This window comes from Pseudoduganella rhizocola (genome assembly GCF_045984285.3).
Lineage (GTDB): Bacteria > Pseudomonadota > Gammaproteobacteria > Burkholderiales > Burkholderiaceae_D > Rugamonas.
Window position 1 is genome coordinate 111171 of the sequence record NZ_JBJQIK030000010.1, and the last position, 55398, is coordinate 166568.

The 55398-nt window shown below is 66.1% G+C and carries 52 protein-coding genes (2 of these 52 running past the window's edge); 23 read left to right on the forward strand and 29 right to left on the reverse strand.

Annotation, left to right across the window (positions count from 1 at the left end):
- From ACJRPG_RS20275 to ACJRPG_RS20300, 6 genes are all read right to left on the reverse strand, one after another.
- Positions 1–53 carry the 5' end (the start) of an efflux RND transporter permease subunit gene (locus ACJRPG_RS20275; RefSeq protein WP_408001928.1) on the reverse strand. The gene continues 3082 nt to the left of window position 1, outside the view, so 53 of the gene's 3135 nt are visible here — the first part of the coding sequence; its start codon is at positions 51–53; the stop codon falls past the left edge of the window.
- Positions 54–68: 15 nt separating this feature from the next.
- A complete protein-coding gene (locus tag ACJRPG_RS20280; protein WP_408001929.1) occupies positions 69–1238 on the reverse strand; it encodes an efflux RND transporter periplasmic adaptor subunit in 1170 nt (389 codons plus the stop codon).
- Between the two features lie 111 nt (positions 1239–1349).
- Entirely contained in the window at positions 1350–2192 is an 843-nt protein-coding gene (locus ACJRPG_RS20285) for a hypothetical protein (RefSeq protein WP_408001930.1), read from the reverse strand.
- Complete coding sequence (locus ACJRPG_RS20290; RefSeq protein WP_408001931.1) at positions 2193–2957, reverse strand: ThuA domain-containing protein; 765 nt, start codon at positions 2955–2957, stop codon at positions 2193–2195.
- On the reverse strand, positions 2954–3763 hold the full coding sequence (locus ACJRPG_RS20295) for a MaoC/PaaZ C-terminal domain-containing protein (protein WP_408001932.1): 810 nt from the start codon (positions 3761–3763) through the stop codon (positions 2954–2956). The genes ACJRPG_RS20290 and ACJRPG_RS20295 overlap by 4 nt, the downstream gene beginning before the upstream one ends.
- A 61-nt stretch (positions 3764–3824) precedes the next feature.
- Positions 3825–4697, reverse strand: a complete 873-nt coding sequence (locus ACJRPG_RS20300; RefSeq protein WP_408001933.1) for a LysR family transcriptional regulator — start codon at positions 4695–4697, stop codon at positions 3825–3827.
- 112 nt (positions 4698–4809) lie between these two features.
- Between ACJRPG_RS20300 and ACJRPG_RS20305 the strand changes: the two genes are divergently transcribed.
- Positions 4810–5727: a DMT family transporter gene (locus ACJRPG_RS20305; protein WP_408001934.1), complete on the forward strand. Its 918-nt coding sequence runs from the start codon at positions 4810–4812 to the stop codon at positions 5725–5727.
- Positions 5728–5730: 3 nt separating this feature from the next.
- Here the strand turns inward: ACJRPG_RS20305 and ACJRPG_RS20310 are convergent, their stop codons facing one another.
- Positions 5731–6519 (reverse strand): NIPSNAP family protein, encoded by a 789-nt coding sequence (locus ACJRPG_RS20310; protein ID WP_408001935.1) that lies wholly within the window; start codon positions 6517–6519, stop codon positions 5731–5733.
- Positions 6520–6609: 90 nt separating this feature from the next.
- On the opposite strand from ACJRPG_RS20310, the gene pdxR reads away from it, so the two are divergent.
- The gene (pdxR, locus tag ACJRPG_RS20315) at positions 6610–8055 is read left to right on the forward strand and encodes a MocR-like pyridoxine biosynthesis transcription factor PdxR (RefSeq protein WP_408001936.1); all 1446 of its coding nucleotides are present in this window, start codon (positions 6610–6612) and stop codon (positions 8053–8055) included.
- 6 nt (positions 8056–8061) lie between these two features.
- Here pdxR and ACJRPG_RS20320 read toward each other — a convergent pair whose 3' ends face one another.
- From ACJRPG_RS20320 to ACJRPG_RS20330, 3 genes are read right to left on the reverse strand one after another with little or no spacing between them, the layout of a single operon-like run.
- Complete coding sequence (locus tag ACJRPG_RS20320) at positions 8062–9114, reverse strand: ABC transporter substrate-binding protein (RefSeq protein WP_408001937.1); 1053 nt, start codon at positions 9112–9114, stop codon at positions 8062–8064.
- Positions 9115–9117: 3 nt separating this feature from the next.
- On the reverse strand, positions 9118–10323 hold the full coding sequence (locus ACJRPG_RS20325; protein ID WP_408001938.1) for an MFS transporter: 1206 nt from the start codon (positions 10321–10323) through the stop codon (positions 9118–9120).
- The gene (locus ACJRPG_RS20330) at positions 10324–11052 is read right to left on the reverse strand and encodes a class II aldolase/adducin family protein (RefSeq protein WP_408001939.1); all 729 of its coding nucleotides are present in this window, start codon (positions 11050–11052) and stop codon (positions 10324–10326) included.
- 249 nt (positions 11053–11301) lie between these two features.
- Between ACJRPG_RS20330 and ACJRPG_RS20335 the strand changes: the two genes are divergently transcribed.
- Positions 11302–12342, forward strand: coding sequence for an ABC transporter substrate-binding protein (locus ACJRPG_RS20335; protein WP_408001940.1), 1041 nt, complete (start codon positions 11302–11304; stop codon positions 12340–12342).
- 16 nt (positions 12343–12358) lie between these two features.
- On the opposite strand, the gene ACJRPG_RS20340 is transcribed toward ACJRPG_RS20335, so the two are convergent.
- The gene (locus ACJRPG_RS20340; protein ID WP_408001941.1) at positions 12359–13540 is read right to left on the reverse strand and encodes a sigma-54 interaction domain-containing protein; all 1182 of its coding nucleotides are present in this window, start codon (positions 13538–13540) and stop codon (positions 12359–12361) included.
- A 63-nt stretch (positions 13541–13603) separates the two neighbouring features.
- Positions 13604–14197, reverse strand: a complete 594-nt coding sequence (locus ACJRPG_RS20345; RefSeq protein WP_408001942.1) for an NADPH-dependent FMN reductase — start codon at positions 14195–14197, stop codon at positions 13604–13606.
- Between the two features lie 193 nt (positions 14198–14390).
- On the opposite strand from ACJRPG_RS20345, the gene ACJRPG_RS20350 reads away from it, so the two are divergent.
- Both ACJRPG_RS20350 and ACJRPG_RS20355 read left to right on the forward strand, forming a co-directional pair.
- Positions 14391–15488, forward strand: a complete 1098-nt coding sequence (locus ACJRPG_RS20350; protein WP_408001943.1) for an ABC transporter substrate-binding protein — start codon at positions 14391–14393, stop codon at positions 15486–15488.
- Positions 15478–16551, forward strand: coding sequence for an LLM class flavin-dependent oxidoreductase (locus ACJRPG_RS20355; RefSeq protein WP_408001944.1), 1074 nt, complete (start codon positions 15478–15480; stop codon positions 16549–16551). The genes ACJRPG_RS20350 and ACJRPG_RS20355 overlap by 11 nt, the downstream gene beginning before the upstream one ends.
- Here ACJRPG_RS20355 and ACJRPG_RS20360 read toward each other — a convergent pair.
- The 7 genes from ACJRPG_RS20360 to ACJRPG_RS20390 all read right to left on the reverse strand — a co-directional run bounded on the left by ACJRPG_RS20360 (position 16548) and on the right by ACJRPG_RS20390 (position 27017).
- A complete protein-coding gene (locus ACJRPG_RS20360; protein WP_408001945.1) occupies positions 16548–17756 on the reverse strand; it encodes an LLM class flavin-dependent oxidoreductase in 1209 nt (402 codons plus the stop codon). The two genes, ACJRPG_RS20355 and ACJRPG_RS20360, sit on opposite strands and share 4 nt — an antisense overlap.
- A 14-nt stretch (positions 17757–17770) precedes the next feature.
- Complete coding sequence (locus tag ACJRPG_RS20365) at positions 17771–19573, reverse strand: dipeptide ABC transporter ATP-binding protein (protein ID WP_408001946.1); 1803 nt, start codon at positions 19571–19573, stop codon at positions 17771–17773.
- Complete coding sequence (locus tag ACJRPG_RS20370) at positions 19570–20388, reverse strand: ABC transporter permease (protein ID WP_408001947.1); 819 nt, start codon at positions 20386–20388, stop codon at positions 19570–19572. The genes ACJRPG_RS20365 and ACJRPG_RS20370 overlap by 4 nt, the downstream gene beginning before the upstream one ends.
- Positions 20385–21416, reverse strand: coding sequence for an ABC transporter permease (locus ACJRPG_RS20375; RefSeq protein ID WP_408001948.1), 1032 nt, complete (start codon positions 21414–21416; stop codon positions 20385–20387). The genes ACJRPG_RS20370 and ACJRPG_RS20375 overlap by 4 nt, the downstream gene beginning before the upstream one ends.
- 2 nt (positions 21417–21418) lie before the next feature.
- The gene (locus tag ACJRPG_RS20380) at positions 21419–22990 is read right to left on the reverse strand and encodes an ABC transporter substrate-binding protein (RefSeq protein WP_408001949.1); all 1572 of its coding nucleotides are present in this window, start codon (positions 22988–22990) and stop codon (positions 21419–21421) included.
- An 11-nt stretch (positions 22991–23001) separates the two neighbouring features.
- The gene (locus tag ACJRPG_RS20385) at positions 23002–24198 is read right to left on the reverse strand and encodes an LLM class flavin-dependent oxidoreductase (RefSeq protein ID WP_408001950.1); all 1197 of its coding nucleotides are present in this window, start codon (positions 24196–24198) and stop codon (positions 23002–23004) included.
- A 137-nt stretch (positions 24199–24335) separates the two neighbouring features.
- Positions 24336–27017: a TonB-dependent receptor gene (locus ACJRPG_RS20390; RefSeq protein ID WP_408001951.1), complete on the reverse strand. Its 2682-nt coding sequence runs from the start codon at positions 27015–27017 to the stop codon at positions 24336–24338.
- Positions 27018–27313: 296 nt separating this feature from the next.
- Between ACJRPG_RS20390 and ACJRPG_RS20395 the strand changes: the two genes are divergently transcribed.
- The 4 genes from ACJRPG_RS20395 to ACJRPG_RS20410 are packed head-to-tail and all read left to right on the forward strand — an operon-like array spanning position 27314 to position 30769.
- On the forward strand, positions 27314–28120 hold the full coding sequence (locus ACJRPG_RS20395; RefSeq protein WP_408001952.1) for a response regulator: 807 nt from the start codon (positions 27314–27316) through the stop codon (positions 28118–28120).
- A 9-nt stretch (positions 28121–28129) separates the two neighbouring features.
- On the forward strand, positions 28130–28951 hold the full coding sequence (locus tag ACJRPG_RS20400; protein ID WP_408001953.1) for an HDOD domain-containing protein: 822 nt from the start codon (positions 28130–28132) through the stop codon (positions 28949–28951).
- Between the two features lie 29 nt (positions 28952–28980).
- Entirely contained in the window at positions 28981–30285 is a 1305-nt protein-coding gene (nosR, locus tag ACJRPG_RS20405) for a response regulator c-di-GMP phosphodiesterase, NosR family (protein WP_408001954.1), read from the forward strand.
- A gap of 4 nt (positions 30286–30289) precedes the next feature.
- Positions 30290–30769 carry a response regulator gene (locus tag ACJRPG_RS20410; protein ID WP_408001955.1) on the forward strand — a complete coding sequence of 160 codons (480 nt, stop codon included), beginning with the start codon at positions 30290–30292 and terminating at the stop codon, positions 30767–30769.
- On the opposite strand, the gene ACJRPG_RS20415 is transcribed toward ACJRPG_RS20410, so the two are convergent.
- Positions 30755–32059, reverse strand: a complete 1305-nt coding sequence (locus tag ACJRPG_RS20415) for an ATP-binding protein (RefSeq protein ID WP_408001956.1) — start codon at positions 32057–32059, stop codon at positions 30755–30757. The genes ACJRPG_RS20410 and ACJRPG_RS20415 overlap by 15 nt on opposite strands.
- 222 nt (positions 32060–32281) lie before the next feature.
- Here ACJRPG_RS20415 and ACJRPG_RS20420 point away from each other — a divergent pair, with 222 nt between their 5' ends.
- From ACJRPG_RS20420 to bla, 3 genes are read left to right on the forward strand one after another with little or no spacing between them, the layout of a single operon-like run.
- Positions 32282–33040 (forward strand): TorF family putative porin, encoded by a 759-nt coding sequence (locus ACJRPG_RS20420; protein ID WP_408001957.1) that lies wholly within the window; start codon positions 32282–32284, stop codon positions 33038–33040.
- Positions 33041–33047: 7 nt separating this feature from the next.
- Positions 33048–35114, forward strand: a complete 2067-nt coding sequence (locus ACJRPG_RS20425) for a methyl-accepting chemotaxis protein (RefSeq protein ID WP_408001958.1) — start codon at positions 33048–33050, stop codon at positions 35112–35114.
- Positions 35115–35168: 54 nt separating this feature from the next.
- The gene (bla, locus tag ACJRPG_RS20430) at positions 35169–36086 is read left to right on the forward strand and encodes a subclass B3 metallo-beta-lactamase (RefSeq protein WP_408001959.1); all 918 of its coding nucleotides are present in this window, start codon (positions 35169–35171) and stop codon (positions 36084–36086) included.
- Positions 36087–36089: 3 nt separating this feature from the next.
- Here bla and ACJRPG_RS20435 read toward each other — a convergent pair whose 3' ends face one another.
- Entirely contained in the window at positions 36090–36494 is a 405-nt protein-coding gene (locus ACJRPG_RS20435) for a DoxX family protein (protein WP_408001960.1), read from the reverse strand.
- A gap of 77 nt (positions 36495–36571) precedes the next feature.
- Positions 36572–37381 (reverse strand): class II aldolase/adducin family protein, encoded by an 810-nt coding sequence (locus ACJRPG_RS20440; RefSeq protein WP_408001961.1) that lies wholly within the window; start codon positions 37379–37381, stop codon positions 36572–36574.
- A 36-nt stretch (positions 37382–37417) separates the two neighbouring features.
- On the opposite strand from ACJRPG_RS20440, the gene ACJRPG_RS20445 reads away from it, so the two are divergent.
- The 7 genes from ACJRPG_RS20445 (at position 37418) to ACJRPG_RS20475 (ending at position 44214) form a co-directional block, all read left to right on the forward strand.
- The gene (locus ACJRPG_RS20445; RefSeq protein WP_408001962.1) at positions 37418–38302 is read left to right on the forward strand and encodes a LysR family transcriptional regulator; all 885 of its coding nucleotides are present in this window, start codon (positions 37418–37420) and stop codon (positions 38300–38302) included.
- A 112-nt stretch (positions 38303–38414) separates the two neighbouring features.
- Complete coding sequence (locus ACJRPG_RS20450) at positions 38415–39812, forward strand: acyclic terpene utilization AtuA family protein (RefSeq protein WP_408001963.1); 1398 nt, start codon at positions 38415–38417, stop codon at positions 39810–39812.
- Positions 39813–39823: 11 nt separating this feature from the next.
- On the forward strand, positions 39824–40132 hold the full coding sequence (locus ACJRPG_RS20455) for a DUF4387 domain-containing protein (protein ID WP_408001964.1): 309 nt from the start codon (positions 39824–39826) through the stop codon (positions 40130–40132).
- A 27-nt stretch (positions 40133–40159) separates the two neighbouring features.
- Positions 40160–40930, forward strand: a complete 771-nt coding sequence (locus tag ACJRPG_RS20460; RefSeq protein ID WP_408001965.1) for a MipA/OmpV family protein — start codon at positions 40160–40162, stop codon at positions 40928–40930.
- A 3-nt stretch (positions 40931–40933) separates the two neighbouring features.
- Positions 40934–42331 carry a 3-isopropylmalate dehydratase large subunit gene (gene leuC / locus ACJRPG_RS20465; RefSeq protein ID WP_408001966.1) on the forward strand — a complete coding sequence of 466 codons (1398 nt, stop codon included), beginning with the start codon at positions 40934–40936 and terminating at the stop codon, positions 42329–42331.
- On the forward strand, positions 42324–42968 hold the full coding sequence (leuD, locus tag ACJRPG_RS20470; RefSeq protein ID WP_408001967.1) for a 3-isopropylmalate dehydratase small subunit: 645 nt from the start codon (positions 42324–42326) through the stop codon (positions 42966–42968). Before leuC ends, leuD begins: the two co-directional genes overlap by 8 nt.
- Before the next feature lie 40 nt (positions 42969–43008).
- On the forward strand, positions 43009–44214 hold the full coding sequence (locus ACJRPG_RS20475) for a citrate synthase (protein WP_408001968.1): 1206 nt from the start codon (positions 43009–43011) through the stop codon (positions 44212–44214).
- 2 nt (positions 44215–44216) lie between these two features.
- Here the strand turns inward: ACJRPG_RS20475 and ACJRPG_RS20480 are convergent, their stop codons facing one another.
- The 4 genes from ACJRPG_RS20480 to ACJRPG_RS20495 form a co-directional block, all read right to left on the reverse strand.
- Entirely contained in the window at positions 44217–45515 is a 1299-nt protein-coding gene (locus ACJRPG_RS20480) for a CitMHS family transporter (RefSeq protein WP_408001969.1), read from the reverse strand.
- On the reverse strand, positions 45509–46549 hold the full coding sequence (locus tag ACJRPG_RS20485) for a phosphoglycerate dehydrogenase (RefSeq protein WP_408001970.1): 1041 nt from the start codon (positions 46547–46549) through the stop codon (positions 45509–45511). The genes ACJRPG_RS20480 and ACJRPG_RS20485 overlap by 7 nt, the downstream gene beginning before the upstream one ends.
- Before the next feature lie 57 nt (positions 46550–46606).
- Positions 46607–48904, reverse strand: a complete 2298-nt coding sequence (locus ACJRPG_RS20490; RefSeq protein ID WP_408001971.1) for a TonB-dependent receptor — start codon at positions 48902–48904, stop codon at positions 46607–46609.
- Positions 48905–48990: 86 nt separating this feature from the next.
- The gene (locus ACJRPG_RS20495; RefSeq protein WP_408001972.1) at positions 48991–49932 is read right to left on the reverse strand and encodes a LysR family transcriptional regulator; all 942 of its coding nucleotides are present in this window, start codon (positions 49930–49932) and stop codon (positions 48991–48993) included.
- A 110-nt stretch (positions 49933–50042) separates the two neighbouring features.
- On the opposite strand from ACJRPG_RS20495, the gene ACJRPG_RS20500 reads away from it, so the two are divergent.
- The 3 genes from ACJRPG_RS20500 to ACJRPG_RS20510 all read left to right on the forward strand — a co-directional run bounded on the left by ACJRPG_RS20500 (position 50043) and on the right by ACJRPG_RS20510 (position 53103).
- The gene (locus ACJRPG_RS20500) at positions 50043–50447 is read left to right on the forward strand and encodes a RidA family protein (protein ID WP_408001973.1); all 405 of its coding nucleotides are present in this window, start codon (positions 50043–50045) and stop codon (positions 50445–50447) included.
- Positions 50448–50552: 105 nt separating this feature from the next.
- Positions 50553–51722, forward strand: coding sequence for an MFS transporter (locus ACJRPG_RS20505; RefSeq protein WP_408001974.1), 1170 nt, complete (start codon positions 50553–50555; stop codon positions 51720–51722).
- 40 nt (positions 51723–51762) lie between these two features.
- Positions 51763–53103, forward strand: a complete 1341-nt coding sequence (locus tag ACJRPG_RS20510; RefSeq protein ID WP_408001975.1) for a DUF6130 family protein — start codon at positions 51763–51765, stop codon at positions 53101–53103.
- On the opposite strand, the gene ACJRPG_RS20515 is transcribed toward ACJRPG_RS20510, so the two are convergent.
- Both ACJRPG_RS20515 and ACJRPG_RS20520 read right to left on the reverse strand, forming a co-directional pair.
- The gene (locus ACJRPG_RS20515; RefSeq protein WP_408001976.1) at positions 53095–53553 is read right to left on the reverse strand and encodes a MarR family winged helix-turn-helix transcriptional regulator; all 459 of its coding nucleotides are present in this window, start codon (positions 53551–53553) and stop codon (positions 53095–53097) included. The two genes, ACJRPG_RS20510 and ACJRPG_RS20515, sit on opposite strands and share 9 nt — an antisense overlap.
- 30 nt (positions 53554–53583) lie before the next feature.
- Positions 53584–54270, reverse strand: a complete 687-nt coding sequence (locus ACJRPG_RS20520) for a sigma-70 family RNA polymerase sigma factor (RefSeq protein WP_408001977.1) — start codon at positions 54268–54270, stop codon at positions 53584–53586.
- Positions 54271–54411: 141 nt separating this feature from the next.
- Here ACJRPG_RS20520 and clpP point away from each other — a divergent pair, with 141 nt between their 5' ends.
- Positions 54412–55017, forward strand: coding sequence for an ATP-dependent Clp endopeptidase proteolytic subunit ClpP (clpP, locus tag ACJRPG_RS20525; RefSeq protein ID WP_408001978.1), 606 nt, complete (start codon positions 54412–54414; stop codon positions 55015–55017).
- On the opposite strand, the gene ACJRPG_RS20530 is transcribed toward clpP, so the two are convergent.
- Positions 55014–55398: the 3' portion of a YaiI/YqxD family protein gene (locus tag ACJRPG_RS20530; RefSeq protein WP_408001979.1), read on the reverse strand. Its footprint extends 77 nt past the window's final position; the window shows 385 of its 462 coding nt (coding positions 78–462); its start codon lies beyond the right edge, outside the window — the gene reads right to left on this strand; its stop codon occupies positions 55014–55016. The two genes, clpP and ACJRPG_RS20530, sit on opposite strands and share 4 nt — an antisense overlap.

Below are 55398 nucleotides of genomic sequence, written 5' to 3' on the forward strand. Positions count from 1 at the left end.
ACGATGGCGACCACCCACGCGAAGATGGGCCGGTCAATGAAAAATCGTGCCATGAATGAATCTCCTGCTTAGTGCGCGGCTGGTTTAGTGGCTGATCCAGCGGCGGATGCGGTAGCCGCGACAGGCGGCGCAACGGTGGCCGGTGCGCCCGGCTTCACCTTCTGCACGCCTTCCACGATGACGCGGTCGCCTGCGGCAAGGCCGGACTTCACCAGCCAGCGGTCGCCCAGCGTGCCGCCGGTGACGAGCACGCGCTGCTCGACGATGCCTTTATCGTTCAGCACCAGCGCCGTCGCCTCGCCTTTCGGATTACGGGTAACGCCCTGCTGCGGCACGGCGATGGCCTGCTGGTCCACGCCGTTCTCCACGATGGCGCGCACGAACATGCCGGGCAGCAGATCGTGCTTCGGGTTCGGGAACAGTGCGCGCAGCGTGACATTGCCGGTGCCGGGATCGACGCTGGCATCGGCAAACTGCAGCTTGCCCTGCTGCGCATAGCTGCTGCCATCGGCCAGCTTCAGCGTGACCTTGGCCTGGGCGCCGGACTTGCCTTCAAACTGGCGCTTCAGGCGCAGCATTTCCTCGGCCGACTGGGTTACGTCCACATAGATCGGATCCAGCTGCTGCACGGTGGTGAGCGTGGCGGCCTGGCCCGCCGTCACCAGCGCGCCCGGGGTGACGTTGGAGCGGCTGATGCGGCCGGAGATCGGCGCACTGACCTTGGTGTACTGCAGGTTGATGCGCGCGGTTTCCAGCGCGGCGCGGGCGGACTCCACGTCCGCCGTCGCCTGGGCATGCGCTGCCACGGCGTCGTCATAATCCTGGCGGCTCACGCCTTCGATCTCCACCAGTTCCTTGTAGCGCTTCACTTTCGGGCCGCTGGTGAGCAGGTTCGCTTCGGCACGCGCCAGCGCAGCCTTGGCCGAGTTCCAGGCAGCCTGGTAGGTGGCCGGATCGATCTGGTACAGCTGCATACCCGCCGTCACGTCCGCGCCTTCGGTGAACAGGCGTTTTTGCACGATGCCGCCGACCTGGGGCCGCACTTCGGCCACCTGGTAAGGCGAGGTGCGGCCGGGCAGCTCGGTATTCACCGCCAGCGCCTCCGGCTTCACGGAATAAATACCGACCTGCGGCGCCGGCCGCGCGGCGGCGCCCGCTGGCGCTTCCTTAGAAGAATGACAACCAGCAGCCAGGGCCGCAGCGCAGGCAAGAAGAAGAATTCGGGGCGTCGTTTTCATAAATTTTGGCAGACCAATATTAGAATGAACGATCATTCTAATACAAATCAGAAAAAATTTCTTAATCGGGGTCTGACGGGGGCGCCGAGCCACCGATTAAAAAGCAATTGTTTAGAACTGGAAACTAAAGGCGGAGGCGTCGTCAGCGTTCTTGACCGCCAGCGCGGCGCCGGAGGCCAGCGCGTTCTCGTGGGCACGCAGGATGCGCCCTGCTTCTGCCAGGCCTCCCCTGGAGCACAGATCGAACAATCCGTCGTCTGTATAAAGACCGTAGTTTTCGACCAGACGGTAGAAGCCATCCGTCATCCCCAAGAGCATGGCGCCGCTTTCAATCTGCAGCGCCGCGCTGCGCGCAACGAAGGTCCCGCCGGGTGCAATGCACAGCGCAGGCGGCACGTCGGTCGTATTCATCCACTCGCGCCGCGCCCGCAGCATCGGCAGCAATGCCTTCTTGCGCTCCGCGCCGTCCGTGATGCCGGCAGCCGTCAGCTGCGCCACGGCGTCGCGCAACACCGCTTCCTGCGGATTAACCCAGTAATTGAGGTGTTCGATCCTGCCGTCCGCATGGCGCAGCAGCAGCTCGCAATCGCCGATGCAGTACGCTCCCAGCTTGCGGTCCTCCCGGATACGCACCCAGCTCATGGCGCCAACGGGCCAGGCATGCAGCGGCACATCGATGCCCTGCGTTCGTTCGAGGAAGGCGGCATGCACGTCTTTCAGGGCCAGTATCAAGCTGGCGTCCTGCGCACGCCCCGGCGCCGCGTGCACTTCGAGCGCGCGTGCGAACTGGCCCACCATCCACGCGGCATCGCCATTCACCTCATCCACATAAGCGCGGTCGGCCACCGAGGTGCCGCCATCGAGGATCACGATGTCGGTGATGCCGTCCTTGTGCCAGCTGGCGATCAGGTCTTCGTTTGCATTGTCGCCGCCGGGCAGTGATATCTGGTCCATTCAGTCTGCCTTGAACCCACGGCCGGTAGCCGCCCAGTAAATGCCGCCGTACAGGTGGTGGCGGAACACGGAGTCGCTGTAGGTGCCCGGCAGGTGGCCGAGCGCGGTGTAAAAGGAGCGGCCGCCATCATAGTTCTGGTACCAACTGATGGGGTGGAAAGCGCCCATGCCCTTGCCTTCGCGGTCCGGCCATTTGGTCTTCGGATCGTAGGTGCTTTCGTCGACGGACAGCAGGTATTTCAGCTTGTCCGAGCGCGCAGGTCCGAACTCATACCATTCCTCGGTCGCCAGCGAGCGCGGTGCGAAGCGCTCCATCCCGGGGAAATTGCGGTCTTCCACTTTCAGCACGGCCGTCTGCACGGCGGGGTGAATCCTGAACATATGGCCGACAAGGCGCGTGTACCAGTCCCAGTCATACTCGGTATCGGAAGCGCTATGGATGCCTACGTAGCCGCCGCCCGCCCTGATATAGCGCTCGAAGGCCGCCTGCTGCTGCTCGTTCAATACGTCGCCGGTGGTCACGGCGAAGATCACGGCCTTGTACTTTGCCAGCTCCTTGTCGTTGAACACGCGGCCTGCGTCCTCGGTCCAGAACACGCCAAAGTCGTGCAGCTTGCCGAGCTCCTGCACCGCCGTGACAGCTGCGTGGGTTGAGTCGTGGTGCCAGCCAACGGTTTTGGTGAAGAGAAGAACATTGAACTGTTCTGCATGGACGCTGGATGCGAGCAGCAGGCCGAGAAGCGCGGGGATGATTTTTATCGTCATGGGTTCGTTGGGTCGAGGTCAAAGCTGCCTTCAAGCGCCGTCCTGCCCGCGCTGGCGACGCTAAATATACCGTTTTTTGCATCAAGGCTCATTGCCAGCGACGCGCCGAGCGGCACCGGCGACCGGAAGCGGCCTTCCAGCCTGCGCACATGTTCGCCGGTCGCCTGCTCCAGCAGCGCGCAGGATTTGGCCAGCGTATGCATGCCGTGGATGATCGGTCCCGGAAGTCCCATCAGCCGCGCGCTCCAGAACCACAGGTGGATGGGATTCCAGTCGCCGGACAGCATGGCGTAGCGGCGGCCCTCATCTGCAGCGATGCGCCACGTACCGGCGGCTTCGCCCACCGATGCCGGCGGCACTTCCACAGGCGCGGACTCGCGCGCCCTGCCGCGCACGGCGAGATATCGGCTGCTGCAGCGGAACACGGTCACGCCATCCTGCACCGCGTCGGTAAGATATTCGCAGTAGTGCGCCCCGCGCGCGGTCGGCGGCTCGATGCTCACCCGGGTATGCAGCGTGTAAGAGCCTGGCGCAAGCCGCGCGAGTTCCTGTAATGCGTTCGACACGTGCACCATGCCCGCAATGCGGAAGGGGAAGTCCTTGCGCAGCATTGTGGCGAGATGCGCACGCTGCACGGCGAGGTAGTAGTAAGTGAGCGGAACCGCTTGGCCGCTAAAGCCGAAGGCGGCACGGTAGCGCGCAAGGAGCAGCCTGTCGATGGGTTCTGCGATGAACACCGTCTGCAGCTCCCCTCCCCCGCCCTGCGGCTTCTTCAGCAGCGCACGCAGCAGGATGGCTGCGCTCATGGGCGGCAAGCGGGGTATCGGGGTGCTCATCCAGCAACAATATGGCAGCGGGGCCGCAGCGTCAAGCAAGGCGTTCGCGCAGGTGCTGCTTCAGGAAATCGCCCAGCGCCTTTACGCGCTGCACCTTGCGCAGGTCGGGATGGGTCAGCACCCACACCCGTGTGTCAAGCGCGGGCAAAGGCTCCGCCAGCCGCACCAGCCCGGCGCGCGCGTCGCCCAGCAGGCAAAGCAGCATGCCGACGCCCATGCCCGCCGCCACGGCTTCCACCATTGCGTGCAGGCTGTCGAGGCGGCAGGCCACCCGTTCCGGCGGAATATGCGCGTCCACCCAGCGCGCCTGCTCCAGGTGCCGCAGCGCTTCGTCCGGCGCCACCCAGTCCAGTTCCTGGATCGATACCGCGGTTTGCCGCGCCAGCCAGCCGGCCGTTGCATACGGCGCCGTGCGCAGCACGCCTACCTGCGTGCCGACCAGGTCGTCCGGCGGCTTGTTGGAGGGGCGGACCGCAATATCGGCTTCGCGCCGCGTCAGGTTCAGGAAGTGGTTGTTGACTGTTACCTGCAGGCTGATGCCGGGATACTCCTCGCGGAAGGCGGCCAGCAGCGGAGCCAGCACGCCATGCAGCAGCGTGTCGGTGGTGGTCAGCGTTACCTGGCCGCTGAGCGCCGCATCCTGCCCTCCCAGCTGGCGTTCCGCCGCGGACAGCTGCAGGGCCAGCGGCGCAAGCTGCTCCTGTAGCCGCAGGCCCGCCGCCGTCAGCACATAGCCTGTCTGAAAGCGCTCGAACAGGCGCACTTCAAGGCGCTTCTCCAGCGCCTCCATGCGGCGCATCACGGTGGAATGCGTGAGGCCGAGCCGCTTGGCGGCAGCGGACAGCGACCCGGTTTCCGCAACGGCCAGGAAATAGCGCAGGTCTTCCCAGTTCGACTTGTGCATTAATGCTCAACCCTTCCGCATGTTTTGAGAATTGATGAACATTAAAGCACAAACTACATTGGCCCTGTTATTGACTCGAAACCTGCAAGACCATGTGGATAGGAACATGACTATGGAACCCGTACTTGTAATCCTCACGCTCGCGGCAGGCGCCATGCTGCCTTTGCAGGCTGCCGCCAATGCGCAGCTGAGCAAGGCGGTTGGCAGTCCCTTCCTCGCCACCACCATGCAGCTGTTTGCCGCCACGGTCCTGCTGCTGGCCGCAGCCGCTGCGATGGGGCAGTTGCCAGCCATTGCGCGGCTGCCGTCGCTGCCCTGGTGGCACGCATCGGCAGGCGTGGCGAGCGCGTTTTATGTGATGGCCGGTATCGCGCTGTTTCCACGGCTCGGCGCCGTGAAGACGATAGGCCTCTTCATTGCGGGCCAGATGCTGGCTTCCGTGACACTCGACGCAGGCAGCGCGCGCGGGCTGTCAGGCATCACGCTGGCCGGCACCGTGACCGTGCTTGCCGGCGCGGCGATGATCGTGCGCGGGCAGGCGAAACCGGGCAGCGCCTCACCGGCGCGGACTGGCATGCAATGGCTGGCGCTCGCGGTGCTGGCCGGCGCCGTGCTGCCGGTGCAGGGCGCCGTGAATGCCCTGCTGCTGCGCGGGCTGGGTGCACCATTGACCGTGGGCGCAATCAGCTTCGCCGTTGCGACGCTGGCCATGCTCGCGGTACTGGCCGTGCTGTTCGCCACAGGAAGGCTCAAGCGGCAGAATGGCGCCGGGCTGGCTGGCATGCCGTGGTGGGGATGGATGGGCGCCCTGTCTGGCGCCTTCTACGTGACCACGGTGTTCACCGCCCTGCCCCGCCTGGGCGCGGCGGCGGCAGTCGGGCTCACCATCGCGGGACAGCAGCTCTGTTCCATCGCCGTGGACCACTACGGCATGCTGCGGCTGCCACGCCAGCCGGTGCATGCGGTGCGCCTGGCGGGCGTGGCACTGCTGATGGCGGGCGTGGGCTGCCTGAAGCTGCTGACTGCCTGAGGCCTACTTCAGCAGCGAGCGGCCGGTAGGCGCCAGCATCAGCACTTCGGGTGGACGCGCCAGGGACTTGTACAGCGCGGCGAACAGCTCGCCGCGCCAGCGCAGGTCCTGTCCCAGCGACTGCTGGAAGCGCTCATAAGCGGCGCGGTCGTCGAAGCGGGCGAACCAGACGAATACGTTGGCATCCTCGCGCACCGGCAGCTGTTCGAAGGTATTGCGGCTCTTTTCGGAGACCAGCCGCGCCACGATGCGGGCGCCGTGTCTTTCGAACAGCGGCATCAGCTCGCGGTTGAAATGCTCAACGAATTGCGGCGGCACCTCCTGGCCGAAATGGTAGATGTTCGCCGCCACAAAGCTGCCCGGCGGCGCGGCGCCATAGGCCGCACGGCGCGCCGGGTCGTATGCAAAGCCGCTGCCTGGCGACGCCGGGCGCAGCAGCAGCACATTGTCGTTGTCGTACAACGTGGCATTGGCGGCGCTGCGGTTCGCCTGCCACAGCGGACCGAAATAAAAATCCGTCAGCGCCTTCTTGCGCGCTTCCATGCCCGGGAAACCCCGTACCCAGGTAAAGCGGTCCGGATCATTGATATCGCGGAAGGTGGCCAGCACCCGGATGCCCACAGCTTCCTGCGACTCGACGAAGCGCTCCTCAAACAGGCTGGCCAGCGCTTCCCGGGTGCCGGGATAGTTGATGTACTGGCGCAGTTCAATCACATTGCAGCAGTCCGCAGCCGCCGCGCCGCCCGCCGAGGCGGCCAGCGCCATCATGGGAAGCCATTTCCTGAAATGCATAGAGACCCTCCTTCAAAGTCCGCCCACTATAGAAGCACGGTGGTACCATAGGAAGTACCACAAGTACACAAAGTGATAGGACTACAAGCCATGGACTACGCCATCCTTCTCGGCGACTTCGAACGCCAGCAGGAGGTCTCGGGCTGGCCGCGCCAGCGCGTGATCCATGCCTGCCTGCGCAATGCGATCCTCAGCGGGCGGCTCGGTGCCGGTACCCGGCTGCTGTCCAGCCGCGAACTCGCGGCCGAACTGGGCGCTGCGCGCAATACGGTGCTGTATGCCTACGACCAGCTCTCGGCGGAAGGCCTGATGGAAGCGACGCGGCGCGGCAGTGTGGTGGCCCGCCTTGGCGCACCGGGCGGCAAGCCGGATGCCGCGCCGGCCGCACAGGCTGCGCTATCGCGCCGCACCGCTGCGCTGCGCAGCCTGCCACCGGCCGGGGTGCTGGCCACCGCCTTTGCGCCCGGCGTTCCCGCCCTGGATGAATTTCCGCTCCAGCTGTGGCGCCGCCTGATCGACCGCGCCTGGCGTCACATCGTGCCCGCCCAGCTGGATTATGCCGATGCGGCAGGCCAGCCGGCCTTGCGCCACGCGCTGGCGGAATACCTGTGCGCCTCGCGCGGCCTGCGCTGCGATGCCGGGCAGGTCATCGTCACCACCAGCACGCAAGCCAGCCTTGAGCTGTGCGCCCGCGCCCTGGCCGATGCCGGGCAGACCGCGTGGATCGAAAACCCCGGCTACTCGGGCGCGCTGGCCGCATTCCGCGCCGCCCAGCTGCGCACGGTGGGCATTGCGGTGGATGAAGAAGGCCTTGCTCCCACTGTGAGGGACTGGAAGCGCGCGCCGCCGCGCCTGATTTACACGAGCCCTTCGCACCAGTATCCCTGCGGCGGCGTGCTGGGCCTTCCGCGCCGCATTGCGCTGCTGGCGCGGGCGCGCGAGGCGGGCGCCCTGATCATCGAGGACGACTACGACTCGGAGTTCCGGCATGACGGCCCGCCGCTACCGGCGATGCAGGGGCTGGAGCCGGACGCACCGGTGATCTATCTCGGCACCTTCAGCAAGAGCATGTTCCCCGGCATGCGCACCGCCTTCATGGTGGTGCCCGCAAACCTGGCGGCGCCCTTGCGCGCAACGCTGGCGCGCATGCCGCATCATGGCCGCGTGGCGGAACAGGAGGCGCTGGCCGTCTTCATCCGTGAGGGCCATTTCATGATGCACCTGCGCCGCATGCGCCACCTCTACCGCGAACGGCGCGATGCGCTGCTGGAGGCCATCGAACGCGAGCTGGGGGACCTTTGCACGGTGCATGGCGCCAGTACCGGCATGCACCTCGCGCTGCAATTCACCGATCCCTCATGGAACGACGCGGAGATCAGCGCCCGGGCCCTGGCGCGCGGAATTTCCGCCGCGGCCCTGAGCACGCACGTTTCCGGCCTGCGCAGCCAGCACTGGAACGGCCTGGTGCTGGGCTACAGCCAGGTGCCTGCCGACACGGTACGCGCCAGCCTGCAGACCCTGGCGGCTGCCTTCTGAGAGGACTCAGGCCGCCTTCGGCTGGCGCGCGAGCGCTGCCTCGAATGGCCGCGCGTCCACCCAGGCGCGCACGTCCACCGCCGCAGGCAGGAACTTCCAGCGCAGCAGGAAGTCGCTGAAGTCCTGCAGGCCTGCGATATTCGCTTCGCTCAGCGAGGTATTCAGGCGCAGGTGCGCATCCCCGCCATAGGCTGCATTCACCCAGTATTCGCTGCTGTTCGATTCACGCGCCAGGAAGCGCCGCGTATCATCAGGGTTCACGTGCGCCCATGCCTCGGCCTTCAGCACCTGGCTGACGATTTCAACCGCCGCTTCGAAGTGGTTATCGATCAGATGAGCGTCGACGGTGAGCGTGCGCGGCGTGCCGTTGTTGGCGCGCACCAGCGGTTCAGGATGGATACCGGTATCGATCACCGTGTGCAGGCCGAACAGCTGCGCCAGATGGGCAGCGCTCGCGCCCTTGAGGAAGATGGCGTCCACCTCGCCGCGCAGCAGGCCCACCAGCTCCGCCGCCTGTCCGCCACGGCGATTGCCGCCAAAGACATTGGTGCCGGCAACCCGCTCCGCAGGCGCTTCGCTCTGGCCGTTTTCGATGACGAAGTCCACCAGCTCCACATCGCTGACCTCAAGGCCCTCCAGCCGCAGCGCGTTTTCCAGGCCGCGGATGGCCTGCGCACGGGCGAAATCGATTTGCGCCTTCACCCATTTCGGCAGGCCGAAACGGCGGCCTTTCAGGTCGCGCACGGTACGGATGCCGCTGCCGGGCAAGGTGAGGATGCGCTGCGTTTCATCCGCCCACGACAGGCCGATCACGCGGGTTTCGCGGCCCGCCGCACGTGCCCAGATGGCAGGGATATTGCCGCCGTGGCGTACCGAATTCTGCAGGGTGTGGTCGAAGTGCGATTCGCGTACGGCCTGGTCGTCCGATTCGCGCAGCGATTTCACGCCGGTCGATTGCGCTCTGAAGGCCTGCTCCAGCCAGCCCTGCTGCAGGGCGATGCCCAGGCCCGTGGGAACCGGGCAGCGGGTGTACCACAGGGTGTCGAGATGCTTGCTCATGATTTACTCCTTTGATGGTTTGAGATGGAACAGCAGCCATGCCGCCGCCCAGGGGCAGAGCCACAGCAGGAAGACATTGCGCAGGCCGATGCCGTCAGCCAGGCGGCCAGCAACGAGTGCGCCGATACTGCCCCCCGCCATGGCGAACAGCGTGAGGTGCGAGGACACGCGCGCCTTGTCGACCGCCGCGCGGGCAATGCGGTCAGTGTTGACGAGGTTATTGACGCCCAGCCCGGCGCCCAGCAACCCAGCGGCCAGCAGGTAGGCAGGTGCAAAAGGCAGCAGTCCAAGCAGCAGCAGGGCCAGCATGATGCCCAGGTGCGCCGCGCCGTAAATGCGGCGGCGATGAACGCTGCGCAGGACCGCACCGCCCAGTCCCAGAAGGACGGCAACAAAGCTCAGGCCCTGCACGGCCATCAGCCATACCGCATGGTCGCGCGGCCAGTGCAGTTCGCGGATCGCCAGCAGCAGCGAGAACACGCCGACGCTGGAAGCGGTGAAACTGGCCAGGATTTCGAAGCAATAGGTGATGCGCACCGCTGGTATGCGCAGCAGTGCACGCCAGGGCAGCGCAGGCGCGCCATCGTTCTTTCTTTGTGCCGTTTGCGCTGGCAGCACCTGCCAGCCCAGCACCGCCAGCGTGGCGAATGCCGCCGCCGAAACAAGGAAGCCCGCCTGCAGGCCCAGATGGGCGATCAGGTAGTTGCCCGTGAGGGGGCCCAGGAACTGGATGCCCAGCGTCAGCGTGCCCTTGTACCAGCCGGCCTTGCCCTGCCCCAGCTGCGGCAGCCTTTGCAGGAACACGGTGCTCATGGCCACGATGCGCAGCGAGATGCACAGGCCCGCGAGGAACATCGCCAGCGCCACCCAGTGCCAGCCCGGCAGCAGCGGCAGGATGCAGAACAGCGCGGCCAGCGTGAGGCTTACGCCGCCATACCAGTAGCGAGGATCCCCACGCGCCAGCAGCCGTCCCGCAGGCAGGGTGCCGAGCGCCATCGCAATGGTCTCCGCGCTGCTGATAATGGCCAGTTGCAGGTTGCTGACATGGAGATGCAGCCCAAGCAAGGTGGCCAGCACCTTGTTCATGCCGATGGTCAGACCGGACAGCAGCGTCAGGCCGATAAAGCCCATCAGGAAGCGGCGCACCTCCCTATCGTGCGGCGCCGCGAGTTCCTGCGCCGCCGCAGCGCCGGCAATATCGCGCGCCACTTACAGGTCGCTGGCCGGCAGCAGGGACAGCGAGCGCGCGGTTTCCACCAGGTTGCTCATCTTCCATTGCTGGAGCAGCACGCCGGGACCGAAGTCGCGCGAACCGCCGATGGCCTCGGCCGTGATCTGGATCTTCGCGCCCTCTTCCAGGATCTGGATGAACTCCGCCAGCTTGAGCAGGCCTTTCTTGCCCCACACGGTGGCGCCGCCGTTCGCTTCCAGGATGGCCGTGTTGTGCGTATTCAGCTTGATCTGGCCGAGGATAAAATCCACCTCCGGCTGGCGGCGGTCGATATAGATAGGGATCTCGCGCACCAGCTGGAATCGCTGCACGGGCACGTAGCGGATAGGCAGCGTGCGGTGGGTCTGCGCCCAGGCGCCCAGCGAAGGCGAATGAACATGCGAAATCGAGGTGATGTCCGCATGTTCGCGGAACAGTTTAAGGTAACGCGCGCCGCCGGCCGGGTTGCCCTGGTAGACCGTGCCGTCCAGGCCTACCACGGTGGCCACCAGCGCCTCGCCCTTGCGGAACGGGCCCGGATCATTCACCACCACCACCTTGTCCTCACCGGGCACGCGCTCCACGAAGCCTACCGTGCCGAAGGCCGTCAGGCTGCCCGTTTCGCGGAGTACCGTAAAGGCATGCTGCGCATCCTTGCGCACCTGTTCCGCAAAAGCCAGCGTGGCTTCGCTCAGTTGTATGGTTTGTGCTGCTTCTGCTTCCGCCATGTCATTCTCCATTCGAAAATGGCCGCACCGGATAGCGCGGCTTCGTACGTATGGTTCGCAAGACACGTGCCAGCATCCGGCGCACATGCGCGCCGGCCTTCCTGCTTGGAAGCGGGCAGCGCATGCTGGCGCAACAGCAGCACGCGTGCCGCGAGCTGGCCGAAAGCCAGCATTGCAGCAGGTACGTTTCCTGCAAGGAGAAGGGCAGCCCGGCATTTCCGGCCTATCCAATCAACCGAGAGCACATCCATGAGCATCGACACTATCTGGTTCACCCGCTGCCCTGTCCCCACCGCCACCGGCCTGGCGTATAAACTGGGCTGGCTGGACGAGGAATTCGCCCGCGACAGCATCAAACTGCAAACGCTGCAGGAAGTCGGAGGCGAACTGGCCCGCCATCATTACGACCACGAGCTGCAGGAGCTGATACGCGAGGGCGGCAACCTGTTCGCCCTTCCCGCCCGCGCCCAGGGCGCCGATACGCGCCTGGTCGGCCTGACCTGGATCGACGAGTGGCAGTCCATCCTTGTCCGCCCCAACTCCGGCATCAAGCGCCCGGCCGACCTGCGCGGCAAGCGCCTTGCGCTGCCGGTGTTCCGCCGCATCGACATCGAAGAGAACAAGCGCGGACGCAGCATCGCGCGCGGCATGAGCCTCGCTGGCTACCATGGCGTGCTCGCTTCCGCGGGGCTGTCGCTGGATGATGTGTCGCTGGTGGAAATCGGTGATGCCGAGGCCTCCCCTGCCGGTTCGGCTCCAGGCGCCAGCCTTTGGCACGGCATTGAAGCGCTGGTGCGCGGCGAGGTGGATGCGGTGTACGTAAAGGGCGCCGCAGCCGCCGATGCGGCGCGCGCCGCAGGCGTTGTGGTGGGCATCGACCTGGACCAGCTGCCGGACCGCCGCTTCCGCGTCAACAACGGCACGCCGCGCCCGATCACAGTTCACCAGCACTTCCTGGATCATCACTTCGACCTGGTGGTGCGCTTCCTGGCGCAGACGCTGCGTGCGGCCGACTGGGCAAAAACGCACAAGGAAGAAGTGCTGAATATCCTGAAAGGCGAAACCCGTGCGGGTGACGAGGCGGTGGCTGCCGCTTACCGCGACGGTTTCCATACTACGCTGGCGCCGGACCTGTCGGAAGAACGCCTCAGCCTCTTCGAGCGCCAGAAGAACTTCCAGCTGGCGCACGGCTTCCTGGACCGCGACGTCGATGTGAGGGCCTGGGCCGATCACCGCCCGCTGAAGGCAGCCCATGACCTGCTGCGCGAGAACGCACGCGCGGCGGCCTGAAAGGAAAAAGCCGGCGTCAGTTCAGGACGCCGGCTTTCTTGAGATAGGTGCGCAGCACATTGCGGCTGATATTCAGGTAGCGCGCGGTGCGCAGCTGGTTCCTGTCGCTGCTTTCCCATGCCGTGAGCACAAGCTGCAGCTGCAGCGCCTCGAAGGTGATCTGTTCGCCGGAATCGAGCAAAGCCTGCCAGGCCGCGTGGAAGCGGTCCGACTCGCGCAGCGAGGGCAGCGGCTCCGGCGCCGCAGGCGGCGCGGATGGCGCGGGAACGAAGCCCGCATAAGGCGCTTCCGGCGCCACGGCGCGCGGCGCGGCGGACATCAGCGGCGACAGGCTGAGGTCATGCGCCGCCACCCGTCCATTGCGGCATACAAGCAGCGCACGATGTATTACGTTTTCGAGTTCACGGATATTGCCCGGCCACGGATACTGGCGCAGCGCGTGCTCCGCTTCCGGCGCCAGTTCGATATCGCCAAGGTGCAGGCGCTCCGCGTAGGTGTGCAGGAAATGGCGCGTCAGCGGCATCACGTCGCCCGGCCTTTCGCGCAGGGGCAGCAGCGGCAGCGAAATCACCTGCAGCCGGTAGTACAGGTCCTCGCGAAAGCGCCCTGCCCGCACAGCTTCCGCCAGGTCCACGTTGGTCGCAGCCATCAGGCGCACATCAATCGGCACCGCACGGCGCGCGCCGAGGCGCACCACTTCCCTTTCCTGCAGCACGCGCAGCAGCTTCACCTGCATCGGCATCGGCAGGTCGCCGATTTCATCGAGAAAGAGCGTGCCGCCATTCGCCGTCTCGAACCAGCCTGCCTTGGCCTGCGCGGCACCGGTAAAGGCGCCCCGCTCATAACCAAACAGCTCGCTCTCGATCAGCGTCTCGGAGAAGGCGCCGCAGTTAATCGCAACGAACTTGCCCTTGCTCCGGCTGCTGAGGGCGTGCACGTGGCGCGCAATCAGCTCCTTGCCGGTGCCGGTTTCGCCGGTAATCAGCACGGTGGCCTCGCTCGGCGCCACGCGTTCGATCAGCTCGTGCAGCTGGCGCGAACGCGGGTCGGCAAAGACAAAGGCCGTGGCACGCACCAGCAAACTGGTTTTCGGCGCATCGCTGAAGGCAACCAGCGGTTCGGATTCCGCGTCGCCACCTCTGGCGAGATGCGCACTGCGGGCCAGCTCGGATGGGAAGTGTTGTGCAGTCAGGTTCATGCTTCGACTATAGCCTTGCTGCGCTGCGGCGTGAACGAATACTGCCACGCATGCATATCCGGATTACGCATAAGCTGCGCCGGGCGCGCGCAGCTGCAGCGATCCGGCGAAGTGTGCAACGGTGTCCGCCAGCTCGGCGCTGCGTGCGGCTTCGCTGAGCCGCCCATGCGCGTCGAACGCGCCTGCTGCCTGCGGCAGCAGGAACTGGCGGTCATGCGGCCGTGCTTTCAGGTAGACCAGTTGCTGGCGCAGCTGCTGCAGCCCGGCCAGCCCGCCGTTGCTGCCGCCGACGGCAGACAGCAGCAGCACCGGCAAGCCCTTGAATACAGCATGGCGTTCCTGCCCCAGCGCGGGACGCGACAGCCAGTCCAGCGCGTTCTTCAGCACCGGCGGGAAGAAACCGTTGTATTCCGGCGACGCCAGGATCAGTGCGTCGTGGTCCGCCACCAGGGCGCGCAGCCGCAGCAGGGTGTCTGGCAGGCCCTGAGCCTCGATGTCGGCGTCGAACAGGGGCAGCGGATAGTCGCGCAGGTCGATCCAGGTGACGCTGCTGTGCGCCGCCACGGCGGCATGGGCGGCGGCGCGCGCCAGTTTCTTGTTGCTGGAATCGCGGCGGGTGCTGCCTGCGAAAGCGAGGATGCGGGCGGTATTGCTCATGGTGGGCTCCTGTAGGTCGATCCCCTGCCGTTGCATGTTTCGTGCCATCGCTGCGGATGCCGGCACTGCGCAATACGCAGCAAGCCCCCCCGCCAGACTGCGCATTTCGCAGCAGCGGCAGCGTGCCGGAGCCGGTTTTTGCGCTGGCCCGGAGCTTGCTCTCCCTGTGTATCCCTAACTCACCGGCAGAGACATGACCCCACCATTCAATTCCCGCGCAGACCATCCCGTCGAACTGTGGTACAGCCACCGCGGCGGCGCCACCGCCTCCGCCCTCGCGGCGCACAAAGGCTGGCTGCAGGACGAATTCGCGCAGGGCGGCACCGTGCTGCGCGCACTCAGCGACGCGGACAGCCGCGACATCCGCCTGGCGCACTACCACCACGGCCAGAGCGGCCTGCTGCGCGAAGGCGGCAATGTGCCGGCCATCTGGGCCCGTTCCGAGGGCCAGAGCGCCGTTGTGGTGGCCATTACCTGGGTCGATGAATACCAGGGCATCCTGGTGCGGGCCGACAGCAAGATCCGCCACCTGGGCGACCTGCAGGGCAAGCGCCTCGGGCTGCCGCTGCGGCGCCGCGCCATGATCGACCTGCAGCGCGCCAGCGCCCAGCGCGGCTTTGCTACGGCGCTGACGCTGGCAGGCCTGGACCCGACGGTCGCGCGCTGGACCCATATCCAGTCGCCGGATTTCGAATACCCGCAGCGCACCTCCGGCCAGGAGGTGGAGCTGGATGCGCTACGCTCCGGCTATGTGGACGCGGTCTTCCTGCGCGGCACGCCGGGCTATGCCGCTTCGCAGGATCCGGCGTTCCGCGAAATCGCAGACCTGAACCGCCAGAGCGCTCCCCTGCTACGGGTGAACAACGGCACGCCGCGGCCCATCACGGTGGACCGCGCCTTCCTTGAACGGCACCCCGAAATCGTACAGCGCTACCTGTCGGTGCTGGTGCGCACGGCACGCTGGGCCAACAGCCACCCGCAGGAAGTCAGCGCGCTGCTGGCGCATGAGAATCCCGGCTATACGGCGGAACAGATCGCCGGCACGCATGGCCCGCGCCTGCACCGCAGCCTGATGCCTAGCCTCAGCCCCTCCTGTGTGGCGGGCCTCGAAATCCAGAAGAACTTCCTGCTGACCTGGCGCTATATCAGCCATGACTTCGATGTGAACCAGTGGATCGATCCCGCACCGCTGAACGCCGTGCTGCAGGCCGCCCGCAAGCCCCATTCCCCTCACAGTGCGCCGCACGCGGCGCGCTGGACCATAACCAAGGAGCATTACCATGCCAGTTGAATTTGTCGGCGGGCTTTTCCCGCGCAACCAGTTAGCGCCGCGCCAGGCGTATCGCACGCCGATCGACCTGCAATACCTGCGCGACCTCGCCCGCGCCCATGAACATGCGGGCTTCGACCGCGTGCTGATCGCCAGCGGCGGCGGCGACCCGGCCACGCTCGCGGCCTATGCCGCCGCGCATACCGAACGGCTGGGCTTCATGATCGCCCACCGTCCCGGCGTGACACCGCCGGTGCTGGCCGCGCGCGCCTTCGCCACGCTGGACCAGACCACGGGCGGCCGCATCCGCCTGCACACCATCACGGGCCATGCGCCCGAACCGGAATACAGTGAGACGCTGGTGGACAAGGCGGAGCGCTATGCGCGCGCCGACGAATACCTGCAGATCGTGCGCCGCACCTGGACCGAGGACAAACCCTTCGACTTCGAGGGCAAATACTTCAGCGTGCGTAACGCCTTCTCGCCCGTGAAGCCGCTGCAGCAGCCGCACATCCCGGTATCGCTGGGCGGCTCCTCGGATGCCGCCTACCACGTCGCGGTGCGGCATACGGACCTGTATGCGCTATGGGCCGAGCCGCTGGCCGATACCGCTGAGCGCATCAACAAGCTGCGCGCCATTGCGGCGGCTGAAGGCAAGGCGGCGCCGCGCGTCAGCCTGTCGGTGCGCCTGATCATCGGTCCAACGGAGGAAATCGCATGGGAACGCGCGCGCGCCATCACGGCCGAACTGGAGCGCAACTCGCGCAACGTTCCCGGCGGCGACCGTGGCCAGAGCGGCGGCGGCCAGCGCCAGTTGGCCCTGGCGGCGAAAGGCGAAGTGTTCGACAAGGCCCTGTTCCTCGGAACCTCGGCCGCCATCGGCGGCGGCACCGACTCCACTTCCCTGGTCGGCACGCCGGAGACCATCATTGAATCGCTGCTGGCCTACCACGACATCGGCGTGACCACTTTCCTCAGCCGCGGCTACGATCCGCTGCACGACGCGATCGACTACGGGCGCTACATCATCGGCGCCGTACGGGAAGAAGTACGGCGCCGCGAGCAGACTGCGAGGGCAGCTTAGCCGTTCGCCGCCAGCGGCAATGCGGTTCCCGCCTCCGGGCGGGATGCCGCGGCGCGCTCGGCGCGGAAGTGCGGCAGGATATGTTCGCCGATGCGGTAAGCCTCCTCCAGGTGCGGGTAGCCGGCCAGGAAGAACAGGTCGATGCCGATGGCGTGGTATTCGCGTATGCGCGCCACGACGTCGGTGTAGCTGCCCACCAGCGCGCAGCCGGGCGGAATGCCGATATAGCCGAAACCTGCCCACACATTGGGATGGATGAAGAATTCATCATACTGGCGCTGCGCGGCCTCCTCGCGGCGAAATTCCGTTTCGTAGCCCAGCTTGCGGGCCGAACGCAGGCCGGCATGCGCCGCGGCGGCTTTGGTGGCGCCGCGCGCTTCGGCCTCATCGAAGAAGCGCCTGGCCTCGGCGCGCGCTTCCTCATCCGTTTCGCGCGCGATCACGTCGATGGAGAGGCCGAAGCGGATCGCATCCTCACGGCCGTAGGCGCGGGCGCGCCGCCGTACATCGGCAATCAGCTCGGCCACTTCGTGCGGCCGCTCGGCACGCATCAGGTAGTAGTCGGCGTGCTTCGCGCCGAACTCGCGCGCGGGTTCGGAGGAGCCGGCGGTGCAGATCAGCGGCAGTTCGGCCTTCGCCAGCGGGCCTTTCAGCCCGCCGCCCTCGGCCTGGTAGTACTTGCCATGGTAGTGGAAGTCGGGATTGTTCCAATAGCCGCGCACCACGTCCATGAATTCGGTGGCGCGCAGGTAGCGGTCGTCGTGTGGCACGAAGTCGCCGACCTGCTTCTGCACCACCTCGGAGCCGCCGTTGATGATGTTCCATACCAGCCGGCTGCCGCTGGCACGCTGGTAGGTGGCGGCCATCTGCACTGCCGCGTAAGGCGAGAAATGGTAGGGCTGGAAGGCGGTGACGAAACGCAGCTTGCGCGTTTCGCGCGCCAGCAGCGAGCACACCGTCCATGGTTCTTCGCCGGTCGCGCCATTCACCATCAGCACGCCGCCGAAGCCGTTCAGTTCCGTCGCCTTCGCCACCTGCGACAGGTAGTCGATGTAGCCGAAACCTTCGCCCGGCGTGATATCGGACAGCGCGCCGGTGGTCTGGCCTGGTCCGAATCCGTGCCAGTCGCCGCGGTTGCGGCTGTCGCCCGGAAGGTGCTTGGTTTCGCCGTGCAGCGGAAGGCGTGAGAAAAAGTCGATGCTCATGTAGAAGTCCCTGCTCAATAAGGTTGGAAAGCGCGGATGCTGGGCGAATCGCCGACCAGCGCGCGGGTATAGGAATGCTGCGGCTGTTCCAGCACCTGGTCCGTGCCGCCCTCCTCCACCACGCGGCCATGGCGCAGCACCAGCACACGGCTGGCCATGGAGCGCACCACGCCAAGGTTATGGGTCACAAACAGGATGGCGAGGCCGCCGGCCTGCAGCTGCTGCAGCAGTTCGATGATGGCGGCCTGCACGGAGACGTCGAGCGCGGACGTCACCTCGTCGCAGATCAGCAACTTCGGTTCGCACAGCAAGGCACGCGCAATGGCGACACGCTGCCGTTCGCCGCCGGACAGGGCCGCGGGATAGCTGTCCAGCACGCGCTCAGGCAAGGCCACCCTGGCCAGTACCTGCGCGATACGCAGGTCGCCGTCGCGTACCTCCGGCAGCACGTGGCGCAGCACATGGCGCAGCGTGGCGCGGATGGTCTGGCGCGGATTCAGCGCGCGGTAGGGATTCTGGAAGATGTACTGGATTTCCCTGCGCTGCCCGGCGCTGCGCGCACGCGCCTGCAGGTCCAGCAAGGCGCTGCCGTAGCGGATGTCAGCCTGCCCCTGCGCTCCAAGCCCCGCCAGCAGCCGGGCGAATGTGGTCTTGCCCGAGCCGGACTCGCCGACCAGCGCAAGGCATTCGCCCGGCGCCACGGACAGGCCAGCATCGAACAGCACCTGACGCTCGCCATACCAGGCGCGCGCATTGCGCACCTCCAGCAGCGGCGCACGCGCCGGCGGCGCCGGCGGCAGGTCGATGAAGCGGATGGATGCGCCGCTTGCCAGCGCTTCCGGCCGGCCGCAGGCGGCGCGGTGGCCGGCACCGATGTCCGCCAGCGCCGGCTCCACGCCGCAGGAGGCCGCACGCCACTCGCAGCGTTCGGCAAACGCGCAGCCTGCAGGACGCGCCCCGGGACCGGGCGCGTGGCCCGGAATCGGGCGTGGCGCGGAGGCCTTGCCGATATCCGGAATAGCGGCCAGCAGGCCCTTGGTGTAAGGATGCGCCGGCCGCGTGAACAGGCTGGCCACCGGTGCGCTCTCCACCATGCGGCCCGCGTACAGCACGATGACGCGGTTGGCCAGCTGGTAGACCACGGCCAGGTCGTGCGACACGTAGATCGCCGCCGCACCATAGCTCTCGCACAGGCGGCGGATGGTGTCGAGGATGCGCGCCTGCGTCGTAACGTCGAGCGCGGTGGTGGGTTCATCCAGCACGATCAGCGCGGGGCGCGGCAGGAAGGCCAGCGCAAGCAGAAGGCGCTGCTGCTGGCCGCCCGAAAGCTGGTGCGGAAAACGGCGCAGGAACTCCTCGTCGGCAGGCAGGCCGACGTCGTTCAGCACCTGCGCGATGCGCTGGCGGCGCGCCGTTGCGTCCAGCGCGGGCTCGTGCTGCGCCAGGGTTTCGCCGAGCACGCGGCCAAGGCGGTGCAAGGGATTCAGCGCAGTGGCCGGATCCTGCGCCACGTGGGCCACCAGCTTGCCGCGCAGGCCGCGCAGCGTCTTCTCATCGGCGCCCAGGATGTTGTGGCCTGCGATATTGACGGCGCCGCCGGCAATGCGCGCGCCCTTGCGCACATGGCCCAGCAAGGCTGTCGCCAGCGTCGTCTTGCCGGAGCCCGATTCGCCGACCAGGCCAAGCACCTGCCCCGCTTCCAGCTCGAAGCTGATGCCGGAGACGATATCCGCGCCGTTGTCCAGCGTAACGTGCAGGTCCGTGACGGCCAGCGCGGGACTGGCCAGCAGCTGTGGAAGTTTGGCCGGTGCGTTCATCCGAGCTCCGTTCCCGCCTTGCTGCGTGCGACGGCTTCCGCCAGCAGGTTGGCGCCCAGTGCAAACAGCGCAATCATCAGCACCGGCGCCAGTACCGCCAGCGGCTGCGCCTGCAGGCCGGCGCGGTTTTCGTTGATCATGAGTCCCCAGTCGGCGGCGGGCGGCGCCACGCCGTAGCCGAGGAAGCTGAGGCCGGAAAGGATGGTTACCGCCCACGACAGCATGCTGCCGAAATGGACCAGCAGCGGCGTGAGCACATTTGGCAGGATCTCGCGCAGCAGCACATGCGAGCGGGGGTAGCCGAGCAGTTCGGCCGCTTCTACGAACTCCTGTTCCGCCACGCCCAGCGCCAGGCTGCGCACCAGGCGCAGCACGCCGGGCACGAAGGCCAGCGATGCGGTCAGCACGATCAGCCAAGGTTCGCGCCCCAGCAATGCCACCACCAGCAGCACGAGGATCAGGTTCGGGAAGGCCAGCAGCACATCGGCGCTCCAGCTCAGAACCCGGTCAGTCCGGCCGCCCGCATAGGCAGCCACGAGACCGAGCGCCGTGCCGGCCAGCAGCGCAAGGAAGGCAGCACTGAAGGCCATCCACACCACAGACCAGCCGCCCAGCAGGAGGCGCGACAGCACGTCGCGCCCGAGGTAGTCGTAGCCGAGCGGTGCCCCCGGTACGGGACCGCCATAGACGGCGCCGACGAAATCGGCCGCGCCATGCGGCGCGAACAGGGGACCGGCCAGCGCCGCCAGCAGCGCGACGCCGCTCAGCACAAGCCCGGCGCGGGCCTGCGGCTGGCGCAGGAAGTGGCGGCTCATGGCTGCGCTCCCAGCGCGGTGCGCAGTTTAGGCGTGAGCAGCACGGTCAGCAGGTCAGCGCACAGGTTAATCAGTACCACGCCCGCGGCCACCAGCAGCACGATGGCCTGGATCACCGGGATATCGCGCATTTCGATGGCGGCATTCAGCGCGCTGCCCAGGCCCGGATAGGTGAACACCACCTCCACGATCAGTGTGCCGCCCAGCAGCACGCTCAGGGTCAGCGCCAGCCCCTGGACGGCAGGAATCAACGCATTCGGCAAGGCGTGGGTCCACACCACACGGCGCTCGGTCACGCCGCGCAGCCGTGCGGCCAGCACGTATTCCGAATCGAGCGCCTCGATCATGGCGGACCGCACCAGGCGGATCAGGTAAGGCAGGCCGGCCAGCGCCAGTGTCGCCAGCGGCAGGATGAGGAAGGCAGGCTGGCTCCACGGCGACCGGCCCGGCTCCAGCAGGGACACCGCGGGCAGCAGCCGGAATACGGTGGTCGAGAACAGCATCACCAGCCCGATGCCGAGCGCGAAGTTCGGCACCGCTTTCAGCACAATCAGCGCGCTGACGGCCTTGCGGTCAATCCATCTGTCGCGGTGCAGGGCGAGCCAGCAGCCCGCGCCCAGGGCCAGCGGCACCACAACGGCCAGCACGCCTGCCAGCAGGGAGGCGGAATTGCCCGCACGGGCCTGCACCAGCTGAAGCACCGGCACATGCGAATCGAGCGAACTGCCAAGATCGCCCTGCGCCAGCCGCGCCGCCCAGCGCAGGTACTGCTCCGCCACCGGCCGGTCGAGACCCAGCTGCCGCTGCAGGGTCAGCACCGAGGATTCAGGCGCTTCAGGTCCCAGCACCATGCGTGCGGGATCGGAAGGCAAAGCCTGCGTGGCGCCGAACACGATAATGCTGATCGCGGCCACGGCGCCCGCGCCGGCCAGCAGACGCCTCGCCAGCCAGCGCAGCCAGGGGACAAGGCCCTGCAGCGCAGGAAAGCGTGCGCCGAAGGCGGAAGTAAGCGTCGATGCCAGCGCCATGTTCAGCTCCTCAGCCAGAGTTCATCGAAACGCCAGGTGGAGAAGTGCGAGCGCTCCGGCCTGGCGCCGCCGACGCGCGCCGCGATGCCGTCCACCGTATCCGCAAAGCCCCAGATCAGCAGGCCTCCGCGGTCGTGCTGGATCTGCTGCGCTTCGTGCACCAGCACCTTGCGTTTCTCCACATCCGTTTCACCCAGCGCCTGTTCGAACAGGGCGTTGAAGCGGGCGTCGTTGAAATGCGTCTTGTTGGTCGCGGCCAGTGCGCTGTCGGTATTGGTGGCGGTGTGCAGGAACTCGCCGCCGAGGCGGGCCGTGGTGCTCATGGTCCAGCTGTCGCGCAGCGGACCGTTGTAGGTCGCGGCATCCACCTGCTTGACGCGGATATCGACGCCGGCCAGTTTGGCCTGGTTGGCGAACACCTGTGCCGCCGCGCTGCCGCCGGGGCCGGCGGCCAGTTCCAGCCGCAGGTCGGTCTTGCCGGCGGAACGCAGCAGGGACTTCGCCTGGTCCAGGTCATAGGCGCGCTGCGCGATGCCATGGTTGAAAGTCGGGTCCAGCGGCGAATAGAGGTCGTTCGCCACCCTGCCCTGGCCGCCCAGCGCACGCGCCACCAGCTCCTGCCGGTTGGCCAGCAAGCGGAAAGCCTGGCGCACGCGCACGTCGCGGAAGGGTTCCGCATCCAGGTTCATCTCGAAGCCCTGCCAGCCGTGCGTGTGGCTGATCTGCACAGCGGCGCCGCCGTTGGCCCGCAGCGGCACGATCTGCTCGGGCGTGATGGCATAGGCGGTGTCGATCTGGCCGGCGAGCAGCGCCGCCACGCGCGAGGTCTGGTCCTTGAACTCGATGATCTCCAGCTCGTCGGCATACGGCTTGCCGGGCTTGAAGTAGTTGTTGAAGCGCGTGAACAGGGAACGCTGGCCCGGCGTGAATTCCTTCAGCTTGTACGGGCCCGCGCCGATCGGATTCGTCACCGGGTGGTAATCCGAGGGCACGATGCCGCCGAAGTTCACCCAGCCGTCCGGCAGCGGCAGAAAGCCCAGGCCGTCCCGGATGGGAATGCGCACGGTGTATTCATCCAGCTTCACGATGTTGTCGCGGTCAATGCGCTGCACCAGCGAGGCATAGGGCGACGCCAGCTGCGGATCGGACAGGCGGCGGGCGGAGAAAATCAGGTCGTCCGCCGTAATGGTTTTCCCGTGATGGAATTCGAGGCCCTTGCGCAGGCGGATGGTCCATGCGCTGGCATTGCCATTGATGCTCACCTCCTCGGCCAGCGCCAGCTCCGGCGTCATGCGCTCGTTCCATTCCCACAGCTTGCTGTACAGCGCAAAGCCGCGGATGATGCCGCTGCCTACCGGCTTGTGCACATCGAGATTGCCGCTCTGGCTGCCGTCCACGATGCCGAGGCGCAGGCGGCCGCCCTGGCGCGGTGTCTCGTTCGCCGGCGCGGCGGCGGATGCCGCCGGCGGCGTATCGCGGCTGCAGCCCGCCAGCAGGCCGCCGCCCAGCGTGGCGCCCGCGCCTAGCAGCACGCCGTAGCGCAAAAAGTCCCTGCGTGAAGTCGTTTCCCTCATGTGCCGCTCCTTCAGGCTGCGGCGGCAATGCTGCTGACCTGGGCCGGGCGGCGCCCGGGCGACAGCAGCGGCACATCGAAGCCATGGTCCAGGTTCAGCAGCGGGAACAGCAGGTCGGCCACGCGGTAAGCTTCTTCGATCAGCGGCCAGCCGGAGAGGATGAAGGTGCCCACGCCCTGCTCCTGGAATTCGCGGATGCGCGCCGCCACGTTTTCGGCGCTGCCGACCAGCGTGGTGCCCTGCGCAGGACCCAGCACATTGAAGCCGTGCAGCGCCGGACCGGTCCAGATATTCGGGTAGATCTCGTAGTCGCGCGCTTTCGGCAGGCGGCCTGCGCGGATCTGTTCCAGGTTGCGGTTCACCTGCGGGTCCGGGCTCACATAGGTATCGAAGCTCTCGCCTGGCGGCAGCTGGCGCTCGATCGACTGGCGCGCATATTCCACCGAAGTGCGGCTGACGAGGTATTCCGCGTAGTCCCACGCTTCCTCTTCCGTCTCGCGCACAATAATCTGCAGGCGGGTGCCGAATTCCAGCTTGCGGCCCAATTTTTCAGCTTCCGCGCCCACGCGGCGGAACTTCTCACCAAGCTTCTGCGGCGTGTTCGCAAAGCTCAGGTACACGTCCAGCGTTTGCACCGAGTGCGCCACGCCGGCGCTGGATGAACCGGCGCCCCACAGCTGGAAAGGCGCGTAGCGCGGCGGCGTTGCGCCGCGCTGGCTGCCGCCGCCGAAGTCCGCCGGCCTTGGCGCTATCTTGATGTACTTGCCGTCATAGCCCTGAGTACTGCCCGCATACAGGCGCTTGAAGGCGTCCCAGTATTCCACGCTGTAGTCGTAGCGCTCGTCGTGCGCCAGGTGAATGCCCTGCGCCGGCAGCATCTTGTCATTGCCGTTGACGGCGTTGTACACCAGCCGGTTGCCGGAGAAGCGGTTGATGGTCTGGGCGATCTGCGCCAATTTGGCGGGCGCGATCAGGCCCGGATACACGGCGGCCACGAATTTCATGCGCTGCGTGACCGACAGCACGGAGGCCGCCAGCACATTGACTTCATCGGCGCCGGTCGCCAGCAAGGCGCCGTAATACCCCAGCTTGTCGATCGTGCTGGCCAGCTGTTGCAAGTGGCCGAAATCCGTCTGCCAGCGGCCGTCCGCTTCCCAGGGAACCACGCCATCCGGCGCCGTGAGGTACCACAAGATCTTTACACCCATGTCCAACTCCTTTAACTGTTCATGCTGATGTTCGCAAGAGGCATGCCAGCCGCTGCGGGACCGCGGCAGGCCGCTTTGCTGCGGGCGCAGCGCGCAGCTGCTGATTTTTCAACAGCGCGCTGCTGCGCGGCCAACGCTCAGAAGCGGAAGGCCGCCGTGGCCTGCAGCGCGCGCGGAATGCCCGGCTGCAGGAATTCCGTGGTCGGGCCGGTGAGGCCGTTGACGAAATTGCGCTCGTCCGTGAGGTTCACGATGCGCAGTGCCACATCCCATTTGGGCTGGCGGTAGTACAGGGTGAGGTTGAAGTTATGTTCGCTGGGCACAGTGGCGTTTTGCGCCAGGCTGGTGGCCCATTTGCTGGTCCACCAGGCCGACAGCTCGCTGCCGAAGCCGCGGCCGAACTTCACATCAACGAAGCCGCTCAGCGAATGCTTCGGAATGCCCGGCGCCGCGGCGGCGCCCGGCGCGGCGCGCTGGTTCAGGGTATTCCCGTCGGCGAACACCGTGGCGTTGTCGGCCACGAAGCCCCATGGTGAGAAGAAGCCCGGCGGGAAGGCCACATAAGTGTATTTGGCGTTGATCAGCGAGTAGTTCAGGCCCGCCGTCACATCGCGGCTGGCCTGCAGCTGCAGCGACGCATCCACGCCGTGCACCTGCAGTTTCGGGATGGTGCCGTCCGTCAGCGGCGCCACGTCGCGCTTCTGGCGGTAGCCCGCGATGCTGGCCTGCAGGCGGCCCGGAACCAGCTCCGCTTTCGCGCCCACCTCGAGCAGGCGGCTCAGGCTGCGGAAGTTCAGGGGATTGAGCTTGTTGTTGGCGCCCCAGGTCAGCACGTCGGCGAAACCGCCGGTGTTGATAGCGTAGGAGCGGTCATGCGTCACATACAGGGTGCTGTCCGGCGTTGGCTTGTACAGCAGGCTCACTTGCGCAGCGGGCAGGTAGAAACGCTGGCTGTCGCTGACTTCCTGCGCGGCGGTGACGAACACCGGGTTGTGGATCGAGGCATCCACGCGCGTGCCGCTCAGGCCCACGTTCAGGCCATACTTTTCATCGAACAGAAAGTTCTGCTGCGTGAAGACGCTCAGGTTGGTCCAGCGGCCGTCCGAGGTGTAGGTGGCGCCGCCGGATGCAGCGGACCCGCCGCGCTCCGCATAGAAATCGCCGCCGGCCGGATACATCACCGGCAGGCTCAGATAGCCGAAATAGCTGGAGAGCTGGGGCACGCCGGGCGTGCCGATCCACGAACCGGAACCGCCCGGCGAGGCCAGGCCAAGGAAGGTCCCCGGCGTTTTCAGGTCGAGCGGCGCGGTCAGGTCATAGGGATTGATGGTGAAGCTGTTGTTGGCCGCCTTGACCGCATAGCGCTCGCGCCGGTAGCTGGCGCCGGTATTGCTGTCATGTTTGACCGGCACGCCGAACAGCGTGTAGCTGCCCTTGCCGCGCAGTTCCAGGCGGTTTTCGAAGATGCGGTCCTCAAACTGCGTAAAGAAGCTGCCCACGGAATTGCCGGTGTCGTCCGAGTGCTGGTACAGCGTGCTGTTCACCAGCGACCAGCCGGGCGACAGGTCCCATGCGAAACGCAGCTGCGAGGTGTCGCGCTTTGCCGTATTCTGGTCGGCCTCGCGCGAATAGGCGGAATCGGACAGCTCTTTCAGGCCATTGCCCGGCAGCGTGGCATCGTAAACCCAGCCGCGCACGGTGCCGGGTGTGGCGGAGTTGCTCAGGAAAGACGGCAGCTGTGCAGCGCTGAGCAGCGGCCCGGCGACGAACTGCCGAACGCCTTGCGCATTGACCACCGGCGTGCGCTGCTGCCAGCCGGTGACGGCGGAATTGTAGGCGCCGGAAGCGAACACCGGCGAGTAGTAGCGCGTGGCGGCGCCGGTGCCCACGCTGATGATGGGCGTGGCGCGGCCGGCATAGTACAGGCCATCGTCGATCAGCTTCTGGCTAACGCGGTTCCAGCCATGCGTAACGTTGAAGTCATAGTAGTCGTCAACGCTCACGTTCCAGTCGATGCGGATGTCTTTCGACGGCTTCCACGCCAGCGCGCCGTAGAAGGCGTTGTAGTTATTGCGCACGCCTTCCGCATAGTCGTCCGCACGCTGCGGCGTGAGGCTGACGCGGTAGGCCAGCGTGTCGCTGAGCGGCCCGGTCAGGTCGAAGGTCAGCGAGTTGCTGCCGTAGCTGCCGCCACCCGGCACCCAGGTGCCGAACTGGCCGCTGACCTGGCCGCGCTGGCGTTCGAAGTCCGGTTTCTTGGAGATGTAGTTCGCATAGCCGCCGCTGCGCGATGAAATGCCGAACACCTGCGGCGCCGGGCCGGCCACGATGTCCACGCCTTCATAGGCATTCGTGTTGAAGGGGTGGCGCACATTATAGGTACGCTGGCCATCCTGATACAGCTCGGAAGCCTGGCCGCGGATCAGCGGCGCCACGGACACATTCTGGCCGCCATTGCGCGTCACGCCCGGCGCGTACTTCACCAGGTCGTCCGCCGTGCGGATGCCGTCGCGCGCCAGCTGTTCGGCGGATATCTGCGACACCGCGCGCGGCGTATCGAGCAGGCTGGTGTCGGTTCCGTACACCGAGGCCACGGGGCGCTTCGCCAGCGCCGGCGCCTGCCCACCGATGATGACTACGGAGGCAACCGGCAGCGCCACATCAGCCGCTTCAGCGACGGCTGCGGTGTTGGCCACAACGGCGGCAACGCTGTCGCCGTCCGGCGCGGCGGCATGCACCTGCCAGGCGCCAAGGGCGAGGGTTACGGCGAGCGCCAGTTTTTTCTTTCGCTGCGCTGCCTGGTAGTCAAATCGTTTCATTCAGTTTCTCCCGATAGGTGTGATGGAATGGCTTTGCCTTGGCAAGTGCAGTTTCCGTGCCACACGAATCGGGCCGTTTCGGCGATTTTTTTGCTGCAGCAGGGCCTGCGGCCTGCTGTCGCAGGCGCAGCAGTGCTGCAAAAGCGGCAGTGCTTGCGCAGCCGCCGCAGATGCATATGCGGCGTCCTCATATCGGACTCACCCGCCTGGTGTCGCTCCACAACAACAAGCCCGGGACAGTAAGATGTATCATTGCCTGAACAGAGAACTCCAGCCAACACTTCCTGGGAGACCGGATGTTGAACCCACAGGACCAGCCGCGCGAGCGCGTGCTGTTGCTGGTCGACGATGAGACCAATATTCTTGCTGCGCTGCAGCGCCTGTTCCGGCCGGCGGGCTACCGGGTGCTGACCGCCAACAGCGGCATGGCAGGCCTGGAGCAGCTGGCCAACACCCCGGCCGATGTCATCATTTCGGACCAGCGCATGCCGGGCATGCTGGGTGTGGACTTCCTGCGCCAGGCCAAGGTGCTCTACCCGGATTCGATCCGCATCATGCTGTCCGGCTATACCGAACTGCAGTCGGTGACGGCCGCCGTCAACGAAGGCGCCATCTTCAAATTCCTGACCAAGCCCTGGGACGACGAGCTGTTGCGCGGCCAGGTGGCGGAGGCCTTCCGCATTAAGGAGATTGCCGACGATAACGCACGCCTGAACCGCGAACTGCGCGTGGCGAACGAGCAGCTGGCCGTGGCCAACCGCGAGCTGGAACGCATGGTGCGCGACCGCGAGGAACAGATTGCCCTCGACCTGGCCAGCCTGCGCATTGCGCGCGAGCTGTTGCAATACGTGCCGCTGCCGGTGCTGGGTGTCGACGACCAGGGCATGGTGGCCTTCAGCAATGCCCTGGCCGAATCGGTGTTCCAGGGCCGCGGCGAGCTGCTGGGCGCCATGCTGGCCGAGGTGGCGCCGGAACTGGCGCCCGATGCGAAAGGCGTATGGCCGGCGGCGGTGGAAATCAAGGGCGTCCGCTATCAGCTTGCCAGCCATGCAATGGGCAATATTTCCGCATCCCGTGGTAACGTGCTCGTACTGATACGTTGAAAGCAGCCTATGCCCCACGCAGACGGTTCACTTATCCAGCACATCAAGTCCCTGCCGGCCCTGCCCTCGATCGCCAGCGAGCTGCTGGCCATCATCGACCAGGATGATGCCGACGTTGCCGCCCTCGCGCGCCGCATTTCCTCGGACCAGGCCTTGGCCGCCAAAACGCTGCAGCTGGCAAACTCGCCGTTCTACGGCATGGCGAACCGGGTGGCCACCATCCAGCAGGCGATTACGGTGCTGGGCGTGTACTGCATCCGCAACGTCGTAACGGCATGCGCCGTCACCAGCGGCTGGTCCGCGGCCGGCGCCGCTGTCGATATCCCCGCCTTCTGGCGCCACTCCATCCTGACGGCGGCCTCCGCCCGCAACCTGGCGCGGGTGCTGCGCCAGGATCCGGAACTGGCCTTCATGGCCGGCCTGCTGCATGACCTGGGCGCGCTGGTGCTGGCCACCGGCTTCCCGGAGCAATACACGGAACTGGGCCGCATCGGCAATGCGGAAGCGCAGCGGCTGGCCGAACGCGAACGCTTCGGCTTCGACCACAGCGAAGCGGGCAGCGCCCTCGCCGCACAGTGGAATTTTCCCGCCGCCATCCAGGTGGCGGTACGCAGCCACCATGAGCCCGAGCTCAGCGCCCAGGGTATTCCGCGCGTGGTGCGGGTGGCGAACCAGCTGGCCCACGCGCTGGCGGAACCCGATGCCGGTGCCGGCGCGGCCGCCTGCCAGGAAGCGCTGGCCGAACTGAATCTGTCCGATGCGCAAAGCGAACGGGTGGTGAACCAGACCCGCGAATCCTTCCAGGACCTGTGCCGCGCGCTGATCGGCTGAAGCGCCCCTTACCGGAGAAGAATGGAGCAATGACCTTGGCTGATACCGATACCACACGCACCGTGCTGTGCATCGACGACGAGCCGAACATCCTCGCCGCGCTGCGCCGCCTGTTCCGCGCGGACGGCTACCGCGTGCTGGTTGCCGAGAGCGGCCCGGCCGGCCTCGCGCTGCTGGAACAGGAAACCGTGGACATGGTCATTTCCGATATGCGCATGCCGGAAATGACGGGCGCCAAGGTGCTGGAACAGGTCTGCAAGCTGCGCCCGGACGTGATCCGCATCCTGCTCACCGGCTACGCCGACATCCAGTCGATCCAGGCCGCCATCAATACCGGCGAGATCTACCGCTACATTGCCAAGCCCTGGGACGACAACGACATGCTGCTGACCGTGCGCCAGGCCTTCGAGCGGCGCGAACTGGTGCTGCAGACGCGCCGGCTGGAAGAACTTACGCGGCGGCAGAATGCCGAGCTGAAGGTGCTCAACCAGAGCCTCGAAGCGAAGGTGGAAGAACGCACCCGCGAACTGCGCATCCAGCACGATGCCGCCATCGCCGCCAACGAAAAGCTGAAGCAGAACTACCTGACCACCATCAAGGTCTTCTCCAACATCATGGAAATGCGCAGCCGGAATGCTCCCGGCCATGCGCGCAAGATCGCCGAGCTGGTGCGGCAGATGGCCCAGCAGCTGAAGCTCGATCCGGCCGAGAGCCGCGCCGTGTTCGTGGCGGCCCTGCTGCACGATATCGGCAAGATCGGTTTCAGCGACGAGCTGCTGGCCACCCCTTTTACCCAGTTGCAGGGCGATGCGCTGGCCCAGTACCGCAAGCATACGATCCGCGCCGAACAGCTGCTGATGGCGCTGAGCGAGCTGCGCGAAACAGGCGCCATCCTGCGCTCCCAGATGGAGCGCTTCGACGGCACCGGCTTCCCCGACGGCCTGCGCGGCCTGGCGATCCCAATGGGCGCCCGCATCCTGGCGCTGGCGGTAGACTATTACAACCTGCAGGACGGCGCCATCGTGCAGCGCCACCTGCGGCCGGACGAGGCCAGGTCCCTGGTCATCGATGCCAGCGGCAAGCGCTATGACCCGCATGTGGTGCAGGCCTTCCGCGCCATAGTGGACGGGCCGGAAGACAGCGGCCAGGGGCTTGCCACCTTGTCCGGCGAACTGGTGCCGGGCATGGTGCTGGCGCGCGACCTGATCAGCAAGGACGGCCTGATGCTGCTGTCGGCCGACCATGTGCTGGACGAGCGCATGATCGCCCAGGTGCGGGACTTTGAAAACAAGAGCGGCGGACGGCTGCCGATCTGGATTCGCAAGGATAAGTAGCGCCATGGCCAGGATCATGCTCATCGACGACGACCCGCACCTGCTGGCGGCGCTGCAGCGCACCCTGCGCCAGGGGCCGCTCGGCAGCGAACTGGTGACCGAGGCCTTCGATGATCCCTTCCGCGCCCTGGACCGCATCTGCGTGCAGGACTTCGACCTGGTGATCTGCGATTTCATGATGCCGAAGCTGAGCGGCAGCGAGCTGCTCAAGGCGCTGAAGGACGTGGCGCCGAGCACCGTGCGCATCATGCTCAGCGGCTCGCGCGATTTCGGCACCGCCCTGCACGCCATCAACGAGGCCGAGGTATTCCGCTTCATTCCCAAGCCCTGGCAGGAGGATGAGCTGGACCAGGCCATCCGCCAGGCCCTGGACTACCGCCAGGCCCTGCTGGCGGACGCCGCGCGCCGCGCCGCGGCCGAGGACGCGGAAGAGCCCGGCTTGTTCGAGGTGAAGCGCGGGCCGGACGGCTCAGTGATTCTGTGACACTTCGGCCGGCTTCACGGGCAGGCGCACCGTAAAGCGCGTGCCGCGGCCCAGCTCGGAGGCCACATCAATGCGGCCGCCGTGCTTGTTGACGATGCCGTAAGACAGCGACAGGCCGAGCCCGGTGCCCGTGCCCACCGGCTTGGTGGTGAAGAAGGGCTCGAAGATGCGGTTCAGGTGCTCCGGCGCAATGCCCACGCCGGTATCGGCAATCTCCACCCACACCCAGCCGTTTTCCGCCCCGGTGCGGATGCGTATCGTGCCCTGCTCCCTGATCGCATGGCCCGCATTGATCAGCAGGTTCATGAACACCTGGTTCAGCTGGGAAGCCAGGCAGGTGATTTCCGGCAGCACGCCGTATTCCTTCACCACCTGTGCCTTGTACTTGATTTCATTGCTGACGATATTCAGTGTGCTGTCCAGGCCGTGATGCAGGTCCGATACCTGCCATTCCGCCTCATCCACATGGGAGAAGTCCTTCAGTGCCTGCACGATATCGCGCACCCGCTTCAGGCCTTCCATCGACTCCTTGACCAGGGCGCCCAGGTCGTCCCTGAGAAAGTCCACGTCCGCGCGCACCCGCAGTGCCGCCAGCTTGGCGGCCACGGCCGGGGCTTCCGCCGCCACCGCCTCGTATTGTGCGATCACGCCGAACAGGGTGTCCGAATATTTCTGCAGCGTATTCATATTCGAGTTCACGAAGGCCACGGGATTATTGATCTCGTGGGCGATGCCTGCCGCCAGCTGGCCGATGGAGGCCATTTTCTCGGACTGCAGCAGCTGCTCATGCGCTTCGCTCAGCTTGTTGATGAGCAACTGCTGTTCGTTGTCGCGCTGGTGCAGGGCCTGCTCCATGGTCTTGCGCGCCGTGATATCGGTCAGGGAGCCGATCACCTCCAGCGGCGCCCCCGCCGTGTCGCGGATCAGGCGCAACGAATCGTGCATCCACAGATAGTTGCCGTCCTTGTTGCGGAAGCGATACTCGTAAACGCGCTGCCCTTCGGTAAACACCAGCGCCAGGCTGGAAAAAATGTTCGGTGCATCGTCGGGGTGGATATGGTCGAACCAGAAATTGGGATCGGCCAGCATTTCCTCCGGCGTGTAGCCCAGCATATGGGTCACGTTATTGCTGACGAAGGTCATCCGGAAATCGCCGCTGGGCACCGTGCAGTAAATGACGGCCGGCGTGTTATCGACCAGGTATTGCAGCCGTACGATCGGCGGTGCGCTGGGCGCAGGCGGCGGCGCTGCGGCATCGGACGAGAACAGGTCGAAGTCTTCGAATTGCATCTGGCGTCTCCGCACGGGAATGTTACCAACGGTTGTGCCAGCATACACGCAGTGGCCCAATTTGGCACGCCGTTCCGCGGCGGGCGGGATCGGCATGTTGGCAGGATCCCGCCATCTTTGGCAGCACACAAACCCTCAAAACGATTAAGGTGGCGCGTCCATGCGCTCGGCTGCAGGCCGGCAGCCATGGCGAGCCGACAAATCATTTTGAGTGGAGCGTGTATGAAGCATCAGATGTGGCCTGCGTGCGGCGCCGTCATCAGCCTGCTGCTCGCAGGCGGCAGCCCGGCAGCCCTGGCGGCCCAGCCCTCCCTGAGCAGCAACGTCACGCTGGCCAGCGAGTATGTATCGCGCGGGGTGCGGCAAAGCTGGGGGCGTCCGGCTCTGCAAAGCGGGCTGGATTGGACAGCCCCGTCCGGCTGGTTCGCGGGCATCTGGACATCGACCGTCGACAAGCGCTTCGCCGAGAAGGCGCACGGCGAGATCGACCTGTATGGCGGCTACCTCCGCCAGCTTGATACGGGCAGCCTGTCGGCGGCCCTGTACTACTACCGCTATCCGGGCGGCGCCAACCTCGACTATGGCGAGCTGTCGCTCGGCGCCAACTGGCGCGCGCTGTACGCCAAAGTCAACCTCAGCTACACCCCACGCTTCTTCGGCATCGCGGACGCGCGCGGCAGCGTTTATATCGACACCGGCGCCAACCTGGAAGCGGGCGAGGACTGGACAATCAACCTGCATGCGGGTTCCGGGCAGCTGGCAGGACGCGGCAACGCCGTCTGGGACTGGCGCGACGCCAAGCTGGGCTTGGCCAGGAAGCTGGGCAGCGGCTGGAGCACGGCCCTGGCATGGACCCGTGCATGGGGCAGCAGCGGCGCCTATGCCCACTATGTGAGCGCCCAGCGCGGACCGGACGGGCGGCCGCTGGCCACCGATGCGGGCGCGGGCACCTTCGTGCTGTCGGTATCGCGAACCTATTGAGGCCGCCATGAATCTCTTCAAGGTATCGGCCTGGTCGTTCGGAACCAAGCTGTGTGTCACGGCGACATCCCTGGTCGTCGTCAGCCTGGCCATTACCGCACTGGTGATCGGCTGGGAAAGCAAGGCCAGCGCGGAAAGCGCTGCCATGCTGCAGGCCCGCACCGCCGCGCGCGAAGCCGGCGCCATGCTGGGTGCGCGCCTCGGCGCCAGCCTGTACGCAGTCAACAGCATGGCCGGCTCCCTGCGCGCCACCATTGCGGCCGGACAACCGATGAGCCGCGGGCAGATGGCTGCCGCCGCCCGGGCGCTGCTGGAGGCCGACGACGGCATGATCGGCACCACCATCACGCTCGAACCGGATGCGCTGGACGGGCGCGATGCCGCCTATGCCGGCAAGGCGCCGCTATACGATGCCAGCGGGCGCTTCATGCCCTATTATGTGCGCAAAGCCGGCGCCACTATTGAAGTCGAACCCATCGTCTTTGCCGCCAACGCGGCGGAGAACGCCTGGTATGAAGGCCCCAAACAGACGCACCGGCTTACCCTGACCGAACCGTATACCTACCCGGTCAGCGGCAAACCCGTAGCCATGGCTTCCATGGTGGTGCCGGTGGTCGCCGGCGGCAAATTCTACGGCGTCGCCAGCGCCGACTTCATGCTGGGCAAGCTGGGCGACATGCTGGAACAGATCAACAAGGTCGAGGGGGCATCGCTGGCCCTGGTGTCCAATGGCGGCGTGTACGCCAGCCACCCGGCTCCCGCCTGGACCGGCAAGACGGCCTCGGATATCCCGGCGGCCGGACGTGACGCGGTCCGCGCCGGCCGCGCCTACGAATACAGCTCCGCCGATGGCTTCATCCACTTGCTGCAGCCGGTACGGGTGCACAGCGAGGCGGCGCCCTGGGCCATCAAGCTGAGTTTCCCTTCTTCCGTGGCCTTCGCCGCCGCGCACCGGCTGATCTCCTATACGGTTGTGGTGGCGGCCCTCTGTACGCTGGGCGCCGCGGTCATCCTGGTCATGGTGCTGATACACCTGATGCAGCCCCTGCGCGCGCTGGCTGTTACCATGGAAAACCTGGCCAGCGGCAACGCCGACCTGCGCGTCAGGCTGGCGGTACGCGGCGGCGATGAACTTGCCGTCATCAGCGCATCGTTCAACAGCTTCGTGGCCAAGATCAACCGGGTGCTGGCGCGGGTGGACAGCACCGCCGCCGTGGTGGCGGCCGCCGGCGAGGAAATCAGCCAAGGCAATGCCGACCTGTCGGCCCGCACTGAACAGCAGGCCACTGCGCTGCAGCAGACCGCGGCCTCGATCGAACAGCTCACCGGCACGGTGCGGCAGAACGCCGACAATGCCGGCCAGGCCAGGCAGCTGGCCCTGTCCGCATCGGAGGTGGCCACCAGGAGCGGCCAGCTGGTGGCCAATGTGGTGGAGACCATGCAATCCATCGACGCCTCGTCGCACAAGGTAGTCGACATCATCGCCGTGATTGACGGCATTGCGTTCCAGACCAATATCCTGGCCCTGAACGCTGCGGTGGAAGCGGCCCGGGCCGGCGAGCAGGGCCGCGGCTTCGCCGTGGTGGCGAGCGAAGTCCGCAACCTCGCGCAGCGCAGCGCGCAGGCGGCCAGGGAGATCAAGGTACTGATTGCGAACTCCGCATCCCATGTGGCACGCGGCTCGGACCTGGTCGGCGAGGCAGGCGATACGATGGGCAAGGTGGTTGACGTGGTGCAGCAGGTCACGGATATGATCAGCGAAATCGCCGCGGCCAGCGTGGAACAGGCGAGCGGCATCAGCCAGGTGAACCAGGCCATCACGTCGATGGATGGCGTCACGCAGCAAAACGCCGCCCTGGTGGAAGAGGCGGCAGCGGCATCCGAACGCTTGCGCGAACAGGGACGCCTGCTGCTGTCCCTGGTCGGCGAATTCCGTCTGGAGGAAGCGGCGCCGGTCCAGCAAGCGATGGCGCCGGCCCACCCGCCGGTGGCACCGGCCCCGCAAGCGGCGGCGCCCGCGCGCCGGGCGGCCCCCCTGCCCGCCCCGGCCGCATCGGAGTGGGAGGAGTTCTGACTTCCCTGCAGCAGCGGCGGGCTGGGATAGAATGTCGCATCTCCACCTCCGACCATGGCCACGATGATGCGCACCGCCCATGCCGCCCTGCTGGCAACCCTGTTTTCCACCACCGCGATGGCGGACGATGAGTTGTCCGCCCCGATCGACTGCGGCATGTGCAAGGAATGGAACCAGCCGCAGAAGCCCTTCCGCATTTTCGGCAACGCCTGGTATGTGGGAACGAAGGAGCTGTCGGCCATCCTGTTGACGGGGCCCAAGGGTCATATCCTGCTGGACGGCGCGCTGCCGCAATCCGCGCCGCTGATTGCGGCCAGCATCAAGGAGGCGGGCTATGACATCAAGGATGTGAAGCTGATCGTCAATTCCCATCCCCACTTCGACCACGCGGGCGGCATCCCTGCCCTGCAGCGCATGTCGGGCGCCAAGGTGGTGGCCAGCCCGGCATCCGCCAAGGTGCTGCGCGATGGCGTAGTGGGCCCCGACGATCCGCAATACGATGCCAGGAAGGTTTACCGGCTCGACCCGGTAAGCAAGGTGAACGTGGTGCGCGACCGCGAAACCATTTACATCGGCACCATCGCCGTCACCGCCCACCTCACGCCGGGCCACACGCCGGGCGGCACCACGTGGAGCTTCCGCGCCTGCGAGAACGGCGGCTGCCTCACCATGGTGTATGCCGACAGCCTGAATCCCATCTCTACGGACGGCTTCTACTTCACCGGCAATGGCAAGCAGCCCGACATTACGGCGCAGTTCCGCCAGAGCATACGCAAGGTCGCCTCGCTGAAGTGCGACATCATCGTGGCCGCCCATCCCGGCTTGACGAACACGATGCAGAAGCTGGCGGCGCGCACGGCGGAAGAAAACCCCTTCATCGAATACGAAGGCTGCCGCGACTATGCGGCCGATGCCACCAGTCGGCTGGACAAGCGCATCGCCACCGAGCTGGCGGCAAAGCAAAAGCGCTGAACATCAGTTCCAGCGCCCTCCGCTGCCGCCCGCACTGTAGCGGCCTGCGCCCAGCAGCATGACGGCCACAGCCGCGAAGAAGTACATGGCCTGCAGTTCGATGGCGGCGCCGCCATGCTCATTCATGTGGAACATCTCGCCCCGGTGCACCAGGAACACCGCGACCGCCATGTTGACGGCGATCACCAGCGCCCCAGCGCGCGTCCACACGCCGGCCAGCACCAGCAGCGGCGCCACGATTTCGCCGACGTAGACCAGATAGCCGAAGGCCGGCGGCAGGCCGGCCTTCGCCACCAGCCCGGTGATGAAGCCGACCCCGCCGACCAGCTTCGAGAAGCCGTGGAACAGGATCAGCACTGCGAGCGCCGCGCGCAATATCAGTTTGCCGAGGTCTTGGGAAGCCACCATGCCTTGTCCTTTCGGGATTGGGTTGAAACACTGTCATGGTGGACTGTACAGCAATGGCCCCGAAGAGGCCAGTTACCTCATCGCTGGTAGCCGGGATTGACACGGTCGAGGCGGCGCAGCAGACCGGGCCAGGCCAGCGCGCCGCCCAGGCCGCGGGTCACTTGCGCCGCCTGCGCCGCCATGCCCGCCACAATCGGCTGCGGGACGGAAACCAGTTCCGGCCCGCCCGCCAGCGCACGCACCTGGATCATGCAGGCCGCCTCGAAGATATACATGGCAAGGAAGGCATCCGCCACGCTGCCCGCCACCGTCAGCAGGCCATGGTTGCGCAGCATCATGAACATGTTCGGGCCGAGGTCGCGCACCAGGCGCGGGCGTTCCTCATCGTGCAGCGCCACGCCTTCATAGTTGTGATACCCCAGCGACGACAGCACGAACAGCGACTGCTGCGACAGCGGCCGCAGGCCTTCCTTCTGCGCGGAGACCGCCACGCCATTGATCGAGTGCGCATGCATCACGCAGAAGGCATCGCTGCGGCCGTCGTGCACCGCGCTGTGGATGGAAAAGCCGGCCGGGTTCACGTCGAACGGCGAATCGGCCACCTTGCGGCCGTGGTAGTCCACCTTCACCAGGCTGCTGGCCGTGATCTCGTCGAACAGCTGGCCATAGGGATTGATCAGGAAGTGGCCGGGTTCATCGGGCACGCGGCAGGACAGGTGGGTGAACACCAGGTCGTCCCAGCCGAACAATGCGTAGAGGCGGTAGGCGGCCGCCAGGTCCACCCGCGCTTTCCATTCCTGTTCGCTGCAGTCTTGTTTCATGGTTCGTCTCCTTTTGGTTTGGGCACTGGTATCTTGATCCGCGCTTGCGATAAGATGAAATAACAAAAAACCGCTTTGGCTATAAAAGACAGGAATACCCCCATGCTTGATGACGACATTGCCTACTTCATTGCCGTTGCCGATGCGGGCAGCATGGCGCGCGCGGCGCTGCGCATCGGCCTTAGCCAGCCGGCCCTGAGCAAGGCGGTGCAGCGGCTGGAACGCAAGGTCGGCGTGCCATTGCTGCAGCGCTCGGCGCAGGGCATCGAACTCACCGTGGCCGGCCAGTCCTTCCTCGCGCGCAGCCGCAGCCTGGCCAGCGACCTGGGCGACGCCGTGCAGGAAGCGCGCGACCTGGGCGGCGGCCAGGCCGGCATCCTGCGCATCGGCGCCAGCCCGGCCGCATCGAACTTCATGCACCGCACCCTGATGCCGCAGCTGCTGCAGGAGCGGCCCGCCGCCCGCCTGCGCTGCACCGCCGCCTTCAGCGACGCGCTGCTGGAGATGCTGGCGCAGCGCGAACTGGACCTCGCCCTGCTGCCGGTGCCGGACAACATCGACGCAGAACTCGAGGTGTGCCACCTGATCGACGACGGCTACAGCGTGATCGTGAACGTGCAGCATCCCCTCGCCGAGCGCGAATTCATCGTGATCGAAGACCTGGCGCAATGCCGCTGGGCCGGTTCGGGCAAGCATGAATATGCGCGCGTGCAGATGGAACGCGCCTTCGCCCTGCACAAGCTGGCGCTGCCGCAAGTGGTGGTGGAAGCGAACAACCTGCAGGCGCTGCTGATGGCCGTGTCGCGCCTGTCGCTGGTGAGCGTGGTGAATACCCATTCGGTGACGCCGGAATCCCTGCCATCCAATGTGCGCCTGCTGCCGCTGCGCTCCGAACACATACGCTGCCCGATCGGCATGGTGTGGCGGCGCGGCTATCTGTCCTCGCTCGCCACCCGCGCCCAGGAGCTGCTGCGCGCCGCCGCCTGAACGTAAACAAGCCGCCTTGTGGTGGTGATAGTTGACGACATAAATCAATATTGACAGTTTTTTCGTCATAAAAGATAGTGTCAACCGTCACTCACCAACACAAGGAACTTTCATGGCTGTCAAAAACGGCACCGGCGGCGCGGTCAGATTGCTCGTGCCAGTCGGTTCTCTGGGGGCCGGCGTGCGCGCCGCCGAAGTGCGCTACGGACTGGAGCAAGGCGCCGACGTCATCGCCTCCGACGCGGGGTCGACCGACAGCGGAGCGGCCTACCTGGCGCTCGGCATTTCCAAGAACAACCGCGAGGCGGTGAAGCGCGACCTGCTGATCCTGATGGCTGCGCAAGCGGAGAAAGGCATTCCGCTGCTGATCGGCTCATGCGGCCAGGCCGGCGGCGATGCCGGCGTGGACTGGACCTGCGAGATCGCGGTGGAAGTGGCGCGTGAACTGGGCATCCGGCCGCGCATCGCCCTGCTCTACTCCGAGCAAAGCAAGGAAGTGCTGAAACGGAAAAACGCCGAAGGCAAGATCCACGCCCTGTCAGTGCTGGGCCCGATGACGGACGCCATGATCGATTCCTGCGACCATATCGTGGCGGCGATGGGGCCGGAACCGTATATCGCCGCGCTGGAAGCCGGCGCCGATATCGTGCTCGGCGGCCGCACCACCGATACCGCCGTGCTGGCAGCGGTGCCGCTGATGCGCGGCGCGCCCACCGGCCTCGCATGGCACGCCGGGAAGATCGGCGAGTGTGGCGCCCAGTGCAGCGTCAATCCCGCCGGCGGCGCCGGCGTGCTGATCACCATCGGCGACGAGCATTTCGACGTGGAGCCGCTGAGCACCGAAAACCGCTGCGTGCCGGAGAGCGTGTCGGCGCATATGCTGTATGAGAACAGCGATCCCTTCCTGCTGGTGGAACCGGGCGGCGTGCTGGATGTGACGGCGGCGCAGTACGCGCAGCTCGATGCGCGCGCGGTGCGCGTCACCGGTTCCGAATGGGTGAACAAACCCTACACCATGAAGCTGGAAGGTGCAGGCGCGGGCCAGTACCAGACCATTATGCTGGTCGGCATCGAGCAGCCGGATGTGCTGGCCGACGTGGACGCCTTCCACGACAAATTCCTGGCCGCGCTGTACGGCCGCGTGCACAGCACCATCGGCGAGGCGGCGGGCGATTTCCACATTTCGCTGCGCATGTACGGCTGGAATGCCGTCTCCGGACGGCCGGTGCCGAAAGGCGCCCCGCCGCCGCGTGAAATCGGCGTGCTGTTCGTGGCCACCGCCGCCACCCAGGAGATGGCGACCAATATCGCCAAGGCCTGCAATCCCTGGTTCTTCCATTTCCCGATGGAGCTCGGCACCGAGCTGCCCAGCTACGGCTTCGCCTTCTCGCCGGCCGATATCGAACGGGGACCGGTGTACGAGTTCCGCCTGAATCACGTGGTCGAAACGGACGGGCCGCATGAACTGGTGCGCACGAAGTGGGTCGACCTCTCCCAAGACAATCAATAAGGACAATCACGATGACCACCTTGCAAGAGGTATGCCGCCATATCCGCTCGAAGAACGCGGGACCGTTCTGGGTCACGATGGATTTTTTCTTCGACGGCAAATACAACTTCGAGCGCTACCACGACCATCCCGCGCTGTCGGCCACCGCGATTGCGGCGGCTTTCGGCGTGGACCCGGCGATGGTGCGCCACTACCCGGTGCCGAGCCTCAATGTGCTCAAGATCTCCTACCCGCGCGCCAGCGCACAGGGCGGCGTGGTGGAGCGCGACATGCATTGCGGCCAGCAGTACGTGCGGCTGCTTGGCATTGAACTGAGTTGAACCTGAAACTGAACTGGATCTGAACACATGAACAAGCTGACTCTCCCCCTGCTCCTTACCCTCGCCACCCAGGCAGCCCATGCGGACGACACACAATATCCGGCCGAATGGCGCGGCATGATCGGCGTGGGCGTCGCCAGCAAGCCGGAATACCCCGGCTCCGGCGAGCGCAAAACCGACCTGCAGCCGGTCGGGAAGATTACCTACGGCCGCTTCTTCATCGGCGGCCAGGCCGGGCTGGGCATCGGCTACAACGCCTTCGATGCGGGCAACTTCACCTTCGGCGCCATGCTGTCGCGCGAATCGAACGGCGAACGCAAGGAATCCGATTCGCCGCGCCTGAAGGGGCTGGGCGACATCGACGAGGCCACCCGCGCCGGGCTGTTCGTCAGCTACCGCCACGACTGGCTGCGCGCCAACGCTAATGTGCTGTGGGATGTCGGCGGCAAGGACCTGGGCCTCACCGCCACCCTGTCGGCGGAAGCAGTGACCCGCGCCACGCCCGCACTGGAACTGAGCGCAGGCTTCAGCGTCACCTACGGCAATGACGAATACGCGCAGACCGCGTTCGGCATCACGCCCGCACAGGCGGCGCGCTCCGGACTGCCCGCCTACGCGCCGGGCGCCGGCGCAACGCGCGGCGCCTTCCAGCTCGGCGCCAGCTACGCGCTCACGCCGTCGTGGACGCTGGGCGCCCGCCTCAATGCCGGCCGCCTTCTGGGCGATTCGGCAAAGAGCACGGTGGTGGAGAAGAAAGCGCAGAACTCCGTCGCCTTCTTCGTCGGCTACAGGTTCTGAGCCATGGCCAGCACGCTTTACAGGAAGCTGTTCGAATCGCATATCGCCGCGCGGCTGGATGATGAATATGTGCTGCTCTACACCGACCTGCACATCATGAACGAGTACACCAGCCCGCAGGCTTTTGCGGGGCTGCGCGAACAGGGCCGCACGGTGGCCAGGCCCGAACAGCAGATGGCCGTGGTGGACCACATCATCCCGACGCATCCCAGCGCGATACGGGTGATCCAGGACGGCCCGTCGGCCCTGCAGGCCAGGAACCTGGCGCGCAACTGCCGCGAGTACGGCATTGCGCTGTTCGATACCAACGACGCCTTGCAGGGCATCGAACACGTGGTCGCGCCGGAGCTGGGCATGATCCGGCCGGGCATGGTGGTGCTGTGCGGCGACAGCCACACCACCACCTACGGCGCGCTGGGTGCGCTGGGCTTCGGTATCGGCACTTCCGAAGTGGAGCATGTGCTGGCCACACAAACGCTGGTCTACAAGCCCGCGCGAGACATGCGCATCGATGTCAGCGGCGAACTGGCGCCCGGCGTCAGCGCCAAAGACCTGATCATGTATATCATCAGCCGCATCGGCGCCCAGGGCGCGCGCGGCTTTGCCGTGGAGTTCACCGGCAGCGCCATCAGCGCCCTGTCGATCGAAGCACGCATGACCCTGTGCAATATGGCGGTGGAAGCAGGCGCCCGCACCGCCCTGATCGCGCCGGACGGCAAGGCCCGCGACTATGTATTCGAGCGCGCGTCCGACCTGCAGGGCAGCCTGCGCAGCCAGGCCGCCTCGGTCTGGGCCCTGCTGCGCAGCGATGCCGATGCCGTGTTCGACGAAACCCATTTCTTTCATGCCGCCGATGTTGCGCCCTTCGTTACCTGGGGCACGAGTCCCGACCAGGCGATTGCCATCGACAGCCGGATTCCCGCAGCGGACGGCAGCGCCGGCCACGCGCGGGCGCTGGAATACACTCGGCTGCGGGCTGGCATGCCGCTGGAAGGCCTGGCGGTCGACCGCGTGTTCATCGGATCCTGCACCAATGCCCGCATCGAAGACCTGCGCGAAGTTGCGCGCATTGTGGAAGGCCGCAAGGTGGCGCCGGGCGTGCGCGCCATGGTGGTGCCGGGTTCCGGGACCGTGCGGCGGCAGGCCGAGGAAGAAGGCATTGCCGGCATCCTGGCCGCCAGCGGTTTCGAATGGCGCAAGCCTGGCTGCTCGATGTGCCTCGCCATGAACGACGACGTGCTGGCGCCCGGCGAACGCTGCGCCTCCACCACCAACCGCAATTTCGAGGGCCGCCAGGGCCGCGGCGGCATCACCCATCTCATGAGCCCTGCCATGGCCGCCGCCGCGGCCCTTACCGGCCGCATTACCGACGTACGTAAACTGGGGGCCGCACATGCCTGAACAATACCGCCTCGAAGGCCGCATGGCCCCGCTGCTGATCGATAATCTCGACACCGACCAGATCATGCCCAAGCAGTTCCTGCGCCGCATCGACAAGGCCGGGCTGGCGGATGGCCTGCTGTATGACCTGCGCTTCGACGGAAATGGCCGGCCGCGCGCGGATTGCGTACTGAACCAGCCGCAGTACAGCCGCCCGGCCGCGCTGCTGGGCGGCGCCAATTTCGGCTGCGGCTCCAGCCGCGAGCACGCGGTGTGGGGCCTGCTGCAGTATGGCGTGCGCATGGTGGTCGCGCCCAGTTTCGGCGAAATCTTCTACAACAATGCGATGAACAACCGCCTGCTGCTGATCACCCTGCCGGAGCAGGATATCGCCCGGCTGGCGCAGGATGCGGCGGCAAGCGACACCAACCGGATACGGGTGGATCTCGACGCCATGCGCCTGTTCAGCTTCAGCCACGAAGCAGGCTTCGCGCTGAACGAACGGCACCGCCGCATGTTCCTCGAAGGCCTGGACATGATCGGCGCTTCGCTGCGCCACCGCGAAGCGATTGCCGCCTTCGAAACGGCGCACCGGCGCCGCTATCCCTGGCTGGCGAATGTGCCTTTGCGCGCCCCCGGCACGGCAGGGATGGATTAGAATATGCCGCACCATCCCACCATGAGAGAGCCGATACGCAATGGCCGACCAGTCATCGGAGAAACGCCTGATTTCCCCCCAAGCGGAATACCTGACCGCAGCTGACGCCATGAGCATGCTGGGCGTGAGCGCGCAAACGCTGTACGCCTATGTGAGCCGCAAGGGCCTGCGCACCAAGCCGGTGCCGGGCAGCCGCCAGCGGCTCTACTGGAAGGACGATATCGAAAGGCTGATGCAGAAGAAAGCCCCTGCGCAGCACGACGCCATCTTCTCCCAGAACAGCACCCTCACCCTGATTACCGAAGACGCCCTGTTCTACCGCGGCCGGAACGTGGCGGAACTGGCCGAACACGCATCGCTGGAAACCGTCGCGAGCCTGCTGTGGGGCTGCGACGAAGCCTCCACTTTCATCGACAAGGCGCCCCAGGCGCCGGCGCTGTGGTCCGAACTCGAACGCCTGTTCCGGGACCAGAGCCCCGTCAACCGCGCCACCGCCCTGTTCCCCCTGCTGGAAGAAGCCAATCCGCGCGCCTACGACCTGTCGCATGCCGGCATGGCGCGCACCGGCGCCGATATCCTGCGCTGGATGGCGGCGATTACCGTGAATGCGCCGCTGCCCACCACGGAACCGATACACCAAATGGTGGCGCGCTGCCTGAAGCTGTCGCCGCTTGGCTCGGAAGTGGTGCGCCGCATCCTGGTGCTGTCGGCCGACCATGGCTTCGAGGCCAGCGTGGTGGTAGTGCGCACGCTGGCCAGCAGCGGCGTGACGCCCTGGCGCGCGCTGGTGGGCGGCCTGGCCGTTTCCACGGGACGGCATACGAAGTTCAGCCACATCGAGTCCATGGGCCGCCTGATCCACGAGATCATCGGCAGCAGCGACCCGCGCGGCGTGATCGTGCGGCGCGCGCAGGTGGGCGATGAACTCAAGGGTTTCAATTCAGATGTGTATGCGCATGGCGATCCGCGCGCACGCGCCCTGCTCGCCTTCTGCGCGGAGGCCTTCCACGACGATCCGCGCTACCAGCGCCTGCTGGAGGCGCTGGCAACGGTGAAGGAGATCCAGGACCGCGAACCGGCATTTGCCTTCATGTGCGCGGTGGCCTGCATCCTGGTGGGCATGGAGGCGCGCGCCTCGGTGTTCCAGCTGGGGCGCGCAACCGGCTGGATTGCGCACGCCATCGAACAGTACCAGAGCGGCGACCTGAAACGGCAGCGGGGCAACTACCGCGGCCCGCTGCCGTAAGCTTAGCCCGGCAGGCTCAGGGCGCCAGTCACCACCGCTCCCGCAATCAGCAGCAGCGAACAGGAGATCGCCCACTTCATCGCGAAGCGCTGCACCGGGCCGATCTCCACGTTCAGCATCGCCGTGACCAGGTACAGCGACGCCATCAGGGGGCTCAGCGTGTGCACGGCGGAACCCAGCAATGAGGCGCGTGCAATCTCCACCGCCGGCACGCCGTAGGCCGCCCCGGTTTTCGCGAGGATAGGCACGATGCCGAAGTAGTAGGCGTCATTCGACAGCAGGAAGGTCATCGGCATCGACAGCAAGGCCGTGATCACCGCCATGTACGGGCCGGCCTGCGACGGAATCACCTCGATCATCGACAACCCCATCGCGTCCACCATGCCGGTGCCATTCAGGATGCCGGTGAAGGCCCCCGCGCACAGGATCAGCAGCATGATGAAGAAGCAGTTGTGCGCATGCGCCTCCAGCCGCGCCAGCTGCTCCTTCGGCGTGCGGAAGTTGAGCAGCAGCGCGATGGCGGAACCGACCATGAAAGTAACCGGCAGCGGCACTACGCTGGTGAGCACGCAGGCCAGCAGGCCCACGGTGAGCACCACGTTCGCGACGCGGCGGGCGGTGCCGCCCGTGAACGGCACGTCCGGCTCCGGCAGCGTGGCCACAGCGGGAGCAACGCTGCCGCCGGTATAGCCCAGCCGGCGCCGCTCGCGTTTGCCGAAATGCCAGGCCAGCACGAAGATGCCGGCGGCGGCAATGCCCATGGCGGGCAGCAAGGGCAGGAAGACGCTGTTTGGATCGATGCGCAAAGCGCTCGACACCCGCGCCACCGGCCCGCCCCATGGCGTGAGGTTCATCAGCGAATTGGTGAGGCCCAGCAGGGTAAGCAGGACCATGAGGTTCATCCCGATCCGGCGGTAGATCGGCAGGAAGGCGCCGAACACCACCAGCGCGGTGCTGGTGCCGTCGCCGTCCAGCGCCACCAGCAGCGACAGCGCCGTGGTGCCCAGCGCGATGCGCAGCGGGTCGTCGCCGACGCGGCGCACAATGGCGCGGCTCAGTGGATCGAACAGGCCCACGTCCAGCATCAGGCCGAAATACAGCACGGCGAACATCAGCGTGATGCCGATCGGCGCCACCTGCGTGAAGCCGGTGGCGATCATTGCGCCGAGTTGGGGGCCGAAGCCGGCCAGCGTGCCGAACAGCATGGGAATCAAGGTCAGCGCCACCACGGCGGACGTCTTGCGCGTCATGATCAGCAGCATGAAGCTGGCGACCATGGCGAAGCCGTTCATTGCTAGCATGGCTGCACCTCCCTGGCACGGCGGCCATCCGCGATGAGGCAGGCGGGCGGAATGGCCGTGCCGTCCAGTGCCGCGACAACGCAGCGCGCCGCCAGCATATTGGTGCGCTCCAGGCCCTCATGAGTGGAGGCGCCCGCATGCGGCGTGGCCACTACATTGGGCAGGGCAAGCAGCTGGCGCGTGACCTCCTGCATGGCAGGATCGGCTTCGCTCTGGAACACATCGAGGCCCGCGCCGCCCAGGTGGCCGCTCAGGAGGGCCTGCAGCAGCGCCGCATCGTCCACCAGCCCGCCGCGTGCGGTATTGATAAGGAAGGCGCCGCGCTTCATGCGCGCGAGCGCGCCGGCATCGATCAGGGCGCGGGTTTCGGGCGTCAGGGGCGCGTGCAAGGAAATATAGTCCGATTGTTCGAGCAGGGTTGGCAGGTTCACATAGCTTATATTATTTGCCTGGCCGTATGTCTCCGAGGGCGTCGGCGTGGCCACGAGGATGTTGGCATGGAAGGCCCGCAGGCGTTCGACGACGGCGCGGCCGATGCGGCCCAGGCCCACGATGCCGACGGTTTTGCGGTACAGGTCGCGGCCCGGCAGGATGGTCCAGTCGCCCGCTTCCATGCGGCGCTGCGATTCGCGCAGGCGGTGCGCCAGCGCCAGCATCATGCCCAGCGTGTGGTCCGCTACGCAGGCGTCGTTGCCGCCCACGGCCACGGTGCCCACTTTGCCCAGGTCGCGGATGGCGTCCATGTCCACCCGGTCGTAGCCCACGCCGCGGCGCGCCACAACGCGCAGCTGCGGCAGCTTCTCCAGCAGGCTGCGGCTGACATGGGCATGGCCCACGATCCAGCCGTCCGCGCCTTCCAGCATGGCCTGCAGCGCTGCTTCCGGCAGGCCGCCATCGGCCTGGCCGGGCGGCAGTTCCGCCAGCCGCACATGGCAGCCGTGTTCCTCAAGGAAGGCAGTTGCCGCGGCATCGAAGAAGCGCTGGCTCACCAGGACCGTGCGGTTCCGTCCGGGCTGCGTGCTGTGTATTTCCAATTGAATTCCTCTCTTCTTACATGAAAAGGCCGGCCGCGGCGGCGGCCGGCCGGTTTGCTACAGGTTGGCGCGCAGGTTCAGGCCAATGGTGCGCGGACGCCCCCAGAAGAAGTTGCGCTGCTGGGTGTAGACGTCAGGACCGTCGAAGTCTTCGCGCAGCGCCACCTTGCGGTTGGCGGCGTTGTCGATGAAGCCGTACAGCTGCCAGTTCTTCGACTCGACGCCGAAGCGCAGGTCCAGCACCGTGCTGCCGGGCGTTTTGTTCTGGTAGTGCGGCAGGTCGGAAATAATCTCGGTGCGGTGCGCCAGCCGTCCCCCCAGGAAGCCGGTCAGCGCGCCGCCCGCATTGAAGCGGTAGCTGCTGCCAAGGCTGAAGGTGCGCTTGCTGGTGCCGGGAATCGGCGTGCCTGCGGGTACCGTGATATCGCCCGCGCTCGGGCCCAGCACCACGTCGTCATCCAGTTCTGCCCTGAGCAGGGAGGCCGAGAACGACAGTTCGAAGCGCCGCGTCGGCATCCATTTCGCATCGAGGTCGAAACCCTCGCTGTGCGCACTGCCCACATTGCCCAGCGCCTTGCCCACGCCGCCGATGCCCTGTTCCACCACCTGCTGCAGGTCGTCCCAGCGCATGCGGTAAACCGACACGTTCACGCTGGCCGTATTCCCCAGCAGATTGGTCTTCATGCCGAGTTCATTGTTCACCAGCGTTTCGGGCTTGTAGTCCGGCGCTGCATTCGGCGTGAAAGGCAGGTACTCGTTCTGGCCGCCGCTGCGGAAGCCCTTGCTGTGCGTGGCGTAGCCCATCACGTCCGGCGACCATTTATAGCTCGCCGTCACCTTGGGATTGAACAGGGAGGACGAAGCGCTGCTTCCCGACGATCCGGGCGGCAAGCCGCCGCTGAGGAAGGCGAAGGCGCTGTCCCAGGTGGAGCTTGACGTACGCGTTTCCTTGAACATGCGGCCGCCGGCCAGCAGCTGGAATTCCTTGCTGAAGTCTTTCGAGATTTCACCGAACAGCGCTTTCTGCTTGATCGAGGAGACCGCGCTGACCAGCTGCGGTTCGCCGATTTCGAAGGCGCCGTCCGTCAGCGCCGACGTGACGGCCATCCAGCTCGCCTTCGGCACCCTTGCAATGGAGTTGGCCTCGGCCCGGTGCAGGGTGTCGGTCTTCTTGTAGAAGCCGCCCAGCGTCCATTTCAGCGAACTCGAACCGTCCGACACCAGGCGCAGTTCCAGCGTATCGGCCTTGGCGTTGTAATTGTGGAAGCTGTGCACCGCCGTGGCGGCATCCGGCCAGGGCACGCCCAGCAGGCCGACCGCCAAAGGCCGCAGCTGGCCGAGCGCCTCGTTGATGGTTTCGATGGTCTGCGCCTGGTCGGTATCGCCTGCAATCTTGCGGTCCGTATGCGAGGCGCTGGCGACGAAGCTGCCGATGCCGGTTTCGTATTCCACCGTGAGGTTCAGCGCGGTCAGCTTGTCGTGCTGCGTTTCCGGAATCGAGAAGGAACCGATGCCTGCTTCCGGCCCGCGGCTGCGGGTGCCGTTGTCCGCTTCGTTCACCAGCGCCATCGCGGAAATGGCGAGATCGCTGGCCGGCTCCGCGCGGAACAGGATGCGGCCGCCTTTGCTTCGCTGTTTGTTTGCATCCTTCAGGGTGCGGAACACCGTCTTGCCGTCGGTGATGCGGGCATCCATATAACCGCTGTCTTCGCGCTCGAACAGCACGGCGCGCATCCCTGCCTTGTCCGAGAAGGGAATGTTGACCATCGCATTGACGGCGTGGTTGTCGCCGCCGCCCTGCGTGCTCGACCAGATCGCTTCCGTGGCTGCCGCCAGCTGGTTGAAGCGCGGCTTGTTGGCGATGAAGCGCACCGTGCCTGCCAGCGAACCTTCGCCGAACAGCGTGCCCTGCGGCCCTTTCAGCACCTCCACACGCTGCACGTCGAAGGCGCTCAGGCCGGGGAAACGGCCTGCGGCGCTGAGCGGCATCTCGTCCACATACATGCCGGTGGCCGAACCGGTGCCGCCGTACAGGTTCATCATGTTCAGTTCGGAGATGCCGCGCACCGCCACGCCGCCCTGCCCGCCCTGCTCCTGGCGCAGCTCCACGCCCGCCATCGAATTCACCAGCGTGGCGAAGTCCTGGGCGCCGGCATCCTTCAGATTCTTTTCCGAGAAAACGTTGATCGTCTGCGGCACATCCTGCATGGCCTGCGCCCGGCGCGTTGCCGTAATCACGATCGATTCAATAGTCCCCTTTTCGGCTGCGCCCTGCTCCACCACCTGTCCAAGCGCCGACAGGGGAAGAACCGGAAGCACGCTCGCGAGTGCCAGGGTCCGGCGTATCTTTTTCATCTTGTCTCCTGATTTTTTTAAGTGAAAACACGACTTTCATGGCTGCACTTACCGCTTGATCAGGTTATTTATTTGATTAATTGCTGTCAATCTTGATTATTTTCGTCAAGTCTCCGCCTGCCGACCGGCCCATGCTCCTGCATCAGCTCAACAATCCAGTCGATGAAAACCCGCAGGCGGGTGCTGACGTAGCGGTTGGGCGGGAAAGCCACGTACAGAGGCATGGGATCGAGCAGCCAGTCGGGAAAAAGCGGCTGCAGCTCGCCGTTCGCCACATGCGGCCTGGCCATGTAGTCCGGCAGCCACAGCACGCCCATTCCCGCCAGCCCGGCAGCCAGGTAGGCGTTGCCGTCATCCACCGCCACCACATACTGGCCGCGGACATCGACGCGCTCGCCCTTGCGGCGCATGGCAATGGGATAAGTTTTGCCGCTGCGGCCCCACAGGAAAGCCACGATGCGGTGCTGCGTGCCTTCCAGCTCACGCGGATGCGAAGGCGTGCCGCAGCGCGCCAGGTAGCCGGGCGCTGCATAGACTTTCAGCTGCAGGTCGCCCACATGCCGCGCCCTCAGCGACTGGTCGGCGAGCACCCCGCCGCGCACCACGCAATCGACGCTGTCGCCGATCAGGTCTACCGTGCGGTCGCTCACGCCCATATCGATCTGGATATCGGGATAGCGCGCGTGGAAGGCGGGCAGCGCGGGCATCAGGATCATGCGCGCCAGCGGGCTTGGCACATCCACCTTCAGCTTGCCGGCCGGCGTGGCCGAGGCATTGGGCAGGCTGGCTTCCGTATCGTCCAGCTCGGCCAGCAGGCGCACCACGCGCTCGTAGTACACGGCGCCATCGGCCGTGACATTGACCTTGCGCGTGGTGCGGTTGAGCAGCCTGACGCGCAGGCGCGCCTCCAGCTGCTGCACCAGCTGGGTCACGCTGGTTCGGCTCATCTGCAGCGTTGCCGCCGCTTTCGTGAAGCTGCCTGCCTCCACCACGCGGGCAAAGGCTTTCATTGCATCGAAACGGTCCACTGCCGGCTCCTATTGTTTTGGTTTCGCAAATAGTGATGCCTAGTTTCGCGTGTTTATCCTCAAAACACAAACCGTTAAAGTGGGCCCAGATAATTTTCAAGGAGCCCAGCATGATCAACCGTGACGTCGTATTCCCGCCCGGCCGCCGCGCGCTGTACGAGAAAAACCACTATTCCCCCGCCATCCGTTCCAACGGATTCCTGTTCGTCTCCGGCCAGGTGGGCAGCCGCGAAGACGGTTCTCCCGAACCCGAGCTCGCAACGCAGGTGCGGCGCGCATTTGAAAACCTGAATGCTGTGCTGCATGCCGCGGGCTGCAGCTTCGACGACGTGGTGGACGTGACCGTCTTCATGGTCGATCCGGAGGCGAACTTCGAGAAGGTGTGGGCGGTGGTGCCCGAGTACTGGGGCGCGGCGCCCTATCCCACGCTGACCGCCGTCGGCGTGACCTGGCTGTATGGCTTCCAGTTCGAGATCAAGGTGATCGCAAAGCTGCCGGATTCCGGAGGGGCTTGACATTATGGTGTATATGCACCAAACTGTGTGACATCCCAAGCTGCCGGCAATGGCAGCTTTATTCTTACCTAGTTTGGTGTATATACACCATATGGAGCAAATCTTATGGACCGCCGTTTATTCGCCCTTGCCGTTGGCATGTTCGCCGTGGGCACAGACAATTTCGTGATCGCCGGCATTCTTCCCCAGGTGGCGCAATCCCTTGGCGTACCGGTTCCGGTAGCCGGGCAGATGGTCACGATTTACGCGCTGAGCTACGCCCTGCTGTCGCCGTTGATTGCAGCCTTCGCGGCGCAGGTGCCGCGCAAGCAGCTGCTGCTCGCCGGCCTGGCGATTTTCGTGGCCGGCAATGTCATCACGGCGCTGGCGCCCACCATTGGCTGGGTGCTGGCCAGCCGTTTCATCGCCGGCCTCGGCGCCGCCATGTACAGCCCCACCGCTACAGCAAGTGGCGCAGCACTGGCGGCCCCCGAGAAGCGCGCCCGCGCGCTGGCCATCGTTGTCGCCGGCCTGTCCACCGCCACCGCGCTTGGCTCGCCGCTGGGCACCCTGATCGGCAGCCTCGGCAACTGGCGCGACACGCTGTGGTTCGTGTCCGCCGTGGGCACGGCGGCCGGCGCGGCGGTGTATTTCCTGCTGCCCGCCATTCCCGCCCTGCCTCCGGTGAGCTTGCGCCAGCGCCTGGCGCCGCTGCATGACCGGCGTGTCGCGCTGACCCTGCTCACCACGCTGCTGGCCTATGCCGGCCTGTTCTCGGTGTACACCTACATCGGCACCAGCTTCGACCGCGCAACCGGCGGCGACGCGCAGGTACTGGCCGGGCTGCTGCTGCTGTGGGGCGTTGCGGCGACCATCGGCAACCTGGCCGCGGGCCAGCTGACCGACCGCTTCGGCAGCCAGCGCATCATCAACGGCGCCATCGCGCTGCTGGTGCTGAACTTCCTGGCCCTGCCATGGACCAGCGCCAGCCTGCCGTCGGCCGTGCTTGCGCTGCTGGTGTGGGGCATCTGCGGCTGGGGCCTCGTGGTGCCGCAGCAGGCACGCCTGATCGGCATCACACCCGCGGCGGCGCCGCTGCTGATGGGCCTCAATTCGGCAGCCCTGTATGTGGGCGTGTCGGCGGCGGGCGTGATCGGGGCGGCCGGCCTTGCGCTGGCGAACCGCCACCTGCTGGGCCTGATCGCCGCCGTTCCGGTCGCGCTGGCCCTGCTGTCCGCGCAACTGGCCGGGCGCGATATCCGCAAGGCGGCCGTAGCGGCGCCAATCGCAGCTTGACAAAGCCATGTCCATGACCAGAATGAATGAAGGGAAAACCATGTCCACGCTACACCGCACCCTCTTCGCTTCGCTGCTGAGCCTGTTGCCGCCTGGCGGCGTGCTGGCGCAGGATGCAAGCCCGCCGCCAGTACTGCCGCTGGCCGCCGAGCCGCTGCCGAAGCTTACCGTCTATCCCCCTGTGCCGGAGGCGCTGGCACGCGGCGTCGTGATCCTGCAATTCCGCACAGATCACCTGCGGGTGATGCCGGTATTCGGCGCCAAAGCCGCCGAGGTGTCGCCACATCTGGGCCACCTGCACATCACCGTCGACAGCTGGCCGGGCACCTGGGCGCACACCAGCAACGATCCGCTGATCCTGGTCGGCCTCACGCCCGGCCCGCACAAGATCCTCATGGAACTGGCGGATCCGAATCACAAGATCGTCGGCAGCGAGACCGTGCGGGTCACGGTCCCCGACAGCAAGGCGGCGCACGCGCACCATGCCCCTCCAGCCACGGAGTCCACCATGAAGATTGAAACGATACAGGCCCGCCCTGGCCTCCAGCTGCGGCGCATGGTGCTGCGGCCGCCGCAGCCGAAAGGAACGGTACTGCTGCTGCATGGCTTCCCCGAAACGCTGTACGCGTGGAAGGAAGTGGCCGAAGCGCTGTCCAGGGAATACGAAGTGCATGCCTTCGACTGGCCCGGCTTCGGCCAGTCGCAGCGGCCCGCGGCCAGCCAGTTCGCCTATGCGCCGGCGGACTACGCCGCCGTGCTGCAGGACTATATCCGGGCCAGCCGCATCGACAGCGCTTCGCTGGTGATCTACGCCACCGACATCGGCGCCCTGCCCGCCCTGCTGGCGGCGGTGGAACAGCCGGCCATTGCGCGGCATATCATCGTGGGCGACTTCGCCCCCTTCAACCGTCCGCAATACATGTTCGACAGCCTGCAAGGCCTGAAAAGCCAGCCCTCGGCCAGCGTGGTACACGCGGCGATGAACAGCAACCGCGACGAAATCCTGGAAAACGCCTTCCGCCGCGGCCTGCAGCCTGGCGAGCAATACGAACTGCAAGGGGAATACAAACAGGACCTGGCGGCGGGCTGGCGCCGCGAAGGACTTACACCGGCCGATGCCTTCTACCACTACTACTCGCACTTCACGCGCGATCAGGACTACCTGGAAGCCAACCTGGCCAGGCTGAAGACGCCGGTAACAGTGCTGTGGGGCGAGAAGGACATCTACATCAAGAAGGAGATGGGCGCAGAATTCGCGGAAAAGATCGGTGTACGGCAAACGGTATTGCCAGGGATGGGCCACTACCCGCACCTGCAGGATCCGAAGCAGGCGGCAGACCATATACGCGCCGCATTCGCGGCGCCGCCGGCCTTACGCTGACTCCGAAGGAAGCGCGCCGGCAATGCTCAGCAGCGCTTCCGCGCCTTCCCTTCCCAGCATTTTCTTCGCCGCGGCCTGCGCCTCGCGCCAGGCCGGCATGGCGTTCTCCATCAAGGCCCGGCCGGCCGGCGACAATATGATGGGACGGCTGCGGCCGCGCTCCGGCACCACCTCTTCAACCCAGCCTTCATCCAGCAGGAGCTGCAGGTTGCGGGTGGAGGTCGAGCGCTCCTGGTGGTTGGCGCGGCCCAGCTCCGCGCGGCTGGCCCCGTTCATGCGGGCGATGCGCACCAGCATGGAAAACTGGGAGGCGTTCACGCCGTAGCTGCGCAGGGCATTGTCGTAGATGCTCGTAATCACGCGCGCGATCGAGCGCGTACGCGTCAGCAGGCAGTTCTGCAGTACTTCGTCAACCAGGCCGGCGTCCGGCTCCCGCGCTTTTTTCGTCATGCCGTCATTTTAGTGTAGATACACCACAAGTCAAGCCGCCAGCGCCATGTGGTAGCAGCTATCGTTGGCGCAGGCATCGATGCGCAGGCGGAGCGATGCGCGCACGGAAACCGGCTGCTCCTCTCCCAGCAGCGTGACCATGGCCGGCAGGTCCATGCCGTTGATGGCGGCCTGGAAGCGGCGGATCAATTCGCGGCAAAGCTTCTCGCCGGGCGGTATCTCCGCCTCCCGTTCACGCAAGCGGCGCCGGGCGCGCGCCAGGTACTGGCGGGCATTCACGGTACGGGTGCCGAGCGCCGCCGCAATGGCGGCGTGCTCGCAGTCGAATACTTCATGCAGCACCAGTGCCAGGCGCTCGGACGGGGACAGCGTCGCCAGCATGCGGGCCAGCGCCTCGGCCAGTTCCGCGCCCCGCAGCAGGCCGTCTTCCGGCAGCGCAGGTTCCGGTTCCGGCATGAGCTCCATGGCGATGCGCGCCGCCGCGCCGTCGCGGGCGCGCTTGCGCAGGCGGTCGATGGACTGGTGCTGCACCACGGTGGTCAGCCATGCCGCAGGCGTGGCCAGCGCCGCCTGTTCGGCGCCCTGCCATTTGAGAAAACAGTCCTGTACAACGTCCTCCGCTTCCGCTTCGCTGCCCACGATGCGGGCGCTGATCGCCTTCAGGCGGGGACGGAGCTGTTCGAACAGCGCGCCGTCCGTATCGGTAATGCGTGGCATCGGAAATCTCCTGTCTGGTGCTGGCACCACTTGACGCTCGGCCGGCCCCGAATGTGACAGCGCCAGTTTATATTTTTTTCGCCGTCACGCCGGCCTTCGCACAAGCGTCAAGGGTACGACACATGAAACCAAAGGATCAACATGAACCCTCCCCTTGCCCTCGGCCTGGTGCCTACCGTTGTGGAACAAACCGCACGCGGCGAACGCGCCTTCGACATCTACTCCCGCCTGCTGAAGGAACGCGTCATTTTCCTGGTGGGCGAAGTGACCGAGCAGTCGGCCAACCTGATCGTCGCGCAACTGCTGTTCCTGGAATCGGACAATCCCGACAAGGATATTTCGCTGTACATCAATTCGCCCGGCGGCTCGGTGTATGCAGGCATGGCGGTCTACGACACCATGCAGTTCATCAAGCCGGACGTTTCCACCTTGTGCACGGGCTTTGCCGCCAGCATGGGCTCGTTCCTGCTGGCCGCCGGCGCGCGCGGCAAGCGCTATGCGCTGCCGAATGCCCGCATCATGATTCACCAGCCGCATGGCGGCTCCAAGGGCGTGGCGGCCGATATCGAGATCCAGGCGCGCGAGATGCTGTACCAGCGGCAGCGCCTCAACACCCTGCTGGCGGAACGGACCGGACAAACGCTGGCGCAGATCGAAAAGGATTCGGACCGCGACAATTACATGTCGGCCCAGCAGGCGGCCGGGTATGGGCTGGTGGACCGTGTGCTGGCCACCCGCGAAGGCTAAACGGCGCCTGGGCGTGGCCGCCGCGCCAGTTCGCGGTCCAGCGCATTGGCAAAGTTCTGGCGGTCAGCCTGGCTGAAGGCGGCCGGGCCGCCGGTATCCACGCCCGCGCCGCGCAGCTCGTCCATGAAGGCGCGCATCGTCAGCTGCTGTGCGATGGTGTCGCGCGTGTACCAGTCGCCGCGCGGGTTGAGCGGCTTGCCGCCCTTGTCCAGCACCAGCGCGGCCAGCGGAATATCGCCGGTGACAACGATGTCGCCGGGACTGAGGCGCTCCACGATCTCCGCGTCGGCCGCATCGGCGCCGGCCGGCACCTGCAGCGCGCGGATGAAACGCGAGCCCGGCACGCGCATCAGCTGGTTGGCCACCAGTGTGACGTTGAGC

Excerpts from the sequence above, each read along its gene's own strand:
- ACJRPG_RS20490 (WP_408001971.1), bottom strand. The coding sequence starts at position 48,904 with ATGAAAAAGATACGCCGGACCCTGGCACTCGCGAGCGTGCTTCCGGTT.
- ACJRPG_RS20285 (WP_408001930.1), bottom strand. The coding sequence starts at position 2,192 with ATGGACCAGATATCACTGCCCGGCGGCGACAATGCAAACGAAGACCTG.
- ACJRPG_RS20335 (WP_408001940.1), top strand. The coding sequence starts at position 11,302 with ATGAGCATCGACACTATCTGGTTCACCCGCTGCCCTGTCCCCACCGCC.
- ACJRPG_RS20395 (WP_408001952.1), top strand. The coding sequence starts at position 27,314 with ATGTTGAACCCACAGGACCAGCCGCGCGAGCGCGTGCTGTTGCTGGTC.
- ACJRPG_RS20455 (WP_408001964.1), top strand. The coding sequence starts at position 39,824 with ATGACCACCTTGCAAGAGGTATGCCGCCATATCCGCTCGAAGAACGCG.
- leuC (WP_408001966.1), top strand. The coding sequence starts at position 40,934 with ATGGCCAGCACGCTTTACAGGAAGCTGTTCGAATCGCATATCGCCGCG.
- clpP (WP_408001978.1), top strand. The coding sequence starts at position 54,412 with ATGAACCCTCCCCTTGCCCTCGGCCTGGTGCCTACCGTTGTGGAACAA.
- ACJRPG_RS20420 (WP_408001957.1), top strand. The coding sequence starts at position 32,282 with ATGAAGCATCAGATGTGGCCTGCGTGCGGCGCCGTCATCAGCCTGCTG.
- leuD (WP_408001967.1), top strand. The coding sequence starts at position 42,324 with ATGCCTGAACAATACCGCCTCGAAGGCCGCATGGCCCCGCTGCTGATC.
- ACJRPG_RS20380 (WP_408001949.1), bottom strand. The coding sequence starts at position 22,990 with ATGAGGGAAACGACTTCACGCAGGGACTTTTTGCGCTACGGCGTGCTG.
- ACJRPG_RS20435 (WP_408001960.1), bottom strand. The coding sequence starts at position 36,494 with ATGGTGGCTTCCCAAGACCTCGGCAAACTGATATTGCGCGCGGCGCTC.
- ACJRPG_RS20365 (WP_408001946.1), bottom strand. The coding sequence starts at position 19,573 with ATGAACGCACCGGCCAAACTTCCACAGCTGCTGGCCAGTCCCGCGCTG.
- ACJRPG_RS20390 (WP_408001951.1), bottom strand. The coding sequence starts at position 27,017 with ATGAAACGATTTGACTACCAGGCAGCGCAGCGAAAGAAAAAACTGGCG.
- ACJRPG_RS20400 (WP_408001953.1), top strand. The coding sequence starts at position 28,130 with ATGCCCCACGCAGACGGTTCACTTATCCAGCACATCAAGTCCCTGCCG.
- ACJRPG_RS20280 (WP_408001929.1), bottom strand. The coding sequence starts at position 1,238 with ATGAAAACGACGCCCCGAATTCTTCTTCTTGCCTGCGCTGCGGCCCTG.
- ACJRPG_RS20505 (WP_408001974.1), top strand. The coding sequence starts at position 50,553 with ATGGACCGCCGTTTATTCGCCCTTGCCGTTGGCATGTTCGCCGTGGGC.
- ACJRPG_RS20295 (WP_408001932.1), bottom strand. The coding sequence starts at position 3,763 with ATGAGCGCAGCCATCCTGCTGCGTGCGCTGCTGAAGAAGCCGCAGGGC.
- ACJRPG_RS20515 (WP_408001976.1), bottom strand. The coding sequence starts at position 53,553 with ATGACGAAAAAAGCGCGGGAGCCGGACGCCGGCCTGGTTGACGAAGTA.
- bla (WP_408001959.1), top strand. The coding sequence starts at position 35,169 with ATGGCCACGATGATGCGCACCGCCCATGCCGCCCTGCTGGCAACCCTG.
- ACJRPG_RS20330 (WP_408001939.1), bottom strand. The coding sequence starts at position 11,052 with ATGGCGGAAGCAGAAGCAGCACAAACCATACAACTGAGCGAAGCCACG.
- ACJRPG_RS20445 (WP_408001962.1), top strand. The coding sequence starts at position 37,418 with ATGCTTGATGACGACATTGCCTACTTCATTGCCGTTGCCGATGCGGGC.
- ACJRPG_RS20345 (WP_408001942.1), bottom strand. The coding sequence starts at position 14,197 with ATGAGCAATACCGCCCGCATCCTCGCTTTCGCAGGCAGCACCCGCCGC.
- ACJRPG_RS20480 (WP_408001969.1), bottom strand. The coding sequence starts at position 45,515 with ATGCTAGCAATGAACGGCTTCGCCATGGTCGCCAGCTTCATGCTGCTG.
- ACJRPG_RS20500 (WP_408001973.1), top strand. The coding sequence starts at position 50,043 with ATGATCAACCGTGACGTCGTATTCCCGCCCGGCCGCCGCGCGCTGTAC.
- ACJRPG_RS20415 (WP_408001956.1), bottom strand. The coding sequence starts at position 32,059 with ATGCAATTCGAAGACTTCGACCTGTTCTCGTCCGATGCCGCAGCGCCG.
- ACJRPG_RS20305 (WP_408001934.1), top strand. The coding sequence starts at position 4,810 with ATGGAACCCGTACTTGTAATCCTCACGCTCGCGGCAGGCGCCATGCTG.
- ACJRPG_RS20475 (WP_408001968.1), top strand. The coding sequence starts at position 43,009 with ATGGCCGACCAGTCATCGGAGAAACGCCTGATTTCCCCCCAAGCGGAA.
- ACJRPG_RS20450 (WP_408001963.1), top strand. The coding sequence starts at position 38,415 with ATGGCTGTCAAAAACGGCACCGGCGGCGCGGTCAGATTGCTCGTGCCA.
- nosR (WP_408001954.1), top strand. The coding sequence starts at position 28,981 with ATGACCTTGGCTGATACCGATACCACACGCACCGTGCTGTGCATCGAC.
- ACJRPG_RS20410 (WP_408001955.1), top strand. The coding sequence starts at position 30,290 with ATGGCCAGGATCATGCTCATCGACGACGACCCGCACCTGCTGGCGGCG.
- pdxR (WP_408001936.1), top strand. The coding sequence starts at position 6,610 with ATGGACTACGCCATCCTTCTCGGCGACTTCGAACGCCAGCAGGAGGTC.
- ACJRPG_RS20320 (WP_408001937.1), bottom strand. The coding sequence starts at position 9,114 with ATGAGCAAGCATCTCGACACCCTGTGGTACACCCGCTGCCCGGTTCCC.
- ACJRPG_RS20340 (WP_408001941.1), bottom strand. The coding sequence starts at position 13,540 with ATGAACCTGACTGCACAACACTTCCCATCCGAGCTGGCCCGCAGTGCG.
- ACJRPG_RS20355 (WP_408001944.1), top strand. The coding sequence starts at position 15,478 with ATGCCAGTTGAATTTGTCGGCGGGCTTTTCCCGCGCAACCAGTTAGCG.
- ACJRPG_RS20310 (WP_408001935.1), bottom strand. The coding sequence starts at position 6,519 with ATGCATTTCAGGAAATGGCTTCCCATGATGGCGCTGGCCGCCTCGGCG.
- ACJRPG_RS20300 (WP_408001933.1), bottom strand. The coding sequence starts at position 4,697 with ATGCACAAGTCGAACTGGGAAGACCTGCGCTATTTCCTGGCCGTTGCG.
- ACJRPG_RS20385 (WP_408001950.1), bottom strand. The coding sequence starts at position 24,198 with ATGGGTGTAAAGATCTTGTGGTACCTCACGGCGCCGGATGGCGTGGTT.
- ACJRPG_RS20360 (WP_408001945.1), bottom strand. The coding sequence starts at position 17,756 with ATGAGCATCGACTTTTTCTCACGCCTTCCGCTGCACGGCGAAACCAAG.
- ACJRPG_RS20520 (WP_408001977.1), bottom strand. The coding sequence starts at position 54,270 with ATGCCACGCATTACCGATACGGACGGCGCGCTGTTCGAACAGCTCCGT.
- ACJRPG_RS20375 (WP_408001948.1), bottom strand. The coding sequence starts at position 21,416 with ATGGCGCTGGCATCGACGCTTACTTCCGCCTTCGGCGCACGCTTTCCT.
- ACJRPG_RS20350 (WP_408001943.1), top strand. The coding sequence starts at position 14,391 with ATGACCCCACCATTCAATTCCCGCGCAGACCATCCCGTCGAACTGTGG.
- ACJRPG_RS20290 (WP_408001931.1), bottom strand. The coding sequence starts at position 2,957 with ATGACGATAAAAATCATCCCCGCGCTTCTCGGCCTGCTGCTCGCATCC.
- ACJRPG_RS20370 (WP_408001947.1), bottom strand. The coding sequence starts at position 20,388 with ATGAGCCGCCACTTCCTGCGCCAGCCGCAGGCCCGCGCCGGGCTTGTG.
- ACJRPG_RS20460 (WP_408001965.1), top strand. The coding sequence starts at position 40,160 with ATGAACAAGCTGACTCTCCCCCTGCTCCTTACCCTCGCCACCCAGGCA.
- ACJRPG_RS20425 (WP_408001958.1), top strand. The coding sequence starts at position 33,048 with ATGAATCTCTTCAAGGTATCGGCCTGGTCGTTCGGAACCAAGCTGTGT.
- ACJRPG_RS20510 (WP_408001975.1), top strand. The coding sequence starts at position 51,763 with ATGTCCACGCTACACCGCACCCTCTTCGCTTCGCTGCTGAGCCTGTTG.